The sequence below is a fragment of the Ideonella aquatica genome, assembly GCF_018069755.1.
GTDB lineage: Bacteria > Pseudomonadota > Gammaproteobacteria > Burkholderiales > Burkholderiaceae_C > Ideonella > Ideonella aquatica.
Genome location: NZ_JAGQDE010000003.1, coordinates 114,584 through 169,852 on the forward strand (window position 1 = coordinate 114,584; position 55,269 = coordinate 169,852).

At 71.5% G+C, this 55,269-nt stretch carries 50 protein-coding genes (2 of these 50 only partly in view); 25 read left to right on the top strand and 25 right to left on the bottom strand.

From position 1 onward, the window contains the following. The 4 genes in view from kefC to KAK06_RS04785 are tightly spaced (each overlapping or abutting the next) and all read right to left on the bottom strand, a layout consistent with a single transcriptional unit that may run on beyond the window. A protein-coding gene (gene kefC, locus KAK06_RS04770) for a glutathione-regulated potassium-efflux system protein KefC (protein WP_210800778.1) crosses the window boundary here: on the bottom strand, window positions 1-883 show its 5' end (the start). 938 nt of this gene lie to the left of the window's left edge; 883 of the gene's 1,821 nt are visible here — the first part of the coding sequence; the start codon lies at window positions 881-883; the stop codon falls past the left edge of the window. Next, on the bottom strand, window positions 880-1,509 hold the full coding sequence (gene kefF, locus KAK06_RS04775; RefSeq protein ID WP_210800779.1) for a glutathione-regulated potassium-efflux system oxidoreductase KefF: 630 nt from the start codon (window positions 1,507-1,509) through the stop codon (window positions 880-882). Before kefF ends, kefC begins: the two co-directional genes overlap by 4 nt. After that, complete coding sequence (locus KAK06_RS04780; RefSeq protein WP_210800780.1) at window positions 1,509-2,528, bottom strand: hypothetical protein; 1,020 nt, start codon at window positions 2,526-2,528, stop codon at window positions 1,509-1,511. The genes kefF and KAK06_RS04780 overlap by 1 nt, the downstream gene beginning before the upstream one ends. Then, complete coding sequence (locus KAK06_RS04785; protein WP_210800781.1) at window positions 2,528-3,922, bottom strand: 8-oxoguanine deaminase; 1,395 nt, start codon at window positions 3,920-3,922, stop codon at window positions 2,528-2,530. Before KAK06_RS04785 ends, KAK06_RS04780 begins: the two co-directional genes overlap by 1 nt. A 98-nt stretch (window positions 3,923-4,020) precedes the next feature. On the opposite strand from KAK06_RS04785, the gene KAK06_RS04790 reads away from it, so the two are divergent. Then, a complete protein-coding gene (locus tag KAK06_RS04790) occupies window positions 4,021-5,322 on the top strand; it encodes a glycerate kinase type-2 family protein (protein WP_210800782.1) in 1,302 nt (433 codons plus the stop codon). An 11-nt stretch (window positions 5,323-5,333) separates the two neighbouring features. Here KAK06_RS04790 and KAK06_RS04795 read toward each other — a convergent pair whose 3' ends face one another. Continuing rightward, window positions 5,334-6,236, bottom strand: coding sequence for a GNAT family N-acetyltransferase (locus tag KAK06_RS04795; RefSeq protein WP_210800783.1), 903 nt, complete (start codon window positions 6,234-6,236; stop codon window positions 5,334-5,336). A 285-nt stretch (window positions 6,237-6,521) separates the two neighbouring features. Here KAK06_RS04795 and KAK06_RS04800 point away from each other — a divergent pair, with 285 nt between their 5' ends. After that, entirely contained in the window at window positions 6,522-7,505 is a 984-nt protein-coding gene (locus KAK06_RS04800; protein WP_210800784.1) for a Bug family tripartite tricarboxylate transporter substrate binding protein, read from the top strand. A 9-nt stretch (window positions 7,506-7,514) separates the two neighbouring features. On the opposite strand, the gene KAK06_RS04805 is transcribed toward KAK06_RS04800, so the two are convergent. Then, window positions 7,515-8,384, bottom strand: coding sequence for a fumarylacetoacetate hydrolase family protein (locus tag KAK06_RS04805; RefSeq protein ID WP_210800785.1), 870 nt, complete (start codon window positions 8,382-8,384; stop codon window positions 7,515-7,517). Between the two features lie 294 nt (window positions 8,385-8,678). Between KAK06_RS04805 and KAK06_RS04810 the strand changes: the two genes are divergently transcribed. After that, window positions 8,679-9,371 carry a Crp/Fnr family transcriptional regulator gene (locus KAK06_RS04810; protein WP_210800786.1) on the top strand — a complete coding sequence of 231 codons (693 nt, stop codon included), beginning with the start codon at window positions 8,679-8,681 and terminating at the stop codon, window positions 9,369-9,371. A gap of 22 nt (window positions 9,372-9,393) precedes the next feature. Here KAK06_RS04810 and KAK06_RS04815 read toward each other — a convergent pair whose 3' ends face one another. From KAK06_RS04815 to xdhA, 4 genes are all read right to left on the bottom strand, one after another. Then, window positions 9,394-10,182, bottom strand: coding sequence for a sulfite exporter TauE/SafE family protein (locus tag KAK06_RS04815; protein WP_247652659.1), 789 nt, complete (start codon window positions 10,180-10,182; stop codon window positions 9,394-9,396). 115 nt (window positions 10,183-10,297) lie between these two features. Then, a complete protein-coding gene (xdhC, locus tag KAK06_RS04820; protein ID WP_210800787.1) occupies window positions 10,298-11,137 on the bottom strand; it encodes a xanthine dehydrogenase accessory protein XdhC in 840 nt (279 codons plus the stop codon). Between the two features lie 13 nt (window positions 11,138-11,150). Further along, window positions 11,151-13,472 carry a xanthine dehydrogenase molybdopterin binding subunit gene (xdhB, locus tag KAK06_RS04825; protein WP_210800788.1) on the bottom strand — a complete coding sequence of 774 codons (2,322 nt, stop codon included), beginning with the start codon at window positions 13,470-13,472 and terminating at the stop codon, window positions 11,151-11,153. Then, on the bottom strand, window positions 13,469-15,016 hold the full coding sequence (gene xdhA, locus KAK06_RS04830; protein WP_210800789.1) for a xanthine dehydrogenase small subunit: 1,548 nt from the start codon (window positions 15,014-15,016) through the stop codon (window positions 13,469-13,471). Before xdhA ends, xdhB begins: the two co-directional genes overlap by 4 nt. A gap of 71 nt (window positions 15,017-15,087) precedes the next feature. On the opposite strand from xdhA, the gene KAK06_RS04835 reads away from it, so the two are divergent. Genes KAK06_RS04835 through KAK06_RS04860 form a run of 6 tightly spaced genes read left to right on the top strand, consistent with a single transcriptional unit; the run spans window position 15,088 to window position 22,088 of the window. Continuing rightward, entirely contained in the window at window positions 15,088-16,041 is a 954-nt protein-coding gene (locus tag KAK06_RS04835) for a LysR family transcriptional regulator (protein WP_210800790.1), read from the top strand. Next, window positions 16,038-17,372, top strand: coding sequence for a guanine deaminase (gene guaD / locus KAK06_RS04840; protein ID WP_210800791.1), 1,335 nt, complete (start codon window positions 16,038-16,040; stop codon window positions 17,370-17,372). Before KAK06_RS04835 ends, guaD begins: the two co-directional genes overlap by 4 nt. Continuing rightward, window positions 17,369-18,901 carry an ABC transporter ATP-binding protein gene (locus tag KAK06_RS04845; RefSeq protein WP_210800792.1) on the top strand — a complete coding sequence of 511 codons (1,533 nt, stop codon included), beginning with the start codon at window positions 17,369-17,371 and terminating at the stop codon, window positions 18,899-18,901. Before guaD ends, KAK06_RS04845 begins: the two co-directional genes overlap by 4 nt. Beyond that, window positions 18,898-19,962 carry an ABC transporter permease gene (locus tag KAK06_RS04850; RefSeq protein WP_210800793.1) on the top strand — a complete coding sequence of 355 codons (1,065 nt, stop codon included), beginning with the start codon at window positions 18,898-18,900 and terminating at the stop codon, window positions 19,960-19,962. Before KAK06_RS04845 ends, KAK06_RS04850 begins: the two co-directional genes overlap by 4 nt. After that, entirely contained in the window at window positions 19,962-20,882 is a 921-nt protein-coding gene (locus tag KAK06_RS04855) for an ABC transporter permease (protein WP_210800794.1), read from the top strand. Before KAK06_RS04850 ends, KAK06_RS04855 begins: the two co-directional genes overlap by 1 nt. Window positions 20,883-20,927: 45 nt before the next feature. Next, complete coding sequence (locus KAK06_RS04860) at window positions 20,928-22,088, top strand: BMP family ABC transporter substrate-binding protein (protein WP_210800795.1); 1,161 nt, start codon at window positions 20,928-20,930, stop codon at window positions 22,086-22,088. Window positions 22,089-22,227: 139 nt separating this feature from the next. Here KAK06_RS04860 and KAK06_RS04865 read toward each other — a convergent pair whose 3' ends face one another. Further along, window positions 22,228-22,554, bottom strand: coding sequence for a hypothetical protein (locus tag KAK06_RS04865; RefSeq protein WP_210800796.1), 327 nt, complete (start codon window positions 22,552-22,554; stop codon window positions 22,228-22,230). A gap of 198 nt (window positions 22,555-22,752) precedes the next feature. Between KAK06_RS04865 and KAK06_RS04870 the strand changes: the two genes are divergently transcribed. Then, on the top strand, window positions 22,753-23,205 hold the full coding sequence (locus KAK06_RS04870; protein WP_210800797.1) for a GNAT family N-acetyltransferase: 453 nt from the start codon (window positions 22,753-22,755) through the stop codon (window positions 23,203-23,205). Between the two features lie 58 nt (window positions 23,206-23,263). On the opposite strand, the gene KAK06_RS04875 is transcribed toward KAK06_RS04870, so the two are convergent. Together KAK06_RS04875 and KAK06_RS04880 are read right to left on the bottom strand one after the other, a co-directional pair. Continuing rightward, window positions 23,264-24,817 carry a sulfatase-like hydrolase/transferase gene (locus tag KAK06_RS04875; RefSeq protein ID WP_210800798.1) on the bottom strand — a complete coding sequence of 518 codons (1,554 nt, stop codon included), beginning with the start codon at window positions 24,815-24,817 and terminating at the stop codon, window positions 23,264-23,266. Between the two features lie 10 nt (window positions 24,818-24,827). Beyond that, entirely contained in the window at window positions 24,828-25,793 is a 966-nt protein-coding gene (locus tag KAK06_RS04880; RefSeq protein ID WP_210800799.1) for a tripartite tricarboxylate transporter substrate-binding protein, read from the bottom strand. A gap of 172 nt (window positions 25,794-25,965) precedes the next feature. Here KAK06_RS04880 and KAK06_RS04885 point away from each other — a divergent pair, with 172 nt between their 5' ends. After that, complete coding sequence (locus KAK06_RS04885) at window positions 25,966-26,394, top strand: MarR family winged helix-turn-helix transcriptional regulator (RefSeq protein ID WP_310741035.1); 429 nt, start codon at window positions 25,966-25,968, stop codon at window positions 26,392-26,394. A 16-nt stretch (window positions 26,395-26,410) separates the two neighbouring features. After that, window positions 26,411-26,947 carry a DUF7010 family protein gene (locus KAK06_RS04890; protein ID WP_210800800.1) on the top strand — a complete coding sequence of 179 codons (537 nt, stop codon included), beginning with the start codon at window positions 26,411-26,413 and terminating at the stop codon, window positions 26,945-26,947. A 1-nt stretch (window position 26,948) separates the two neighbouring features. Here KAK06_RS04890 and KAK06_RS04895 read toward each other — a convergent pair whose 3' ends face one another. After that, window positions 26,949-27,338 (bottom strand): VOC family protein, encoded by a 390-nt coding sequence (locus KAK06_RS04895; protein WP_210800801.1) that lies wholly within the window; start codon window positions 27,336-27,338, stop codon window positions 26,949-26,951. A gap of 30 nt (window positions 27,339-27,368) precedes the next feature. On the opposite strand from KAK06_RS04895, the gene KAK06_RS04900 reads away from it, so the two are divergent. Further along, window positions 27,369-28,328 carry a Rieske 2Fe-2S domain-containing protein gene (locus KAK06_RS04900; protein ID WP_210800802.1) on the top strand — a complete coding sequence of 320 codons (960 nt, stop codon included), beginning with the start codon at window positions 27,369-27,371 and terminating at the stop codon, window positions 28,326-28,328. Here the strand turns inward: KAK06_RS04900 and KAK06_RS04905 are convergent, their stop codons facing one another. The 3 genes from KAK06_RS04905 to KAK06_RS04915 are packed head-to-tail and all read right to left on the bottom strand — an operon-like array spanning window position 28,329 to window position 30,564. Next, on the bottom strand, window positions 28,329-29,546 hold the full coding sequence (locus KAK06_RS04905; RefSeq protein WP_210800803.1) for a lanthionine synthetase C family protein: 1,218 nt from the start codon (window positions 29,544-29,546) through the stop codon (window positions 28,329-28,331). Next, window positions 29,543-29,944 (bottom strand): GNAT family N-acetyltransferase, encoded by a 402-nt coding sequence (locus KAK06_RS04910; protein ID WP_210800804.1) that lies wholly within the window; start codon window positions 29,942-29,944, stop codon window positions 29,543-29,545. Before KAK06_RS04910 ends, KAK06_RS04905 begins: the two co-directional genes overlap by 4 nt. Then, window positions 29,941-30,564: a glutathione S-transferase family protein gene (locus KAK06_RS04915; protein WP_210800805.1), complete on the bottom strand. Its 624-nt coding sequence runs from the start codon at window positions 30,562-30,564 to the stop codon at window positions 29,941-29,943. The genes KAK06_RS04910 and KAK06_RS04915 overlap by 4 nt, the downstream gene beginning before the upstream one ends. A 60-nt stretch (window positions 30,565-30,624) precedes the next feature. Between KAK06_RS04915 and KAK06_RS04920 the strand changes: the two genes are divergently transcribed. Genes KAK06_RS04920 through KAK06_RS04930 form a run of 3 tightly spaced genes read left to right on the top strand, consistent with a single transcriptional unit; the run spans window position 30,625 to window position 39,312 of the window. Next, on the top strand, window positions 30,625-36,102 hold the full coding sequence (locus tag KAK06_RS04920) for an alpha-2-macroglobulin family protein (RefSeq protein ID WP_210800806.1): 5,478 nt from the start codon (window positions 30,625-30,627) through the stop codon (window positions 36,100-36,102). After that, window positions 36,099-38,222, top strand: a complete 2,124-nt coding sequence (gene pbpC, locus KAK06_RS04925; protein ID WP_210800807.1) for a penicillin-binding protein 1C — start codon at window positions 36,099-36,101, stop codon at window positions 38,220-38,222. The genes KAK06_RS04920 and pbpC overlap by 4 nt, the downstream gene beginning before the upstream one ends. Window positions 38,223-38,256: 34 nt before the next feature. Beyond that, on the top strand, window positions 38,257-39,312 hold the full coding sequence (locus KAK06_RS04930; RefSeq protein WP_210800808.1) for an adenosine deaminase: 1,056 nt from the start codon (window positions 38,257-38,259) through the stop codon (window positions 39,310-39,312). On the opposite strand, the gene KAK06_RS04935 is transcribed toward KAK06_RS04930, so the two are convergent. Continuing rightward, entirely contained in the window at window positions 39,313-39,687 is a 375-nt protein-coding gene (locus tag KAK06_RS04935; RefSeq protein WP_210800809.1) for a hypothetical protein, read from the bottom strand. A gap of 51 nt (window positions 39,688-39,738) precedes the next feature. Here KAK06_RS04935 and KAK06_RS04940 point away from each other — a divergent pair, with 51 nt between their 5' ends. Beyond that, on the top strand, window positions 39,739-40,107 hold the full coding sequence (locus KAK06_RS04940; RefSeq protein ID WP_210800810.1) for an SUI1 family translation initiation factor: 369 nt from the start codon (window positions 39,739-39,741) through the stop codon (window positions 40,105-40,107). 35 nt (window positions 40,108-40,142) lie between these two features. Continuing rightward, complete coding sequence (locus KAK06_RS04945; protein WP_210800811.1) at window positions 40,143-40,505, top strand: DUF1304 domain-containing protein; 363 nt, start codon at window positions 40,143-40,145, stop codon at window positions 40,503-40,505. 17 nt (window positions 40,506-40,522) lie between these two features. Here the strand turns inward: KAK06_RS04945 and KAK06_RS04950 are convergent, their stop codons facing one another. The 4 genes from KAK06_RS04950 to KAK06_RS04965 form a co-directional block, all read right to left on the bottom strand. Then, window positions 40,523-42,805 carry a RelA/SpoT family protein gene (locus KAK06_RS04950; protein ID WP_210800812.1) on the bottom strand — a complete coding sequence of 761 codons (2,283 nt, stop codon included), beginning with the start codon at window positions 42,803-42,805 and terminating at the stop codon, window positions 40,523-40,525. A gap of 87 nt (window positions 42,806-42,892) precedes the next feature. Then, on the bottom strand, window positions 42,893-43,096 hold the full coding sequence (gene rpoZ, locus KAK06_RS04955) for a DNA-directed RNA polymerase subunit omega (protein WP_210800813.1): 204 nt from the start codon (window positions 43,094-43,096) through the stop codon (window positions 42,893-42,895). 41 nt (window positions 43,097-43,137) lie between these two features. Beyond that, window positions 43,138-43,758 carry a guanylate kinase gene (gene gmk / locus KAK06_RS04960; protein ID WP_210800814.1) on the bottom strand — a complete coding sequence of 207 codons (621 nt, stop codon included), beginning with the start codon at window positions 43,756-43,758 and terminating at the stop codon, window positions 43,138-43,140. A gap of 51 nt (window positions 43,759-43,809) precedes the next feature. Next, window positions 43,810-45,555 carry a tannase/feruloyl esterase family alpha/beta hydrolase gene (locus tag KAK06_RS04965; RefSeq protein WP_210800815.1) on the bottom strand — a complete coding sequence of 582 codons (1,746 nt, stop codon included), beginning with the start codon at window positions 45,553-45,555 and terminating at the stop codon, window positions 43,810-43,812. A gap of 164 nt (window positions 45,556-45,719) precedes the next feature. Between KAK06_RS04965 and KAK06_RS04970 the strand changes: the two genes are divergently transcribed. Then, window positions 45,720-46,211 (top strand): MarR family winged helix-turn-helix transcriptional regulator, encoded by a 492-nt coding sequence (locus tag KAK06_RS04970; protein WP_210800816.1) that lies wholly within the window; start codon window positions 45,720-45,722, stop codon window positions 46,209-46,211. Between the two features lie 6 nt (window positions 46,212-46,217). Here KAK06_RS04970 and KAK06_RS04975 read toward each other — a convergent pair whose 3' ends face one another. The 3 genes from KAK06_RS04975 to KAK06_RS04985 all read right to left on the bottom strand — a co-directional run bounded on the left by KAK06_RS04975 (window position 46,218) and on the right by KAK06_RS04985 (window position 50,048). After that, entirely contained in the window at window positions 46,218-48,755 is a 2,538-nt protein-coding gene (locus tag KAK06_RS04975; protein ID WP_210800817.1) for an ATP-binding protein, read from the bottom strand. An 18-nt stretch (window positions 48,756-48,773) separates the two neighbouring features. Next, window positions 48,774-49,052, bottom strand: coding sequence for a hypothetical protein (locus KAK06_RS04980; protein WP_210800818.1), 279 nt, complete (start codon window positions 49,050-49,052; stop codon window positions 48,774-48,776). A gap of 84 nt (window positions 49,053-49,136) precedes the next feature. Further along, complete coding sequence (locus tag KAK06_RS04985) at window positions 49,137-50,048, bottom strand: YicC/YloC family endoribonuclease (RefSeq protein WP_210800819.1); 912 nt, start codon at window positions 50,046-50,048, stop codon at window positions 49,137-49,139. 34 nt (window positions 50,049-50,082) lie between these two features. Between KAK06_RS04985 and KAK06_RS04990 the strand changes: the two genes are divergently transcribed. The 6 genes from KAK06_RS04990 to KAK06_RS05015 form a co-directional block, all read left to right on the top strand. After that, a complete protein-coding gene (locus tag KAK06_RS04990) occupies window positions 50,083-51,051 on the top strand; it encodes a serine/threonine protein kinase (protein WP_210800820.1) in 969 nt (322 codons plus the stop codon). A gap of 4 nt (window positions 51,052-51,055) precedes the next feature. After that, window positions 51,056-51,967, top strand: a complete 912-nt coding sequence (locus tag KAK06_RS04995) for a PP2C family protein-serine/threonine phosphatase (RefSeq protein WP_210800821.1) — start codon at window positions 51,056-51,058, stop codon at window positions 51,965-51,967. A gap of 65 nt (window positions 51,968-52,032) precedes the next feature. Continuing rightward, the gene (gene rph / locus KAK06_RS05000; RefSeq protein ID WP_210800822.1) at window positions 52,033-52,773 is read left to right on the top strand and encodes a ribonuclease PH; all 741 of its coding nucleotides are present in this window, start codon (window positions 52,033-52,035) and stop codon (window positions 52,771-52,773) included. A gap of 4 nt (window positions 52,774-52,777) precedes the next feature. Further along, window positions 52,778-53,407: a non-canonical purine NTP pyrophosphatase gene (locus KAK06_RS05005; RefSeq protein WP_210800823.1), complete on the top strand. Its 630-nt coding sequence runs from the start codon at window positions 52,778-52,780 to the stop codon at window positions 53,405-53,407. A 7-nt stretch (window positions 53,408-53,414) separates the two neighbouring features. Beyond that, window positions 53,415-54,611: a radical SAM family heme chaperone HemW gene (gene hemW / locus KAK06_RS05010; protein ID WP_310741036.1), complete on the top strand. Its 1,197-nt coding sequence runs from the start codon at window positions 53,415-53,417 to the stop codon at window positions 54,609-54,611. A gap of 109 nt (window positions 54,612-54,720) precedes the next feature. After that, window positions 54,721-55,269: the 5' end (the start) of a glycerophosphodiester phosphodiesterase family protein gene (locus tag KAK06_RS05015; protein ID WP_210800825.1), read on the top strand. Its footprint extends 576 nt past the window's final position; the window shows 549 of its 1,125 coding nt (coding positions 1-549); the start codon lies at window positions 54,721-54,723; the stop codon falls past the right edge of the window.

Below are 55,269 nucleotides of genomic sequence, written 5' to 3' on the forward strand. Positions count from 1 at the left end.
GCACCAGCCAGCGGTCGGCCCACAGCGCGGCAAAGTCCATCGACATGCCCACGGCCATGAAGAACAGGCCCAGCAGCAGGCCCTTGAAGGGCTCGACGTCGGTTTCCAGTTCGCGCTTGTACTCGCTCTCGGCCAGCAGCACGCCGCCCAGAAAGGCCCCCAGCGCCATCGACAGGCCGGCGGCCTCCATCAGGCTGGCGATGCCCACCACCAGACCCAGCGCGGCGGCGGTGAAGATCTCGGGCGATCGGCTGCGCGCCACCCAGCGCAGCGCATGGCGCAGCAGCAGGCGGCCGCCCAGGATGATCGCGGCGATCACGCCCACCGCCTTCAGCGCCTCCCAGGCCGGATGGCCGGCGCCGGGGCCGCCCTGGCCCAGCAGCGGGATCAGGGCCAGGATCGGGATGGCGGCCACGTCCTGCAGCAGCAGGATCGCGAAGCCGGCCTGGCCACCGGCGGTGGGCAGCAGGTGGCGCTCCTGCATGATCTGCAGCGACACCGCGGTGGACGACAGCGCCAGCGCCAGGCCGGCGATCACCGCCATCGTCCACGGCGCACCCAGCGCCCAGCCGGCGCCGCCCAGCACCACGGCGCAGCCCAGCAGCTGCGCCGTGCCCCAGCCGAAGATCGGCCGGCGCAGTGCCCACAGCCGCGGCGGCTCCAGCTCCAGGCCGATCAGGAACATCATCAGCACCACGCCGAACTCGGCGGCGTGCAGGATCGATTCGGGGTCCTTCACCACGCCCAGCCCGAACGGCCCGATCGCCACGCCGGCGCCCAGGTAGCCAATGATCGAGCCCAGGCCGAAGCGCTTGGCCAGCGGCACGAAGAGCACCGCGGCAGCCAGGTAGATCAGCGCGGCATGCAGCCACTGCGAGTTCATCGGCGATCTTCCACGGCAGGCCGGTCGCGCAGCGGCACCTGGCAGGTCGGGCACTCGGCCATGTCGGCGATCTCCGGCCAGTCGGGGTAGTCGCGCAGGCGGCTGGCGTAGGTCTGTGCGTGCTCGCGCAGTGCGTCGGCCGACAGCTGGTGCGCGCCATGCTGCACCATCGGCGGCAGGAAGCGCAGGCCGCACAGCGCGGCGGTCTGCTCATAGGGCGGCAGAAAGGCGTCCAGGAAGTAGCGGTTGTAGCCCTGCGGGTGGTAGGCGTCCTCGGTGCCGCCGGTGCTCAGCACCAGCCACAGGTCCTTGCCCTGCAGCGCGCGCGTGCTGCGGCCCTCGGCGTGGCCGTAGGCCCAGCCGTAGGCCAGCACCTCGTCCAGCCACAGCTTCATCAGCGGCGGCATTGAATACCACTGCAGCGGGTGCTGCCAGACGATCAGGTCGGCCGCTGCGGCGGCGGCCTGCTCGGCGGCCACGTCGATCGCGTAGTCGGGGTAGAGCGCGTACAGGTCGCGCACCTGCACGCCGGGCACACCGCGGGCAGCCTCCATCAGCGGGCGGTTGACGTGTGAATGCTGCAGCGCCGGGTGGGCGACCAGCACCAGGATGCTTGGCGCCACCATCAGCGCGTCTCGAGGCGTTCGCGCAGTGCCGCGATCAACCGCTCGGGTTCATCGACGCCGATGCAGATCTCGCTCACCGTGCGTTCCCCCAGCACCGTCGGCAGGCGGCAGTCGGGCCGCAGGTGCAGACAGAGGTTGGTGCGGCCCATGCCGGCGATCCTCCAGCGGCCCTTGGCGCGCGGCGCCGGCCGATCCAACCGAGTCACCGCCGAGATGGCACCCAGCGGCAGCGCCAGGTCCACCAGCACGCCACTGCGCAGGTGTAGGGCGTCGGCCCGCAGGCTGATGGGTCGCCAACGTGTGGTCCGGTACTCGGCCCATAGGAACAGGCCGCCATAGAGCGACAAGGCGCTCACGGTCCAGGCCAGGGCCGGGCTCCACAAATGCATCAGCCCATGGGCCAGCGGCAGCTCGACGGCCAGAAGGATGCCGAAGGCCTGCTGGTTCGACAGGTTCTGCCCTTGGCGCCAGGTCTCGAAGTGCAGGCCGTTGTCGATCAGTTGCTGCACCTGCCGGCCCGGCCAGGCATAGAGCCACAGCCGCGCATCGGCCTGCAGCAGCGGCCGTATTGGATGGTCGCGGAAGCGGCGGGCCAGCGCGCTCATCAGCACCGGCTCGGGATGCTGGCCGGGCGGTATTAGCCAGAGCTCGCGCAGCGCCTGGGCCACCAGCATCAGTTGCGCCAGCAGCAGAGCCGCCAGACCCAGCCAGCGCAATGCCTCCAGCCAGGTCCACCACTGCTTGTCGGTGTCGGGAAGGATCCATGCGCCGGCCGTGATGCCCAGCGAGACCATGCCCAGCATGCCCCACAGCGCGGTGCGGGCGCGCGGGCGCATCAGCATCCACCAAGCCAGCGGCAGAACGGCCAGCAGGTCGACAAGCAGTGGCCACTCCGGAACTGGCTGGCCTTGGTGCTGCAACCAGCGCGCCACGCCAGCATCGGTGGCCAGCACCGACAGAACCACCACCGCCAGGGTCCAGCGGCGGCGTGACTCGGACCAGGATGTGTAGGGCGACATCATGCGCTCCGGTTCGCTAGCTGCCGCGCCAGCGCGTTGTGCCGCTCCAGCAGCGGCTCGAGTTCCAGCGTGGCCAGCCGGCCCTCGCGCACCACCACGCGGCCATTGACCACGGTGTACGCGGTGGTCGCCGAGGCGCACAGCAGCAGCGCGCCCACCGGGTCGTGCACCGCGCCACCGGCAAAGCCCAGCGTGCGGGTGTCGAACAGCGCCAGGTCGGCCGACATGCCGGGCGCCAGGTGGCCGATGTCGTCGCGGCCCAGCACGCGCGCGCCACCGCGGGTGGCGATGTCCAGCGCGTCGCGGGCGGTGAACTCTGCCGGGCCGTGGTCGCAGCCGAAGGCGTCGAGCGAGCGGCCCACGCGGCCCAGCAGCATCGCCTGGCGCGCCTCGTTCAGCAGGTGTGCGGCATCGTTGCTGGCGCTGCCGTCCACGCCCAGGCCCACCGGCACCCCGGAAGCGCGCATGCGCTGCACCGGCGCGATGCCCGAGGCCAGGCGCATGTTGCTGCAGGGACAGTGGGCGACGCCGGTGCCGGTGGCGGCGAAGCGGGCGATGCCGTGGGCATCGAGCTTGACGCAGTGGGCATGCCAGACGTCCTCGCCCAGCCAGCCCAGGCTCTCGGCGTACTCGGTGGGCGTCTGGCCAAACTTGTCGCGGCTGTAGGCCAGGTCGTGGTCGTTCTCGGCCAGGTGGGTGTGCAGCCGGGTGCCGGTGGCGCGCGCCAGCGCGGCGGCGTCGCGCATCAGACCGGGGCTGACGCTGAAGGGTGAGCAGGGCGCCACGCCCACCCGCACCATGGCGTGGCGTGACGGGTCATGGAAGGTCTCGATGACGCGGCGGGTGTCGTGCAGGATCGCGTCCTCGCGTTCGACCAGGTGGTCAGGGGGCAGGCCGCCGGCGCTCTCGCCCACGCTCATGCTGCCGCGCGTGGGATGAAAGCGCAGGCCGATGCTGGCGGCGGCCTCGATGGTGTCATCCAGCCGCACGCCGTTGGGGTACAGGTAGAGGTGGTCGCTGCTGGTGGTGCAGCCCGAGAGCAGCAGCTCGGCCATCGCCACCTGGGCGCTGACGCGGGCCATCTCGGGCGTCAGGCCGGCCCAGATTGGGTAGAGCGTGCGCAGCCAGCCGAACAGCTCGGCGTTCTGCGCCGCCGGGATCGCCCGCGTGAGCGACTGGTACATGTGGTGGTGGGTGTTGACCAGGCCCGGGATCACCACGTGGCCGCGGGCATCGATCACCTCGTCGGCCTCGCGCGGCAGATCGCTGGCAGGGCCAATGGCCTCGATCGCGCGGCCGCGGATCAGCACGCTGGCGCGCGGCAGTTCGCGGCGCTCGTCGTCCATTGTCGCGACGACGTCGGCGTCGCGGATCAGCAGGGTGGGTTCGGTCATCGGCAAAGGGGCTGCTATCGTCGGCGGGTCCCCAAGTGTTGCATGTGCCATGCCCAGTGTGCCCTTGCCATTTCAATGCCTGTCAGCTCCACGTTGCGATGAGCGCTGACCCCCGTACCGCGCTGCGCGCGCTGTTCGACGCCGCGGTGGCCCGCGCTCAGCCGGCCGTGGTGCTGCCTGGCCGCCTGCCACCGCCGCCGCGCGGCCGCACGGTGGTGCTGGGCGCCGGCAAGGCGGCCGGCGCGATGGCGCTGGCGGTGGAGTCGCTGTGGCCGGCCGACGCGCCGATGAGCGGCCTGGTCGTCACCCGCTACGGCCACACGCCGCCAGCCTATCGGCCTGGTGCCGGGCGCATCGAGATCGTCGAGGCCTCGCACCCGGTGCCCGATGAGGCTGGCGTGGCCGCCAGCGCGCGCATCGCCGCGCTGGCCCAGGGGCTGACGGCCGATGACCTGGTGCTGTGCCTGATCTCCGGTGGCGGCTCGGCGCTGCTGACGATGCCGCAGGCCGGTCTGACGCTGGCCGACAAGCAGGCGCTGAACCGTGCGCTGCTGGAGAGCGGCGCACCGATCGACGCGATGAACACCGTGCGCAAGCACTGCTCGGCCATCAAGGGCGGCCAGCTGGCCGCGCGCTGCGCGCCCGCGCAGGTGGTGACGCTGCTGATCTCCGACGTGCCGGGCGACGACCCGGCCATCATCGCCAGCGGCCCCACCGTGCCCGACCCCAGTACCTGCGCCGAGGCGCTGGCGCTGTGCGAGCGCTGGGGCATTGCGCTGCCCGCCGCGGCGCGCGCCGGTCTGGGCAGCGGCAGGTTCGAAACTCCCAAGCCCGGCGACGCCTGCTTCGCGCAGCAGCAGGTCGAGGTCATCGCCACGCCGCAGGCCAGCCTGGAGGCCGCTGCGGCCGCAGCACGCGCGATGGGCGTTCCCGCGCACATCCTGTCCGATGCGATCGAGGGCGAGTCGCACGTGGTGGGCGGCGTGCATGCCGCGCTGGCGCGCGCGGTGGCGCGCCACGGCCAGCCCTTCTCCCGGCCCTGCGTGATCCTGTCCGGTGGTGAAACCACGGTGACGGTGCGCCCGCGCGCGCCGGGCCAGCCCCGGGGCCGCGGCGGCCGCGCCACCGAGTTCCTGCTGGGCTGCGCCTTGGGATTGCAGGGCCAGGCCGGTGTGTGGGCGCTGGCCGCCGACACCGATGGCATCGACGGCGTCGAGTCCAATGCCGGTGCGATGGTCACGCCCGACACGCTGGCGCGCGCGGCGGCGGCCGGTCTGTCAGTGGCTGATCACCTGGCCCGCAACGATGCCTGCGGCTTCTTCGAGGCGCTGGGCGACCTGGTGGTGACCGGGCCCACGCACACCAACGTCAACGACTTCCGGGCCCTCTGGGTGGCCTGAATCCCGCCGTCTCAGCAGGCCAGTGACTCGCGCCACACCGCGCGGGGGGGTGCGCCCAGGCGCACGCTGCTGGCACGGATCTCCAACGCGTCACCGCGCGCGCCGCGCAGTTCCAGCCGGCACGCGCCGGTGGTCCAGGGCAGCGGGCAGTCGCTGAATGAGCGACCCTGGGCATCGACCAGGCGCCCCTCGGCCAGCCGACCCAGCAGATCGGGTGCGGGCGCATCGGTCTGCACGGCCAGGATCACCGGGGTGAGGTAGCCCTCCACCCAGCGACCCTCGCGCTGCTCATCGACCGGCGCAGCGGCCAATCGCAGGCGCCAGCCGCCGCTCATCGGCTCCACGGCACCGACCTCGGCGTCGGCAAAGCGCAAGCGCCGCAAGCGCTCGGGCAGCATCCACTGCAGGTGCCACTTGCCCACCTCGCGGCCATCGTCCAGCGCCAGCGCGCGCGGCTCGCAGCCCCAGGCGACGAAGCCGCAGTCCTCGTAGACCCGCCGGGCGCTGGCATTACCATCGCTGACGGTGAGCTCCAGCAGGCGCAGGCCGGGCCAATGCAGCGCATCGGCCTGCACGCAGCGGACCAGGCGCCGCGCAATGCCCTGGCGGCGCAGGTCGGGCTCGACCGCCACGCCGAAGACGAAGCCACGGTGCGCGGTGCGCTCGCGCGGCTTGCGCGACAGACCGGCGGCGCCCACCAGGCGCGGGCCGGCGAAGGCGCCCCAGACCTGCTCGTCGCTGCCCTCAGCGCCCAGGCGGCGCGCCCACCAGTCCAGCGGCAGGTCGATGCGCTCGGCCACGCTGGAGGTGAAGGCCTCGGGCTCGCGGGCGTAGGCGCCCAGCATCAGCGCCCGGTGGGCAGTGGCGTCGGCCGGACCCAGGCGGCGGATCGTGACGGAATGCGCGTTGTCCATCACCGCATTGTGCGGCGCTCCCCAGAGTTGGGGGGCCATGGGGCGCCTTATCGTCACACCGCCGTCACGAAGTGACTGCACAATCATCCCCATTGCGACGAACCCAACCGACCGCGCCAATGGGCGGAACGCCGGAACCCGTCACCGGTGTCGCAACACCCAGCCAGGGCTGAAGCCCGGGCGCAACAGGCCACCGCAAGGTGGCCTTTTGTCGTTCTGGATCGGGGCAAATCCCTACGTGGTTCCCGTCGTTTTGGCGCCCCTGGCATGGCGATGATCCGGGGCATGACACACACCACGCACCTGACCCGTCGCCAGGCCTTGGCGCTGGCAGCCCTCGGACTGCCTCCCGTCCTGTCCCGCGCCCAGGCCACCTGGCCCACGAAATCGGTGCGCTTCGTCGTGCCGTTCGCGCCCGGCGGCAGCTCCGAGATCGTCGCCCGCGCCAGTGCGCAGGAGCTGAGCAAGCTGCTGGGCCAGAGCGTGTATGTGGACAACAAGCCCGGTGGCGCCGGCAATGTGGCGATGGCCGAGGTGGCGCGCGCCGACGACCAGCACACCGTGATCCTGGGTCACATCGGCACGCTGGCGGTCAACCCCTTCATCTTCGACAAGCTGCCCTACGATCCGCTGAAGGACTTCAAGCCGGTCAGCCTGCTGGCCAAGGTGCCCAGCCTGTACCTGGTGCACCCCGACCTGCCGGTGAAGAACCTGAAGGAGTTCATCGCACTGGCCAGGAAGCAGCCGGGCCGGCTGAACTATGGCTCGGCCGGCAACGGCAGCGCCGGCCACCTGGCGATGGAATACCTGAAGATGGCCACCGAGACCTTCATCCTGCATGTGCCCTACCGCGGCACCGGCCCGCAGCTGACCGACCTGCTGGCCGGCCGGCTCGATGCCGCCTCGGTGGGCGCGCCGGCGGTGATGCAGTTCATCAAGACCGGCAAGCTGCGCTGCATCGCCACCGGCACCACGCAGCGCCTGCCGCAACTGCCCGATGTGCCCACGGTGGCCGAACAGGGCTGGCCCGGCTTCGAGATGACGCAGTGGTATGGCATGCTGGCCCCGGCCTCGATGCCGCAGCCCGCGGTTGACAAGCTGGCGGCGGCCTGCGCCAGCGCGATGCGCGCACCGGCCGCGCTGGATCACCTGGCCAAGGATGCCGCGATCGCGGTGGGCAGCACGCCGGCCGAGTTCGCCAGCTTCATCGCTGCCGAGCGCAAGCGCTGGCAGCCGGTGATCGCGCGGGCCAAGATCAAGCCCGACTGAGCGCGGCCGTCACCGGTCGTCGAACAGCGCCCGGTCCCAGGCCTTGACCGGCAGACGCTGCTCGCCCAGACCGCTGATGCCCAGGCGCATCTCGTCGCCGGGCTGCAGAAAACGCGGCACCGGCTTCATGCCCATGCCCACGCCCGGCGGCGTGCCGGTGGCGATCAGGTCGCCGGGATGCAGCGTGCAGTAGCGGCTGATCGTGCTGATCAGCGCCGCCACACCGAACACCATGGTGCGGGTGTTGCCGGTCTGCATGCGCTGGCCATTGACGTCCAGCCACAGGTCCAGCGCCTGCGGGTCGGGCACCTCGTCGGCGGTCACCAGCCAGGGGCCGACCGGGCCGAAGGTGTCGCAGCCCTTGCCCTTGTCCCAGGTGCCGCCGCGCTCCAGTTGGAAGCTGCGCTCCGAGACATCGTTGACCACGCAGTAGCCGGCCACATGGGCCAGCGCCTCGTCGGGCTCAATGCAGCGCGCGGTGCGGCCGATCACCACGCCCAGTTCCACCTCCCAATCGCCCTTGGTGGCGCCCTGGGGCAGCACCACGCTGTCCTGGGCGCCCACCAGGCTGCTGAGCTGCTTGGTGAACAGGATGGGCTCGGTGGGCAGGGCCATGCCGGCCTCGGCGGCGTGGTCGGCGTAGTTCAAGCCCACGCACAGAAACTTGCGGCAACCGCGCCAGGGCAGGCCGGGGCGCAGGCCCTCGGGCAGCAGCGGCAGGGCGGCCGGATCCACCGCCCGCAGCGCGGCCAGGCCCTCGGGCGACAGGGTGCGCGGCGTGATGTCGCGCAGCAGGCCGCTCAGATCGCGGGGGCGGCCGTCGGCATCCAGCAGGGCGGGGCGTTCCTGGCCGCGGGGGCCAAGGCGAAGCAGTTTCATGGGCGGGGATCGGTCAGGGGCGGGGACGGGTGATGGTACGCGGCATCGCGATTTGAGCCAGATCGCATACCTCGTGCGGTAGGACCGTTTGCGGGGATTCGGCTTGATCTGGCGCAACACACGGGGGTGAATGCTCGCTGACATTCGACCGCAACCCAGTGACTGCAATGCCGCGAGAGCCGCATGGACCAGCCTACCCTCAGCCCCCCCAGCCCCCCGACCGAACGCGCGCCCCTGACCCGGCTGCGGGCGTCCAGCCGCGTGGCTGCCGCCCCCGCGCCGCTTGGTCCGGGGATGTCCATGCTGCCGGACCCGCGCCAGTGGGGCCAGCTCTTCGGCGGTGCCGCCCTCGGCCATGCCGAGGCTGCTGCCTTGAACGAGGCCACCCGGCCGCGCCGCGTGCCGGCCGGCCTGTTGGTCTTCGCCCAGGGCGAGCGGGCCCGCGGCCTGCTGCTGGTGGTCGACGGCGACGTCGCCCTGGGCCTGCGCGGCAGTGACCTGGCGTTCCGCACCGAGCGCCACCTGCACGGTCCGGCCTGGCTGGACCTGAGCGCCGGTTGGCTGGGGGAAGCCCATGCGATCGACGGCCGGGCGATGACCAGCGCCACGATCGCCGAGATCTCGCGCGAAGCCATGGGCGCCGTGCTTGAGCGCTTCCCGGTGCTGGCACGCCGTCTGGTGACCACGCTGGCGCGCGAGGTGCGGGCCCTGGCGGTCAATACCCACGACCTGATGCACAAGGACGCGCCGGCCCGCCTGGCGGCCTGGCTCCATGAGCGCTGCCAGCCTGATCCGGTCCACCCGGAGCGGGCACTGATCCAGCTGCCGATGCGCAAGCGCGACATCGCCTCGCAACTGGCGATCACGCCGGAAACGCTCTCACGCCTGATGCGCAGCTTCACCAGCCAAGGTGTGCTGCAGGTGGCCGGCTACACCGTGCATGTGCTGGATCCGGCCGCGCTGGCGGCCATCGCCCGCTCGCACTGAACGACGGACGGGCCCGGGCGGCTCAGGTCAGCATCAGCTTCACCGCCACCGCACCCAGCACCACCGCGATCGCGTAGCGGATGAAGGCCAGCGGAGCGCGGGTGCTGATCAGCGAGCCGATCAGCACGCCCGGCACCGAACCGATCAGCAGGTTCAGCAGCAGCGTCCAGTTCACGTTGCCCAGCGCCAGGTGGCCCAGGCCGGCGATCAGCGCCAGCGGGATCGCATGGGCCAGATCGGTGCCCACCAGCTTGGCGGCATTCAGGCGCAGCGGGTACAGGTAGACCAGCATCACCGTGCCCAGGGCGCCGGCGCCGATCGAGGTCAGCGTGACCATCACGCCCAGCACGATGCCGCCCAGCACGGTCAGCACCGGCTGCAGGTGCTTGAACTGGTCGGCGTTGCCCACGCGCAGCTTGCGGCCCAGGCCATGCAGCCAGTCCTTAGTCAGCATGCCCAGCGCGGTGATGATCAGCATGGTGGCGACCATGCTGATGATGAAGCCGTCCTTGACCCGCGAGGCCTCGGAGAAGTGCATCCAGGCCAGGGTCAGGGCGGCGGCGGGCAGACTGCCCAGCGCCAGCCGGCGCACCACCTGCCAATCGACCGTGCCGTGGCCGTGGTGCACGCCCACGCCGAACATCTTGGTGATCGACGCATAGAGCAGGTCGGTGCCGACCGCCGTGGTGGGTGCCACGCCGAACAGCATCACCAGGATCGGCGTCATCAGCGAGCCGCCCCCCACGCCAGTGACACCCACCATCGCACCGACCAACAGGCCGGCGAGTGCGGGCATGGATTCCAACTGCATGGGCGCTCCGATATGAGAAAAACGATGAACAGCATCGATTCTTCCAGCCGCCGCACAGCGATGGACCCCCTAAAACAATTTCTGACTAAACTTATTCGCGGAACAAATAAGCAGTTCAGTCGGCGGCGTGCGGCCAGGCCGCCAGCAGCTGTGCCACCACCGCCACCGCGATCACGCCCGGCTCCTTGCCGGTGATGCCGGGCCAGCCGATCGGGCAGTGCATGGCGGCGATGCGCTCGGCCGGGATGCCGCGTTCGGCCAGCCGGTGCTCGAAGCGGGCGCGCTTGGTGGCCGAGCCGATCAGGCCGAACCAGCCGACATCGTCGCGCCGCAGGATGGCCTGGGTCAGCGCCAGGTCCAGGTCGTGGCTGTGGGTCAGCACCAGGTAGGCGCTGCCGGGCGGCGCCTGCGCCACCTCGGCCTCGACCGGCTCGACGCAGACCCGCTCGATGTGCGGTGGCAGCGGGCCCGGCGGGAATTCGGCCTCGCGCTCGTCGATCCACTGCACCCGGCAGGGGATCTGCGCCAGCAGCGCGATGATCGCCCGACCGACATGTCCGGCCCCGTAGAGCTGCAGGTGAAAGCGGGGCGCGTCCAGCGGCCAGTCGGCCAGCGCGGCGGCGTCCAGCGGCCGGAAGTGCAGCGTCAGCGCACCACCGCAGCACTGGCCCAGCGACGGACCCAGGGCCACCGGCCAGTCCCAGGCCGACGGGGCGCCGGCGGCCAGCCGCTCGCGCGCCTGGGCGATGGCCTGCCACTCCAGGTGACCGCCGCCGATCGTGCCGGCCACCTCGTCCAGGGCCACCAGCATGCGGGTGCCGCGCTCGCGCGGCACAGAGCCGCGCGTCTCCCCCACCACCACCACCACCGCGGGCCTGCCGCGGCCCAGCCAATCGGCAGCCAGTGCGGCATCGGCCACCGGCAGGGCGGCGGGGGCAGGGTGGGGCGCGGTCATCGCCGCGATTGTCTCAGTCGCGCACCGCGTCGATGGCCCGCAACAGGGCCTCCGGCGTGGCCGGCGCCGTCAGCGGCGGCTGGCAGCCGGGTGCGCCGGTGGCGGCCACCGCATCCCGCAGCGCCAGCCAGACCGAGAAGGCCAGCAGCAGCGGCGGCTCGCCCACCGCCTTGCTGCGGTGGATGCTGTCGGCGACGTTGGCGTTCTCGAACAGCCGGGTGTGCAGCGCATCGGGCACGTCGTTGGCGGTGGGGACCTTGTAGGTCGACGGCGCGTGGGTCAGCAGCGCGCCGGTCTGCGGGTGCCAGACCAGCTCCTCGCTGGTCAGCCAGCCCATGCCCTGGACGAAGGCACCCTCGATCTGGCCGATGTCCAGCGCGGGGTTCAGCGAGCGGCCAGCGTCATGCAGCAGGTCGGCGCGCAGCAGGCGCCACTCGCCGGTCAGGGTGTCCAGCAGCACCTCGGACACCGCGGCGCCGTAGGCGAAGTAGTAGAAGGGCTTGCCGGTCAGCGTGGCGCGGTCCCAGTGCAGACCGGGCGTGGCGTAGAAGCCTTCGCTCCACAGCTGCACGCGGGCCACGTAGGCGCGCTGCACCAGGGCGTTGAACTCGACGCTGCGGCCATCGGGCGCGCGCAACTGGCCATCCACGAACACGATGTCCGCGGTCGGCAGCTGCCACTCGGCTGCCTGCAGCGCGGCCAGGCGTTCGCGGATGCGCCGCGTCGCGTCCTGCGCCGCCTGGCCGTTCAGGTCGGCGCCGGTGGACGCGGCGGTGGCCGAGGTGTTGGCCACCTTGCTGGTGTCGGTGGCGCTGCAGCGCACGCGGCCGATCGGCAGGCCCAGCTCATGCGCCACCACCTGCGCCACCTTGGTGTTCAGGCCCTGGCCCATCTCGGTGCCGCCATGGTTGACCAGCACCGAGCCATCCAGGTAGACATGCACCAGCGCGCCGGCCTGGTTGTAATGGTTGACGTTGAACGAGATGCCGAACTTCACCGGCGACAGCGCCAGCCCCTTCTTCAGCACCGGGCTGGCGGCGTTGAACAGCGCCACCTCGGCGCGGCGCTTGGCGTAGTCGGCGCTGACGCTGAGCTGGTCCACCAGCGGTGCGATCACGTTGTCCTCGACCACCTGGCCATAGGGCGTGACATTGCGCTCGGTGGTGCCATACCAGTTGGCCCGGTGCACCGCCAGCAGGTCGATCGATCGGTGGTGGGCGATGTGGTCCAGGATCACCTCGGTCACCAGCGCGCCCTGCGGGCCGCCGAAGCCGCGGAAGGCGGTGTTGCTCTGGCGGTTGGTGCGCGGCAGGTAACCGTGCAGCGCCACGTTGGGCAGCCAGCAGGCGTTGTCGATGTGGCACAGCGCGCGCGTCATCACCGGTGGCGACAGGTCGGCCGAGTGGCCGGCGTCGCCCAGCAGCGTGATCTCCAGCGCCAGCACGCGGCCGGCGTCGTCAAAGCCCACCGCCCAGTCGAACTCGAAGCCATGCCGGCGGCCGGTGATCAGGAAGTCGTCGTCGCGGTCCACGCGCAGCTTGACCGGCCGCTGCAGCCGCCGTGCCGCCAGCGCCGCCACGCAGGCGAACAGCGCCGACTGCGACTCCTTGCCCCCGAAGCCGCCGCCCATGCGCCGGCAGCTGACCTGCACCGCATGGCTGGGCAGGTGCAAGGCATGGCCGATCAGCGCCTGCATCTCGCTGGGGTGCTGGGTGGAGCAATGCACCAGCAGGCCACCGTCGTCCTGCGGCAGCGCGAAGCTGATCTGGCCCTCGAGGTAGAACTGCTCCTGGCCGCCCAGCGTCCAGCGGCCGCTCAGGCGGTGCGGCGCCTCGGCCATGGCGGCGTCGACACCGCCGGGGTGCGTGGCGCGGCTGAGGTGCATCGGCGGCACCACCCAGTCCGCGGCCGCATGGGCGGCGCGCAGGTCCAGCTGCGCCGGCAGCGGCTCGATCTGCAGCACCGCCTTGGCCTGCGCGGCGGCGCGGCGCGCCGCATCGCGGCTCTCGGCCACCACGGCAAAGACCGGCTGGCCCAGGTAGCGCAGCGTGCCGTCAGCGAGGATCGGATCGTCGTGGACGATCGGCCCGCAGTCGTTGGGGCCGGGGATGTCGGCGGCGGTGTAGACCGCCACCACGCCCGGCAGCGCCTGCAACCGCGCCAGGTCGATGCCCAGCAGGCGGCCGTGCGCCACCGGTGACAGGCCCAGCGCGGCGTGCAGCGTGCCGACCGGTTCGGGGATGTCGTCGCAGTAGGCGGCACGGCCGCTGACATGGCCGCGGGCGGACTCGTGCGGCAGCGGCTGGCCAACGGCGCCGGTGAGTGTGGCGGTCATGCGCAGCCCTCCCACACGCGCAGGGCAGTGGCATCGAGAGGCGCCTGCGGGCGGGTTTCCAGCCACAGCCGCTCCAGCAGGCCGCGCGCCACGCGTTGCCGGTAGGCGGCGCTGGCGCGCAGGTCATTCAGGGGTCGGAAGTCGGCGTCCAGCGCGTCCTGGGCGGCAAGCAGTGTGGCCTCGGTCCAGGGCCGGCCATTGAGCGCGGTCTCGGCGCCCGAGGCGCGGCGCACGGTGGCGGCCATGCCGCCAAAGGCCAGCCGGGCCTCGGCCACGACGCCCGCGTCCAGACGCAGCGCCAGGCCGCAGCTGACACCAGAGATATCGCAGTCGAAGCGCTTGCTCTGCTTCCAGGCGCGCACGACCCACACGGGGTCGGTGGTGGTCAGCGGCACCTCCACCGCCTCGATGAACTCGCCGGGCTGCAGCGCGTTCTTCATGTAGTCGAGGTAGAAATCCTCCAGGGCCAGGTGGCGCGTGGCGTCTCCCTGGCGCAGGCACAGCCGTGCGCCCAGTGCCATCAGCACCGGCGGGGCGTCACCGATCGGCGAGCCGTTGGCCAGGTTGCCCACCAGCGTGCCGGCATGGCGCACCGGCGGTGCGGCAAAGCGGCGGTGCATCTCGGACAGCGTGGGCCAACGCGCCACCAGGGCGCGCCAGCCGTCTTCCAGCGTCACCGCGGCGCCAATGCGCAGTGCGCCATCGGCCTCATCGATGCGGCGCAGCTCGGCCACATCGCCCAGCCAGATCAGCTCGCCCAGCTCACGCAGTTGCTTGGTGACCCACAGGCCCACATCGGTGGCGCCGGCCAGCAGCCGCGCCTGGGGCCGGGCTGCGCGCAAGGCCGCCAATTCGGCCAGGCTGCGTGGCGCGTGCCAGCGGCCGGGCTGGCTCAGTGCCGGGGCGGCCTGCAGCCCGCGCAGCTGCTCGGCCAGGCCGTCCAGCGGCAGCCCGCGCGACAGGTCCTGGCCCATGCGCTGGCCGGCGTCCAGGATCGGCCGGTAGCCGGTGCAGCGGCACAGGTTGCCGGCGATCGCATCGGCCAGCTCGCCCCGGCTGGGAGGGGGCCCACCGGCGCGCTGCCGCTCGTGTTCGGCGGCCAGGCTCATCGCGAAGCCCGGGGTGCAGAAGCCGCACTGGTGGCCGTGGCAGTCGACCAGGGCCTGCTGGGCGGGGTGCAGCGGTGCATCGGGCGCCGGGCCGGCCAGGTCCTCCACCGTCAGCAGCGCCTTGCCGTCCAGGCTGGGCAGGAAGCGGATGCAGGCATTGACCGGCCGGATCGCCAGGCCGGCGCTGCGCACCGCCGCGGTGTCGCCCAGCACCGTTTCGGCGAGTTCGGCCAGTTCAGCCACCAACACGGTGCAGGCGCCGCAGTCCCCCTCGGCGCAGCCTTCCTTGGTGCCGCAGGCCCGGGCGTCCTCGCGCAGCCACTGCAGCACGCTGCGCGTGGGGGGCGCGTCGTTCACCTCAACGGTGCGGCCACGGAAGACGAAGCGCACCGGGCGGGTGGCGGCCTCGGGAGAAACCTGGGGGTGGGCGTCCATGGCGTGAACTTACCTGCGGCAGGCCGATGTTGGCATACGATATGCGACATGCAGGGAATATGCCCACGCGTATGACGAAGCCGTCCGATGCCGCCAACATCGACCTCCATCTCGTGAAGGTCCTGCACACCGTGATCACTGAACGCAGCGTCTCCCGTGCCGCGATGCGCCTGGGCAGCAGCCAGCCCCAGGTCAGCGCGCAGCTGCGCCGCCTGCGTGCGCTGACCGGCGACGCCCTGCTGGTGCGCGCCGGTGGCGGCATGGTGCCCACCGAGGCCGCACAGGCCATGCTGGTGCCCGCCGAGAGCCTGCTGCGCGAGGCCGAAGCGCTGTTCGGCGGCGCCCGCGTGCAGCGCCGCTTCGAGCCGCAGCGCGCCGAGATGACGCTGCGCATCGCCGCCAGCGACTACCTCGACCCGCAGTTCCTGCCCGGTGTCGCCGCCGAACTGCGCCGGGCGGCGCCGGGCCTGACGCTGGAGATCCATCCGCTGTCGGCCGAGTTCGACTACCGCCGCAAGCTGGCCTCGGGCGAGGTGGACCTGGTGATCGGCAACTGGCTGCGCCCGCCGGACGAACTGCACCTGGGCCGCCTGCTCAGCGACGAGGTGGTCTGCCTGGTGGCCGCCGACCACCCCGCGGTGAAGAACCCGCGCAGCTGGACCGAGGAGCGTTACCTGGACGCCGAGCACATCGCCCCGATGCCGCTGCATCCCGGCGCGCTGGGCGTGATTGACGAGCACCTGGCAGCGCGCGGCCTGAAGCGGCGTATCGCGGTGCGCTGCGCCCACTTCGGTCTGGCACCGCGCATGGTGGCCGACAGCCGTCTGGTGCTGACCACCGGTCGCCAGTTCTGCCAGCGCTACCTGGGCGCCCTGCCGCTGCGCATCGTGCGCTGCCCGGCCGGCTTTCCGCCGATGGCCTACTACCAGCTGTGGCACGACCGCGCCCATGCAGCGCCGGCCCAGCGCTGGCTGCGTGAGCAGGTGCGCGACGTGGCGCGTGCGCTGGCGGGGAGTGCTGCATGAGCCTGCATGTGGGGCACGACCAGAAGCTGGCGCTGTTCGGCGACCTGCTCGATTTCACTGAAGCGCCACCACTCACCGATCCAGGCGCCGAGCCCCGCTGGCGGCCGGCGCACTGGCTGCTGATCGAGCATGGCCGCATCGTCGGCGTCCAGCGCCACGAACCCGATGCCAGCTGGCCCAAGGAGCGCCACCCCGGCCGGCTGATCCTGCCCGGCTTCATCGACACCCATGTGCACAGCGCGCAGATCGATGTGCTGGGTGCCTGGGGCACCGAGCTGCTCGACTGGCTGGAACGCCACACCTTCCCGGCCGAGGCACGCATGGACGACCCCGAGCACGCGCGCTTCATCTCGGCGCTGTTCCTGGATGGCCTGCTGGCCACCGGCACCACCTCGGCGATGGTCTTCCCCACGGTGCACCGCGATTCGGTCGATGCGCTGTTCGAGGCCGGCAGCGCGCGCGGCATGCGCCTGATCGCCGGCAAGGTGCTGATGGACCGCCACGCCCCCGAGTTCCTGCGCGACGACGTGGCCCAGGCCGAGCAGGACTGCGTGGAGCTGATCGCCCGCTGGCACGGGCATGGCCGCCTGGCCTATGCGGTGACGCCGCGCTTCGCGCCCACCTCCACCGATGCCCAGCTGGCCATGGCCGGTGCACTAATGGCGGCGCACCCGGGCCTGTACATGCAGACCCACGTGGCCGAGAACCGCGACGAGGTGCGCTGGGTCAGCGAGCTGTTCCCCTGGTCGCGCAGCTACCTGGACGTGTACGAGCATTTCGGCCTGCTGGGCCCGCGCAGCATGCTGGCCCACGGCATCTGGCTGGACAGCGACGACCGTGCCCGCCTGGCGGCCACCGGCGCCATGATCTCGCACTGCCCCAGCTCCAACCTGTTCCTGGGCAGTGGCCTGTTCGACTGGCCGGCGGCGCGCGCCGGCGGCGCCGCGGTGACGATGGGCTGCGATGTGGGCGGCGGCACCAGCCTGTCGATGCTGCGCACGCTGGCCGATGGCTACCAGGTGCAGGCCCTGGCCGGGCGGCGCATCACCGCCTGGGCGCTGCTGCACGCGGCCACCCGTGGCGCCGCCGAGGCCCTGGGTCTGGCCCATGAAATCGGCTCGCTCGAGCCCGGTACACTGGCCGACGTGGTCGTCTGGGACACCGCCCGTTCGCCCGTCGAGCGCCGCCGCCAGTCGGTGGCCCGCGACTTGCATGATGCGATCTTTGCCTGGCTGACCCTCGCCGGCGACGACCACGTGGTGAGCACCCGCGTGGCCGGCGTCGAGCGGTACCGGCGGCCGGCCGACCACGACGAGAAGCCCACCGCATGACCTTCCTCCCCGCACGCCTCGAACTGCGCGGCATCACCAAGCAGTACCCCGCGGTCCGGGCCAACGACAGCGTGGCGCTGAGCGTGGCCCCGGGCCAGATCCATGCGGTGCTGGGCGAGAACGGTGCCGGCAAGTCCACGCTGATGAAGATCATCTACGGCGCGGTCAAGCCCGACGCCGGCGAGATCCTCTGGAACGGCCAGCCGGTGCAGGTGGCCAGCCCGGCGGCGGCGCGGCAGCTGGGCATCAGCATGGTCTACCAGCACTTCTCGCTGTTTGACACCCTCACCGCCGCCGAGAACGTCTGGCTGGGCCTGGACAAGGCGATGAGCCTGGACGAGGTGACGGCCCGCATCCGCGAAGTCGCCGCCGGCTACGGCCTGGAGGTCGACCCGCTGCGCCCGGTGCACACCCTCAGCGTGGGCGAGCGCCAGCGCGTCGAGATCGTGCGCGCGCTGCTCACCAAGCCGCAGCTGCTGATCCTGGACGAACCCACCTCGGTGCTCACCCCGCAGGCGGTGGAGAAGCTGTTCGTCACGCTGCGCCAGCTCAGCAGCGAGGGCTGCTCCATCCTCTACATCAGCCACAAGCTCGACGAGATCCGCAGCCTGTGCCACCGCTGCACCGTGCTGCGCGGTGGCAAGGTGACGGGTGAGGTCGACCCCAGCCAGGAGACCAACGCCGGCCTGTCGCGCCTGATGATCGGCGCCGAGCCGCCGGCGCTGCACGCGCGCGCCGCCACGCAAGGCGCCACGGTGCTGCAGGTCCAGGGCCTGTCGCTGCCCACCACCGACCCCTTCGGCATGGCGCTGAAGGACATCGCGCTGGATGTGCGCGCCGGCGAGATCCTGGGCATCGCCGGGGTCTCGGGCAATGGCCAGCAGGAGCTGATGGCCGCGCTCTCGGGCGAGGACCCGCGGGCGCCGGCCGGCTCGGTCACGCTGTTCGGCCACGACATCGCCACCGCCTCGCCGCGCAAGCGGCGCCACCTGGGCCTGCACTTCGTGCCCGAGGAGCGCCTGGGCCGCGGCGCGGTGCCCACGCTGTCGCTGGCCGCCAATACGCTGCTCACCCGCACCGAGGCCGTGGGCCGCGGCGGCTGGCTTGATCTGGCGGCCACGCGCGCGCTGGCGGCCAGCCTGATCGATCGCTTCAAGGTCAAGGCGGGCGGGCCGGATGCCGCGGCCAGGTCGCTGTCGGGCGGCAACCTTCAGAAGTTCATCGTCGGCCGCGAGATCGATGCGAATCCGAAGCTGCTGATCGTCGCCCAGCCCACCTGGGGCGTGGACGTGGGCGCGGCCGCACAGATCCGCGGCGAGCTGCTGAAGCTGCGCGACGCCGGTTGCGCGCTGCTGGTGGTCAGCGAGGAACTGGACGAGCTGTTCGAGCTGAGCGACCGCCTGCAGGTGATCGCGCAAGGGCGGCTGTCGCCATCGGTGCCGGTCAAGGAGGCCACGGTGGAGATGATCGGCGAGTGGATGTCGGGCCTGTGGAACGCCGCCCCGGCCGCGCAGGGGGTGGCCGCATGATCCGCCTGATTCCGCGCCCGCAGCCCTCAAAGGCCATGTCCTTCGCCTCGCCGCTGATCGCGCTGGCGATCACCGTGCTGGTGGGCATCGCGCTGTTCAGCGTGCTGGGCAAGGACCCGCTGAAGGCGCTGCAGGTCTTCTTCATCGAGCCGGTGAAGAACGGCTACGCGCTGTCCGAGCTGAGCGTCAAGGCGGTGCCGCTGGTGCTGATCGCCCTGGGCCTGTCGGTGTGCTACCGCTCGAACGTGTGGAACATCGGTGCCGAGGGCCAGTTCGTGCTGGGCGCGATCTTCGCCAGCGGCGTGGCCATGCAGGCCGGGCCCGACACCTCACGCTGGGTGGTGGTGCCGGTGCTGGCCGCCGGCGTGCTGGGCGGCATGGTCTGGAGCGGCATCGTCGCGCTGCTGCGCGACCGCTTCAACGCCAGCGAGATCCTGGTCAGCCTGATGATGGTCTATGTGGCCGACATGCTGCTGGCCTGGCTGGTCTACGGCCCCTGGAAGGACCCCAACGGCTACAACTTCCCGCAGACCATCACCTTCGCCGCGGCTACCAAGATCCCGCGCCTGGTCGATGGCTGGCGCATGAACGTGGGCGTCTTCATCGCGCTGGCCGCGGTGCTGGGCCTGTGGGCCTTCCTGTTCCGCACCTACCGCGGCTTCTCGCTGCAGGTGGGCGGGCTGGCGCCCGACGCGGCGCGCTACGCGGGCTTCTCGTCGCGGCGCGCGCTATGGATCGCGCTGCTGATCAGCGGCGGCCTGGCCGGTCTGGCCGGCGGCCTGGAAGCGGCGGGCCCGCTGGGGCAACTCACCCCTTACGTGCCGGCCGGCTATGGCTTTGCCGCGATCATCGTCGCCTATGTGGGGCGGCTGCATCCGGTGGGGGCGGTGTTCTCGGCGGTGCTGATGAGCATGTTCTACATCGGCGGTGAGCTGGCGCAGTCGCGCCTGGGCCTGCCCAAGGCCCTGACCGGTGTGTTCCAGGGCCTGCTGCTGTTCGCGCTGCTGGCCTGCGACACGCTGATCCACTACAAGCCACAGTTCGGACGGAGGGGCCCGTGATGGAACAGTTCGCGCTGCTGCTGGGCGCCACCTTCAACGCCGGCACCGTGCTGGCGATCGCCGGCCTGGGCCTGCTGATCAATGAGCGTGCCGGCATCATCAACCTGGGCGCCGAGGGCATGATGCTGGTGGCGGCGATCGCCGGCTTTGCCACTGCGGTGCACACCGGCTCCGACCTGGCGGCCTTTGCCGCGGGCGCGGGCGTGGGGGCCGTGATGGCCGCCATCTTCGGCGTGCTGGTGATCTGGCTGAACACCAACCAGTACGCCACCGGGCTGGCGCTGAGCCTGTTTGGCACCGGCTTCTCGGCCTTCGTGGGCACCGCCTACACGCAGGCGCGCCTGAGTGACCGAGCCAAGTTCGACATCCCGCTGCTGGCCGACATTCCGTTGGTCGGCCCGGCGCTGTTCCGCCATCATCCGCTGGTCTATGGCGCGGTGCTGCTGGCGCTGGGTCTGGCCTGGTTCCTGTACCGCTCGCGGCCGGGCCTGGTGCTGCGTGCGGTGGGCGAGTCGCCCGAATCAGCCCATGCGCTGGGCTACCCGGTGCGGCGCATCCGCCTGGTGGCGGTGATGACCGGCGGCGCGCTGTGCGGCCTGGCCGGCGCCTACCTGTCGGTGATCTACACGCCGCTGTGGGTGGAGGGCATGGTGGCCGGCAAGGGCTGGATCGCGCTGGCCCTGACCACCTTCGCCACCTGGCGCCCGGCGCGGGTGCTGCTGGGCGCCTACCTGTTCGGCGGCGTCACGATGCTGCAGTTCCACCTGCAGGGCGAAGGCGTGCAGATCGCCAGCCAGTGGCTCACCATGCTGCCCTATGTGGCCACCATCGTCGTGCTGGTGCTGATCTCGCGCAATCCGACCTGGATTCGTGTGAACATGCCGGCTTCGCTGGGCAAACCCTTCTTCCCGGGCGGCTGAGCCGTCCACGACCCCCGCTTTCATCCCCCCACGCACGGAGAACCCATGACCCTGCATACCAAGCGTTCGATGCTTCGCCTGTCCGGACTGGCCACGGTGGCCGCCGCTGCCGCCCTGGTCGGCTGCGGCAAGAAGGAAGAGGCCGCGCCGGCCGCTGCGTCGGCGCCGGCCTCGGCCGCCGCCCCGGCCAAGGCCGAGCCGCTGAAGATCGCCTTCGCCTACGTCGGCCCGGTGGGCGACGGCGGCTGGACCTTCGCCCACGACAATGCCCGCAAGGCGCTGGAGAAGGAACTGGGCGACAAGATCGTCACCAGCTTCGTCGAGAAGGTGCCCGAGGCCGCCGACGCCGAGCGCGTCTTCCGCGACATGATCGGCCAGGGCAACACGCTGATCTTCGGCACGACCTTCGGCTACATGGAGCCGATGCTCAAGGTGGCCGCCGACAGCCCGAACGTCAAGTTCGAGCATGCCACCGGCTACAAGACCGCGCCCAACATGCGCACCTACGACAGCCGCACCTACGAGGGCGCCTACATGGCGGGCGTGGTGGCGGGTGCCATGACCAAGTCCAACACGCTGGGCGTGGTGGGCTCGATCCCCATCCCCGAGGTGATCCGCAACATCAACAGCTTCACCATGGGCGCGCAGAGCGTGAACCCCAAGGTCAAGACCAAGGTGGTCTGGGTCAACGAGTGGTTCAACCCGCCCAAGGAAACCGAAGCCGCCACCGCGCTGATCAACGGCGGCGCCGACGTGCTGATGCAGAACACCGATTCGCCCGCGGTGCTGAAGACCGCGCAGGAAAAGGGCAAGCGCGCCTTCGGCTGGGATTCCGACATGACCGCCTACGGCCCCAAGGCCCACCTGGGCTCGGCCGTGATCAACTGGGGCCCGTACTACATCAAGGCCACCAAGGACGCGCTGGAAGGCAAGTGGGCCACCGGCCAGAGCTGGTGGGGCGTCAAGGAAGGCGCGATCGACTTCGTGTCCATCGCCGAAGACGTGCCGGCCGACGTGAAGGCCAAGGTCGACGCCGTCAAGGCCGGCCTGAAGGACGGCAGCTTCGCGATCTGGAAGGGTCCGATCGTCGACAACACCGGCAAGGAAGTCCTGGCCAAGGACGCCGTGGCCGATGACGCCTTCCTGGGCGGCATCAAGTTCTACGTCAAGGGCGTGGAAGGCAAGGTGCCGGGCGACGGCAAGTGAAGGCGAGCCGCGGGCCCCGCGCCCGCGGCCACCACGCAGGCAGGGCCGCCCTCGGGTGGCCCTTGTTCATGGGCCACTGGCGTGCGTGACCGACTGCGCCGCGCACGGCGCAGAGTGTTCGCTTACGCGAGTTGGCGGCTCAGCCGCCGAACAGGCGCTTGATCCAGCCCAGCAGGCCGCCGCCCGAGGCGGCGGCGGGGGCCGGCGCAGCAGCCACAGGCCGGACCGCAGCAGCCGGCGCTGGACGGGCGACTGCGGGCGCTGCGGCGGCGGCGCGTGCTGCCGGGGCTGCCGGGCGCGCCGCCGCTGCGGCCTGGGCCGCCTGCGCCGCCTGCGCCGCCTGCCATTGGGCGTAGTGGCGCTTGAGCACCGCATCGGTGGGCGGCAGGCCCAGCAGGCGGTTGCGCTCGGTGATGGCGTGGCGGCGCAGCACGGCGTCGGTGGGCAGCATGTCGGACATGGACATCGTCTCGTCTCCTCGGTGGCCGGTCTGCGCCGGCCGTGTGGTCAGCCGCGGTCCGCGGTAGGGCGTCGGCTGCAAGTTGCGGGCCAATGAGATCCGGGACAACCATGAGTTGTTGTGCCTGGATCGGTGGCGGCGGCGTTCGCCCTCAGCCGTGTCACCATGCAGACTGAGCGCGTCAACCCGCAGGGATCACAGAACATGCGACTTCACGAGCCATTGACCGTCATCGAGTACCGCGACCTGGCGTTCGAGGTCTGGCTGGCGATGTGGCTGGACTACATCGGGCCGGCGAATGCCGACCTGCCGCCCGCCGTGCACCGCTACACCTACCAGCGCATTCACGACGCGAGCACCAGCCTGCAAGGCTTCGTCGTGGCCACCGACCGTCCGATCGGCTTTGTCCACTACTACTTCCATCCATCGTCCTACAACCTGACCGAGGCCTGCACCATCGAGGACCTGTACGTCGCCCCGACGCACCGCGGACAGGGCGTGGGCCGTTGGTTGATCGAGCGCGTGGCGAGCATCGCAGCGGCGCAGGGCGCGCCCGCCCTCCACTGGAAGACCGACGCGTCCAACACGGCGGCGATTGCGCTGTACCGAACACTGGCCAGACAGGCCCAGGTGCTGGCGTTTCGCAAGCCCTTGTGACCCATTGCGCCCGCGCAGCAGCCGGGCCGCGCAAGGCCAATCGTTCAAGCGATGGTCATCACCACTGACCGAAGAACACGCCCGCCTTCTTGTGGTTGTCAGTGCCGCGCTCGATCTGTTCCAGGCTGACCGTGGTGCGCCGTTTGCGCGCGGCCAGCCAGGCCAGCAGCTGACAGCGGAAGGCCTGGCGCACCCCCTCGGTCGCAGCGGATCGACCCAGGTCGACGAACTGGTCCGGATCAGCCTGCAGGTCGTAAAGCTGCTCGGGCGCGCTTTGCCAGTAGACATAGCGCCAGCGCGGGGTGCGCAGACTCCAGGCCTGGCACTGGTCGGGCGCCAGGCCCAGGCGCAGGCGCGCGGCCTTGTAAGCGAAGTCGAGTTCGCTGACCGTGGTGTCACGCCAGTCGGCGGGCGCGGTACCGCGGGTCAGCGGCAGCAGACTGCGGCCCTCGATGCGATGCTGGGGGATGGCCATGCCCAATGCATCCAGGATGGTGGGCACGACGTCGATGCCCTCAACGAATCGATCGCTGGTGCTGCCGCGCGTGGCATCGGCCGCGGCACTGGGGTCGACCACGATGAAGGGCACGCGCTGTACGGTGTCGTAGAACAGCTCCTTTTCGCCCAGCCAGTGGTCGCCCAGGAAGTCGCCATGGTCGGCGCAGAAGACGATCAGCGTGTCCTTGAAGCGGCCCTGCTGCTCCAGCGCGTCAAAGAGGCGCCCCAGGTGGTGGTCGAGCTGCTCGATCAGGCCCTGGTAGGCCGGCCGCACGGTGCGGATGCAGTCGTTCCGGCTGAAGCTCTGGCTCTCCTCGCTCTGGCGGTAAGCGGCCAGCACCGGGTGGGCATCGATCTTCTCGGCCTCGTTGCGCACCACCGGCAGGCACTGCTCGGGCGTGTAGCGCGCGTGGTAGGGCGCCGGTGCCATGTAGGGCCAGTGCGGCTTCACGTAGCTCAGGTGCAGCACCCAGGGCTGATCGCCCATGCGCCGGATGTAGGCCAGCGCCTGCTCGGTCATGTAGGCGGTTTCGGAATGCTCTTCGCGCACCCGCGCCGGCAGATGCACATGGCGCATGTGCCAGCCGCTGACGACCTGGCCGTCCGCATCAACGCCGCTGATGACGTAGTCACTCCAGGGGTCGGCGCTGTCGTAGCCGTGGGCGCGCAGAAAGGCCGGGTAGCCGCTCTCGGTGCCCGGCGCGTGGTGGCCGTCGTAGCGGTCGATCTCCTCGAAGCCGCCGCGGGTGAGCAGCGTGTGCAGCTCGGAGCCGCCCTCCAGCTGGAGCCTCGCCAGGCCCTCGTGGTCGACCATCACATGGGTCTTGCCGGCCAGCGCCAGGTGCAGGCCCTGGCCGCGCAGGTACTCGCCCAGCGTGACCTCGCCCACCGACAGCGGCACGCGGTTCCAGGTGGCGCCGTGGCTGCTGGGCGTGCGGCCGGTGTAGTAGCTCATGCGGCTGGGGCCGCAGACGCCGCTGTTGACGTAGGCCTGCGTGAAGCGCACGCCGCGGCGCGCCAGCGCGTCCAGGTTGGGCGTGCGCAGGTACGGATGACCAGCGCAGGCCAGGTGGTCCCAGCGCAGCTGGTCGGCCATGATGAACAGCACGTTCATCGCTGTCCCCTCAATCGGCCGGCTTGTAGCCCGAGGCGCGGATCGGCGGGCCCCAGCGCTCGTAGTCGGCCTTCATGATGGCGGCCAGTTGCGCCGGGCCGTGGCCGGTGGGCTCCAGGCCCATCTCAACCAGGCGCTTGTGTACCGCGGGGTCGTTCACGGCCGCAGCCGCCGCCTTGGCCAGCCGGTCGATCGTGGCGGGTGGCGTTCCAGCCGGCGCGAACAGCGCATACCAGGGCTGGGCCACCAGGTCGTAGCCCAGTTGCTTGAAGGTGGGTACCTCGGGGAAGGCCGGGTCGCGCTGCTCGCCGGCCACCGCCAGCAGCCGCGCCTTGCCGCCGGCCACCAGCGGCTTGATGTCCGCCACCACGGTGGAGGCGGCATTGACCTCGCCGGCCGCCAGCGCCTGCATGGCGGGCGCGGTGCCCTTGTAGGGCACATGGGTCATGGTGATGCCGGCCGAGCGCGCGAACATCACGCCGAAGAAGTGCGGGATGCTGCCGGCCGCGGCCGAGGCGTAGAAGCCGTTCTTGTCCGGGTCGGCCTTGACCCAGGCCACATAGTCGGCCAGCGTCTTCACCGGCGCCGCTGACTGCACCGCCAGACCGACCTGGAAGTTGCTCAGGTGGGCCACCGGCGCGAAGTCCTTGAACGGGTCGTAGCGCAGCTGGCCGGCATACGAGTGCGGGAAGATCGACATCGTCGCCACCGGCGTCATCAGCAGCGTCAGGCCATCGGGCGCGGCAGCCTTGACCGCCTCGTTGGCGATGCGGCCGCCGGCCCCGGCCTTGTTGTCCACCACCACCGTCTGCTTCAGCGTGCGCTGCATGTGCTCGGCCACGATGCGCGTGAGGGAGTCGCTGGTGGCGCCGGGCGGGTAGCCGACGATCAGCTTGATCGTGCCCTCCTGGGCGCCGGCGGGCAGCGCACAGGCCAGCGCGGCGGCGGCCAGCAGGGTGCGGCGGTTCAGGCTCATGGTGTCTCCTGGTGTGCGGTGTCTTGATCCCCGCTAATCTAGGCGCCGCCGCATCAATTGTTGAAATCAACCATCCCTGGGATTCACCCTGAGCCTGCGCCAGCCGACCAGCCTTGACGACCTGCTGAACTACCGCCTGCTGCGCCTGCACGCCTACAGCGGCGCACCGGTGGTGCGCCTGTTGGAGGGCCGCTACGGCATCGCCCGCCGCGAATGGCGGCTGCTGGCGGTGCTGGCAGCGCAGGGGCCGTTGTCGCCGTCCGCCTTGGCCGAGGCCGCACAGCTGGACCGGCCACGCACCTCACGCGCCACTGGCGTGCTGGCCGCCAAGGGCCTGCTGAGCCGCCAGGTTCAGGCTGGTGACGCGCGCCGTGCCATGGTGGCGCTGACCGAGGCCGGCAAGCGCCTGCACGACGAGATCTTCCCGCAGGTGGCGGCGGTCAATGCCCAACTGGTGGCGGTCCTGCACGACGCCCAGGTGGCCGTGCTGGATCAGGCGCTGACGCAGCTGACCGAGCAGGCCCGGCGCCTGAACGCCGAGCTGGCGCAGGACGTGCGCGCCGACCGCCGGGCAGGCGGCAGCCGGCGTGTGCGGCCTTGACGGTTATGCTGGGGCGATGAGCGACTGGACTGTCTCCGACGCCCGCGCCGATCTGCGTGAGGCCTACCTCGATGGTGCCCCCGGGGTGGCGGCGTCCTCGCTGGCCTGGCTGGTGGCGGCCGGTGTGGCCGCGCAGGTCTCGGCCCAAGCCGCGGTGCTGGCGCTGCTGCTGGGCGGGGCACTGATCCATCCGGTGGGCGTGCTGCTGGCCAAGGCGCTGGGCCGGCGCGGTACGCACACGCCGGGCAATCCGCTGGGCACGCTGGCGGTCGAGGGCACGCTGTGGATGCTGGGCGGCATCGCGGTGGCCTACGGCTTGCAGGTGCTGCGCATCGAGTGGTTCTTTCCGGCGATGCTGCTGACGATCGGTGGGCGCTATCTGACTTTCCAGTCGCTGTACGGCCTGCGCGTTTACTGGCTGATGGGCGGCGTGCTGATGGCCGTGGGCTTGGCCTTGGCGCTGCTGCGGGCGACGCCGCTGCATGCGGCGCTGGCCGGGGGCGTGATCGAGGCGGTGTTCGCCGCCGGGCTGCTGGTGCGGGCGCGCCGCTGAGTCACGGGGCAGCGTGGCAGGCCACGCCCAGCTTGTTGCCGTCGGGGTCGCGGAAGTAGGCGCCCCAGTAGTGCGGGTGGTAGTGCGGCCGCAGGCCCGGCGGGCCCTCGCAGCGGCCGCCCAGCTTCAGCGCGGTGGCGTGGGCGCGGTTCACCTGCTCGCGCGTGGCGGCCAGCAGCGCCACCATCTGGCCGTTGCCGGGCGCGTGCTCGCCCTCGAAAGGACGACCGATCAGCAGCAGCGGTCGCGGCCCGGGCGTGCTCTGCCAGGCGGCCCAGGGGCGGCTGCGGTCGACGAAACGCGGCGCGATCTCCAGCACCTCGGCCAGCGCGCTGTAGAAACCCAGCGCTCGCTCGAAATCGGTGACGCCGATGAAGACGTGGGACAGCATGGCGCCGCAGTCTACGGGTAAGCTGGCTTCATGGGCTACGAACACGATGTCGCGCACCCGCTGCTGCGGGTGGAGGAACTGGGCGACGCGCCGCAGGCGCTGCGCCTGCTGGGCGAGGACTGGGTGGTCTGGCGCGACGGCCAGGGCCAGGCGCGCGCCGCGCGCGACCAGTGTCCGCACCGCGGCGCGCGGCTGTCACTGGGCCGCGTCTGCGCGGGTCAGCTGGAGTGCCCGTACCACGGCTGGCGTTTCGACGGCGACGGCCGTTGCGTCGCCATCCCCGCGGTGCCGGGCTTCACGCCGCCAGCGTCGCATGGGCTGGCCGCGCAGCCGCTGGTGGCCTTCGCTGGCCTGTGGTGGCTGGTGCCACCCGGGTCCAATCCACCGGTGTTCGCTGCCGAGTCCGAGCCGCGGCTGCGCAAGCTCACCGTCGGCCCGTTCGATGTGGCCACCAGCGCGCCGCGGGTGGTGGAGAACTTCCTGGACATGGCGCATTTCGGCTTCGTGCACGAGGGCTGGCTGGGCGAGCGCAGCCATGGCGAGGTGCCGCCCTACCAGGTGGACGCCACCCTCGACGGCCTGCACGCCCACGGCTGCCGCGCCTGGCAGCCGCGCAGCAACCTGCAGTCCACCGAAGGCTCCTGGGTCGACTACAGCTACCGCGTGCCGGCGCCCTACACGGCGGTGCTGGAGAAGGCGCCCGATGCCCAGCAGGGCTGGCGTGAGGGCATCGCCCTGTTCATCTGCCCGCAGGACGAGGAACGCAGCCGTGCCTGGTTCCGCCTGGCGGTGCCTGACTGGGACAGCAGCGACGAGCAGGTGGCGGCCTTCCAGCACACCATCTTCGCCCAGGACCAGCCGGTGCTGGAGTCGCAGCGGCCGCGCCGCCTGCCGCTGAGTGGCGAGGTGCACAGCGCCGCCGACCGGATGTCCAGCGCCTACCGGCGCTGGCTGCGCGAGCGGGGCGTGGGCTTTGGCGTCCTGCCCTGATCAGGCCAGGTCCAGCGTCGGCACGCCCTGGTAGCGGCCGACCAGGCACTGGGCCAGCACGCAGGCCAGGCCCATGTCACCGGTCCACAGGCCGTGCCAGGGCTGGCCGTGCTGATGCTGCAGGGCCCGCATCTGGCCGATGGCGTGCATCGCGAAGGCGCGCGCCCGCTGCAGCCAGCGCTCGTCGCCCTGGCGGGCATGCAGCGCCAGCAGCGCCAGCGCGTTGCCGGCCGTGCCGTGGCAGACGCCAGGGCCCTTGGCCAGCGGGCCGGCCTGCCAGATGGCTTCGCCAGCGGCGGCCAGCAGCGCCTCAAACTCAGCGTCCAGGTTCGAGGGCAGGGCGTTCATCGCGCACAGGATGCCCGGGGCGCCATGGCACCACTGCAGCAGGGCCAGCGCGCCGCCGGGGCGCGGGGTGTACAGGCCGGGCGGCCAGTTGGCCAGCGCGCCCTCGCGGCGCGCGGTGCGGCTCAGCGTGTCGATCGCCAGGGCCTGCAGCGCCGCGCGCTCAGCCTCGGGCAGCCAGGCGCTGGCCAGCAGCAGCGCATGCAGGTTGCCGGCAAGGCCGTGGCCGGCGCCCAGGTAGATCACCTCGCGGCCATGGATGGCCTGGGTCCACACCTGGCAGCCGCTGTCGTCATGGCGGTGCAGGCCGGCCATGACGGCGCTGACGTTGGCGCGCAGTTCGTCCACGGCGCGTGGGTCGTTGGCCAGGTGCGCCAGGTGCCAGGCCCCGAGCATCGTGCCCGGGGCGCCCCACAGCGCCTCCTGGCTGGGATGGTGGCGGTTGGCGGCCGCCACGGCCAGCAGGCGGCTGGCCGCGTCATCGCGGCCGGTCAGCCGCCACTGCACCAGGCGCAGGCCCGCCTCGCCCAGGAACCAGGAGGGCAAGGGCTCGCCGTTGTCGGGCGCGCGCTGCCAGGCCGCGGCCAGCGCGTCGACGCGCGCCGCCGGGTCCCATGGCAGCGAGGCGTGGCCCTGGCGGCGCAGCCACCACAGCGCCCACAGCAGGCCGGCGCCGCCCAGGTACAGGCCCTTGAAGCCGCCGTCGGGGGTGTCGCCCGCGTCGTCGCGGGGATGCACGGGCCAGGTACCGTCGGGACGGGCCGCGGCCTCGCAGGTGCTGACGATCTCCTGCACGGTGGCGCGTGCAGCGTCCGCATCCCAGGCCGGTGCGTCCAGCGGCGTGTGTCGTTCGGGGTGGAAGATCAGGCTCATCCGGGGCGCCACTCCATCAGTCGGTCGGGCGCGGCCGGTGGGCCGAAGCCGAAGAGGCGGTACAGCGCGTGGGCGTCGCGCGTGGCCAGCAGCCAGCGGCGCAGGCCCTGGAGCTCGGGGTGGCCGGTGATCGCGCCCAGCAACTGGCGCGCCAGACCGCGGCCGCGGTGCGATTCCAGCACGTAGACATCGGCCAGGTAGGCGAAGCTGCTGCGGTCGGTGATGACCCGCGCGAAGCCGACCTGGGCGCCGTCGTCATAGACGCCAAAGCACATCGAGTGGGCGATCGCGCGCGCCACCTTCTCGCGGGCGATGCCGGGCGACCAGTAGGAGCGGCTGAGGAAGGCGTGCACCGCGTCCAGGTCGATGCGCGCCGGGTCGTCGCTGACCTCGATCATGGCGCGGCCACCACGCCGTCGCCGTGCGGCGCGCGCTGGAAGCTGGGCTGCTGTTCGGCCTGGGCCGACAGCGCTGCCAGCGTGGGGTAGGGCGCCGGGTCGACACCGCCCAGCGTGGCCATCAGGAAGTGCCAGACCACGGCGCTGGTGATCGCGTCCTGGGTGGGCTGCTGCCAGTCGACCGGCTGGCCGGCGTGGGCGGCCTCCAGCGCCGCCAGGCCGCCCTGCATCTGCATCGTCACGCGGTCAACCCAGGGCTGGTGGCGTTTCTCCTCGGGGCGGATGGCGCGCTCGTAGACCAGCTGCACCGCCTTCTCGCAGGCCGCCAGCGCCAGGCCCAGGCGGTGCAGCGCCTGGCGGCGCTCGGGCAGGGTGCGGGGCATCAGGCTGCGTGGCGCGGCCAGGGCCTCGGCGTAGTCCAGGATCAGCGTCGAATCGGTCAGCATGGTGCCGTCGTCGCACACCAGCGTGGGCGCCTTGACCACCGGGTTGATGCGGCGGAACTCGTCGACGTGGCGGAACACCGACAGCGGCCGGTGCTGGAAGGGCAGGCCCAGGGCCTGCAGCGAGACCGCCACGCGGCGGACATAGGGCGAATCGAGCATGCCGATGAGTTGCATCGCGGGGTCCCGTCGTGGTGCTGTCCATAATCATCGCAAAGCACGCGGGGAGATGCATCCATGGGAGCGATGATGGGGTTCAGGCAGGCACTGGCGGCCGGGCTGTTCGGCGTGTTGCAGGGGGCGATGGCGGCCACGCAGCCGGCGGTGATCGACACCCGACCCGGCATCGATGGCGTGCTGGAGGGCCGCAGCTGGGTCGCGCTGCGTCTGGCTGCACCGCTGGCCGAGCGGCCCCAGGCGCTGTGCGACATCTGGGGCCTGCGCTCGGCGGTGCCGGTCGAGGTGGCCGAGGGCGCCAGCCGCCTGAAGCTGCTGGACGCGGCAGGGGTGCCGCTGGTCGAACGTGACCCGGGCGCGGCCCAGCCCTGGGCCGTGCTGCGTTGCCAGGCCACGCTGCCGGATGGCGCGCCGCTGTCGCTGCGCTGGCTGCGACCGCGGCGCAACGACGCGGCGGTGGGCCTGATGCTGTGGGACAGCCAGCGCCTGGACTTCCGTGCGCGCAGTGACTGGCCGCTGGGCGTGGAGTGCTCGCGCAGCACCCAGGGCAGCGGCTGCAGTCCGCTGGAGCCGGTGCGGGTGCAGTTCCAGCAGCCGGTGCGCCTGAGCGATCTGGCCCAGGTGCGGCTGAAGGCGGCGGATGGCACGCTGGTGGCCCCGCGCGCGCCGGTGGCCAGCGGCGACGGGGTCGGCGACCAACTGGTCTTCGGCCCGCTGCCGCCCAAGAGCCGCTACCAACTGGTCTGGCCCAGCCCGCTGGCCGGCGCTGATGGCCGCGACCTGCTGGGTCGCGCGCGCACGCTGGCGCCGCTGCCGGTGCTGGTGGGCGACACGCCGCCGCTGGCCAAGTTCGGCGGCCGCTTCGGCATCGCCGAGCGCGCCATCGGTGGCGTGGTGCCACTCACGGTGCGTCAGGTCGAGGGCAAGGGCGACTCGGTCCAGGCCACGCTGCGCACGCTGCGCGTCAGCGACGACGCGACCATGATCCGCGCCTACCAGGAGTTGATGCGCGTCACCCAGGCCGATGACAGCCACGCTCGCCTGGCCGATGACTGGGCCGAGGGCGATGAGTCCGAGTCCGCCGCGCCCGCCAAGGGCGCGGCGTTCCGCTACGCCTTCCGCTCCAAGCCCGATGCCGACACCCGCGCGCTGCCCTGGCTGAAGACGCTGCGCGAGGCGCGCAGCCAGCCGCTGCCGCGCCAGTTCGAGGGCCGTGCCTTCGAGGTGCTGGGCGTGCCGCTGCCCGAGCCCGGCCTGCACCTGATGGAGGTGGAAAGCCGCGCGCTGGGCCGCGGCCTGCTGGGCGGATCGCAAACCATGTATGTGCGCGCCGGGGCGCTGGTGACCGACCTGGGCGTGCACCTGCACCTGTCCGAGCGCCAGGCCGCGGTGTGGGTGACGCGCCTGTCCAGCGGACAGCCCCAGGCCCACGCGGCGATCACACTGTACGACTGCCGCGCCAAGGTCCTGGCCCAAGGCCGAGCCAATGCACAAGGCTGGCTGACGCTGGACGTGGCCCAGGGCGACGACCGCTGGTCCTGCCCGCTGTTCGCCTTTGCCCATGTGGGCGACGACACCGGCTTCGTGAGCAGCCGCTGGCAGCAGGGCATCGAGACCTGGCGCTTCGAGACCCTGCGCGAGGGCTGGGCGCCCAGCTCCGACCGCATCACCCACGCGGTACTGGCGCGCTCGCTGCTGCGCCCGGGCGAGACGCTGCATGCGCGCCTGTACTGGCGCCGCATCGGCGCGCATGGCGAGCTGCTGGCGCCCGATGCGGCCCAGCTGCCGCGCAGCATCGACCTGGTGCACCAGGGCAGCGGTGAGCGCCGCAGCCTGCCGGTGAGCTGGGATGCGCGCGGCCAGGCCGAGCTGGTGTGGCCGCTGCCCAGTGGCCTCAAGCGCGGCGCCTGGGCGCTGGCCTTTGGCGATGCCTATGGCGAGACGGTGCAGTTCCGCGTCGAGGAGTTCCGCCTGCCGCTGCTCAAGGCCGAGGTGCTGGCGCCCACCGCCGCGCAGGTGCTGGTACCGATCAGCGACGGCCATCCGGCGCGCGTGGCCTCGTCGCTGCGCCTGTCCTACCTGGCCGGCGGTGCGGCGGCCGGCGAAAGCGTCAAGGTCTTCCAGCGCCTGGCGCCGCTGACGCCGCGCTTCGAGCAGCATGAGGGCTTCTGGTTCGGCCATGACGACCGCTGGCGCAGCGAGGATGCCGGCAGCGAAGCCGCGCTCGGCAGTGCGGTGGACGGCGAGGCCATCGGCGACGAGCGCGCCCGCACGCTGGACGCCCAGGGCACGCTGAAGGTGGAGGCACTGATCCAGCGGCCGCTGGACCGCCCGCGCACCCTGGTCACCGAGATGGAATACCGCGACCCCAACGGCGAAACCTACCGCGCCCAGGGCCGCACGCCGCTGTGGCCGGCGTCCCTGGTGCTGGGCATCCGCGCCGCGCCCTGGAGCAACGAGGCCCGGCGCAGCGTCGAGCTGCTGGCGGTGGACCCCAGCGGCAAACCGGTGGCCGATGCCGCGGTGCGGCTGGAAGGCGGCTGGGACGGCTATGTGTCGTACCGCCGCCGCTCGGTGGGCGGCTTCTACGGCTATGCCAGCGAGCGCCGCGACTACACACCCGAGCCGGTCTGCGAGGGCCGCACCGATGCCCAGGGCCGGCTGCGCTGCCAGGTGGCGCCCACGATGGACGGCCTGGACGCGGGCGAGTACACGCTGCGCGGCATCGCCACTGATGCCCAGGGCCGCCAGGCCCGGGTGGGCACCACGCTGTGGTTCTATGGCGGCGGCGAGCTGTGGTTCGCCCAGGGCGACCACGACCGCATCGATGTGCTGTCCGAGAAGACCCGCTTCAAGCCCGGCGAGACCGCCACGCTGCAGGTGCGCTCGCCCTTCCGCGAGGCCACCGCCTGGGTCAACGTGATGCGCGGCGGCCAGGTGGTCGACACCCTGGTGCTGCCGATCAGCGGCCAGCAGCCGCAGATCAGCCTGCCGATCAAGCCCAGCTACGCGCCCAACGTGTTCGTCAACGTGCTGGTGATGCGCGGCCGCGTGGCCGAGCCGCCGGCCACCGCGCTGGTCGACCTGGCGCGCCCGGCCTTCAAGCTGGGCCTGCTGGCGCTGCAGGTGGGGGCCGACGGGCAGAAGCTGGCCGTGTCGGTGAAGACCGACAAGCCGGCCTACCAGACGCGCGAGAAGGCGCGCGTGTCCCTGCAGGTGCGTGCGGCCGACGGCGCGCTGCCGGCGCAGCGTGAGGCCGCGGTCTTCGTCATCGACGAGGCGCTGCTGGAGCTGCTGCCCAACACCAGCTGGGACCTGTTCGGTGTGATGCTGGCGCGGCGCGGCTATGGCTTCGAGACCGCCAGCGCCGCGATGCAGGTGCTGGGCAAGCGCCACTACGGCCGCAAGGCCTTGCCGCCCGGCGGCGGGGGTGGCCGCAGTGCCGCGCGTGAGCTGTTCGACACGCTGCTGCTGTGGCAGGGCGCGGTGCCGCTGGATGCCGAGGGCCGCGCCACGGTGGAGGTGCCGATCAACGACAGCCTGACGCGCTTCAGGGTGGTCGCGGTGGCCAATGCGGGCAGCGACCGCTTCGGCACCGGCGAGGCCAGCTTCACCGTCAGCAAGGACCTGCAGCTGTTCTCGGGCCTGCCGGCCACGGTGCGCGAGGGCGACCGCTTCAGCGCCGGCTTCACGCTGCGCAACACCACCAGCGCGCCGATGAAGATCAGCGTGCAGGCCACGCTGGGCGGCCAGACACTGCCGGCGCGCAGCCTGAGCCTGGCCGGCGGCGAGGCGCGCGGCGTGGACTGGCCGGTCGACGTGCCGGCTGGCGCCAGCGCGTTGGAGTGGAGCGTGCAGGCGCGCGGCGAAGGCCCCGGCGGCGTGCGCGAGGATGCGCTGAAGCTGCGCCAGCCGGTGCACTCGCCGCTGCAGCCGCTGCGCTACGACGTCGGCCTGCTGAAGCTGCAGCCCGGCGCCGACGCGCAGACCCTGGGCGTTCAACCCCCCGCCGGCAGCCTGGTCGGCCGCGGCGAGGTGCGTGTCAGCCTGGCGCCGGCGCTGGCCGCCGATGCCTCGGGCGTGCGCGCCTACATGCGCGCCTACCCCTTCGCCTGCCTGGAGCAACGCACCAGCAAGGCGGTGTCGCTGCGCGACCCGGCGCTATGGAAGATCATCAGCGAGGGCATCGACGCCTACCAGACCGCCAGCGGCCTGCTCACCTACTACCCCGGCAGCGGCCACGCCGACCAGGGCTTCGATGTGCTGACCAGCTACGTGCTGTCGGTGGCCCACGAAGCCGGCCTGACGCTGCCCGAAGACGCCCAGCGACGCGCACTGGATGCGCTGGAGCAGTTCGTGCGCGGCCGGCTGACGCTGCGCTGGGACTACTGGGGCGGCGACGGCCTGGACCTGACCGAGCGCAAGCTGCTGGCGCTTGAAGCCTTGTCGCGCTGGCGCAAGCTGCCGCCCGCCCTGGGTGAGAGCCTGCGCCTGGACCCGGCCAAGGACCTGCCCAGGCTGAGCCACCGCGCCATCGTGCAATGGCTGGACCTGTTGCAGCGCAGCCGCTGGCCGCGCAACGCCGAGGCCACCACCGCTGCGCTGGCCGAACTGGACAAACGCCTGATCGATGACGGCCAGGGCGGCCTGCGCCTGCGCACCCGCGCCGAGGAGCGCCGCTGGTACTTCATGTACAGCGAACCCGTCAGCCAGGTGCGGCTGGCGCTGTTGGCGCTGGACCACCCGGCGCTGAAGGCCCGCGCCGACGCGCTGGCGCGCGGTGCGCTGCACCTGCAGAACCCCGGCGGCCACTGGTGGGACACGCAGGCCAATGTCTGGGGTGCGCTGATGCTGGACAAGCGCGCCCGCCAGGCCAGCGGCGAGATCAGCGGCAGCACGGTGCTGGCCCTGGGCACGCAGACCCGCACCCACGACTGGGCGCGCCAGCCCGCGGGTGAGACCTATGTCTTCAGCGCCGAGGGCCTGGGCCCGCAGCGCCCCGGCGCGGTGGCTGCGCGCCACCTGGGCACCGGCCAGCCAGTGCTGACCGCGCAGGCCAGCGCACTGGGCCCGCTGAGCACCGCCCAGGCCCACGGCGCCGAGCTCAGCCGCAGTGTGCGCGCGCTCAAGCAGGCCCGGCCCGGCCAGTGGAGCGTGGGCGACGTGCTGGAGGTGACGCTGCGTTGGCGCCTGCAGCAGCCCGGCGGCGCACTGGTGGTCAGCGACCCCATCCCCAGCGGCGCCACGCTGCTGGGCAGCGGCCTGAAGGGTCAGGCACCGGTGGATGCGGGCGGCGGGCGGCGCGGCTGGCGCCGCGAGGACGGCAGCTGGGAGGCCTGGCCGGCCTACATCGAGCGCGGCTTCACCCAGGTGCGCGCCTACTACGAGTACCTGTGGGGCGAGGGGCCGTTCACGATGACCTACCAGCTGCGCCTGAACACCGCCGGCCGCTTTGCGCTGCCGCCGGTGCAACTGGAGGCGATGTACGACCCCGAGGTCTGGGCCGCGCTGCCGGGCAGCACGGTGGAGGTGAAGTGAGGCGCTGGGCGCTGGCGTGGCTGGCGGTGGTGCTGAGCCACAGCGCCGCGGCGCAGACCCTGCCCCGCTTCGAGCAGGTGCGCGCCGCGCACCGGCCCAGCGACGCACTGCTGCTGGACCGCCATGGCGAGCCAATCGGCGCGCGGCGCGTGGATGCCACGGTGCGGCGGCTGGCGTGGGTCAGCCTGGACGAGGTGTCGCCCGCGCTGCCGGAAGCCCTGTTGTGGGCCGAGGACCAGCGCTTCTGGCAGCACGGCGGCGTGGACTGGGCGGCCGCCGCGGCGGCGCTGTGGCAGCGCGCCAGCGGCGGCAGCGCGCGTGGCGCCAGCACGATCAGCATGCAGGTGGCGGCGATGCTCGATCCGGCACTGGCCCGGGGTGGCGCGCCGCGCGACCTGTCGCGCAAATGGAGCCAGGCCGAGGCCGCCTGGGCGCTGGAGCGCACCTGGAGCAAGCCGCAAATCCTGGAGGCCTACCTCAACGGCCTGGGTTTTCGCGGGGAGTTGCAAGGCCTGCGTGCCGCCAGCCAAGGCCTGTTCGGCAAGTCGCCCGATGGTCTGGACAAGCAGGACAGCGCGCTGCTGGCCGCACTGGTGCGCGCGCCCGGCGCCCCGGCCACCACCGTGGCCCGCCGCGCCTGCCAGATCCTGGCCCACACCCGGCCGGGCGAGCCCTGCGACGCGCCGGCGCTGGCCAGCCTGCTGAATGCCGCGCAGCCGCCGCAGCCGGCCGAGCCGCTGGCGCCGCATGCGGCACGCCGCCTGCTGGCCGATGGCCAGACACGCCGCAGCAGCCTGGACGCCGCCCTGCAGCGCAGCGCGCGCCAGGTGCTGGCGGCCCAGGTGGCGCAGCTGGCGCCACACGGCGTGGAGGACGCCGCCGCGGTGCTGCTGGACCGCCGCAGCGGCGAGGTGCTGGCCTATGTGGGTTCGTCCGGCGGCTTCAGCCGCGCCGCCCAGGTGGACGCGGCCGATGCGCCGCGCCAGGCGGGCTCCACGCTCAAGCCCTTCTTCTACGCGCTGGCGCTGGAGCGTGGCCTGCTGACGCCGGCCACGCTGCTGGATGACAGCCCGCTGGCGCTGGCGGGCGACAACGGCGTCTACGCGCCACGCAACTACGACGGCCGCTACCAGGGGCCGGTGTCGGTGCGGCGGGCGCTGGCCTCGTCGCTGAATGTGCCGGCGGTGCGCACCGTCGGCCTGGTCGGCGTGCCGGCGGCGCACGCGCTGCTGCGCGCGCTGGACCTGCCGCTGCTGCCCGAGCCGGCGCACTACGGCGACTCACTGGCGCTGGGCAGTGCCGACGTGACGCTGCTGTCGCTGACCAATGCCTACCGCGCGCTGGCCAACGGCGGCGTCTGGAGCCCGGTGCGCTGGACAACTGACGGCGCACTGCCGCCGGGCCGTCGCGTGCTGGGTGCCCCGGCCGCCTGGCTGGTCGGCCACATGCTGTCGGACAACGCCGCGCGCGAGACCACCTTCGGCTTCGACAGCGTGCTGGCCACGCCGGTGTGGAGCGCCGCCAAGACCGGCACCAGCAAGGACATGCGCGACAACTGGTGCATCGGCTTCACCGAACACTATGTGCTGGGCGTCTGGGTGGGCAACGCCAGCGGCGCGCCGATGCGCGATGTCTCGGGCGTCAGCGGCGCCGCACCGGCCTGGGCCGAGCTGGTGCGCCGGCTGCACCGCGACCTGGCCAGTCGGCCCCCGCCGGCGCCGCCCGGCGTGGTGGCCCAGACGGTGCGCTTCGAGCCGCCGATCGAGCCGCCGCGCGACGAGTGGTTCCTGGCCGGCAGCGTGCCGGCGGGGCCGGTCGTCGTCACGCTGCAGGACAGCGCCGGCCGGCCGCGCATCCTGGCGCCACAGGCGGGTGCGCTGCTGGCCTGGGACCCCGACATTCCGCCCGGCCGCCAGGCCCTGGTGGCGCGCCATTCTGATCCCCAGCGCGCGCTGCAGTGGCAGCTTGATGGGCGCGACGCCGGCCAGGGCGCCACGCTGACCGTGCCGCTGGTGCCCGGGCCGCACCGCCTGACCCTGCTGGACGCCGCCGGCAGCGTGCTCGACGAGCGCCTGTTCGAGGTGCGCGGCGGCCCGGGCACGCCACGTGCATCCCGCTGAACTATCCTCTGCCCCTGACCTGACGGAGCCCACCATGACCCCCGCGATCGCCTTCGACCGCATCCCCCGCGACCGCCTGCCGGCGCTGCTGCAGCGCATGCCCAAGGCCGAGCTGCACATCCACATCGAGGGCTCGCTCGAGCCCGAGCTGATCTTTGCGCTGGCGCAGCGCAATGGTCTGACGCTGGCCTACCCCAGTGTCGAGGCGCTGCGCGCCGCCTACGCCTTCACCGATCTGCAGAGCTTCCTGGACATCTACTACGCCGGCGCCAGCGTGCTGCTGCACGAGCAGGACTTCTTCGACATGGCCTGGGCCTACTTCCAGAAGGCCGCCGCCGACCATGTGGTGCATGCCGAGCTCTTCTTCGACCCGCAGACCCACACCGAGCGCGGTGTCGACATCGGCGTGGTGATCCGCGGCCTGCACCGCGCCTGCCAGCAGGCGCAGGCCGAGCTGGGCGTCAGCGCCTCGCTGATCCTGTGCTTCCTGCGCCACCTCAGCGAGGAGGCCGCGTTCGACACGCTGGAGGCGGCCCTGCCGTACCGCGAGCTGTTCATCGGCGTGGGCCTGGACAGCTCGGAGGTGGGCCACCCGCCCGAGAAATTCGCCCGCGTGTTCGCCAAGTGCCGCGCCCTGGGTCTGCATGTGGTGGCCCATGCCGGCGAGGAGGGCCCGCCCGCCTACATCCATGCGGCGCTGGATGTGCTGCAGGTGGAGCGCATCGACCACGGCGTGCGCAGCGTCGAGGACCCGGCGCTGATGCAACGCCTGGCCGCCAACCGCGTGCCGCTGACCGTCTGCCCGCTGTCCAACGTCAAGCTGTGCGTCTACCGCACGATGGCCGATCACCAGCTGCCGGCGCTGCTGTCGGCCGGGCTGTGCGCGATGGTCAACTCGGACGACCCGGCCTACTTCGGCGGCTACATGAACGACAACTTCCTGGCCACCTTCGACGGCCTGCCGCAGCTGGGCGCCCGTGAGGCGTGGCAGCTGGCGGCCAACAGCTTCGAGGCCAGCTTCGTGCCGGCTGCGCAGAAGGCGGTGTGGCAGGCTGAATTGGACCGCGTCTTCGCCGACGCCGCTGCCTGATCAGACGGCGGCAGGCCGCGGTCGCGAACCGCGGATCACGGCCTGCCAGGCCGCGCCGATGGCCGCCAGCGTCAGCGCGCCCAGGCCCCACAGTGTCCACAGCAGTGGCGCCAGCCATTCGGCCAGCCACTGCAGCAGGCGCCATTCGTGCGCCGCACCCAGGCCCACCGACACCAGCAGCAGGGCGTCGTCCAGCAGGTTGACCAGGCCGTCGCGCGCCTGGCGCGCCCACTCGCCCCAGCCCTCCAGTGTGGGCAGCCCATGCAGTGCCTGCTGCGCCGCCAGCACCGTGGCCTGCGGGTCGGCCAGCAGCGCATGCACGCCCCACAGCGCGCCGCTCCACAGTGCCAGCAGCACGCCGAGTACCATCCACATCAGAGTGATTGCCATCAGGGCTTCGACTCTACGCCACGCCCGAGTTCCCCGATGCCTTCGTCCCGCGACAGCCGTCCCGTCTACTCCACCGACACCGGCCGCCTGTGCCCCGGCTGCGCCCAGCCGGTGGCGCTGTGCCGCTGCCGTGAACAGGCTCGCGCCGCGGCCCGCCCGGCGGGTGATGGCACGGTGCGCGTCTCGCGCGAGGTGGCCGGCCGCGGCGGCAAGGTGGTGACCGTGGTGCGCGGCCTGCCCGGCAGCGACGCCGAACTGGCGGCCACCGCCAAGGCGCTGAAGGCCGCCTGCGGCAGCGGTGGCACGCTGAAGGACGGTGTGCTCGAGATCCAGGGCGAGCAGCGCGACAAGGTCGTGGCCTGGCTGCAGGCCCGCGGCCTGAGCGTCAAGCGCGCCGGCGGCTGATCGACGAGAATCCGCGGCTTTCGAGGAGTCCCGCCATGCGCATTGCCGCCGATCTCGTCACCGCTCTGGTGGCCGCCCTGCACATCTACATCCTGGTGCTGGAGATGTTCTGGTGGGACACGCCCAAGGGCCGCAAGGCCTTCGGCCTGACGCCGGAGTTCAGCGCCGCCACCAAGGTGCTGGCCGCCAACCAGGGCCTGTACAACGGCTTCCTGGCGGCCGGCCTGGTCTGGGGCCTGTGGCTGGGCCCGGCCGGCGATGCGGTGAAGGTGTTCTTCCTGCTGTGCGTGGCGGTGGCGGGCCTGTATGGCGCGGCCACGGCCTCCAAGCGCATCCTGTTCGTGCAGACGGTGCCCGCGGCGCTGGGGCTGGCGCTGCTGTTCCCCCTGCGGGGCTGACGCCGTTGCCCTGAGGCTCAGGGCTTGACCCGCTGCACCTTCAGCACCGTGCCATTGCGCTTGAGGGTGCGCAGCACATCGGCCAGGTGCAGGCGGTCGCGCACGCTGACCAGCAGGCGCAGCTCGGCCACCTCGCCGGGCGGCTCGTCGCCCATGTCGATGTGGGTGATGTCGGCCTCGGCGGCGCTCACCGCCTGCGCCACCTGGGCCAGCACGCCCTTGCCGTTCTTCAGCAGGATCAGCACGCCGGCCTCGAACGGCCGCACCGGCTCCTCCGCCCATTCCACCTGCATCCAGCGCTCGCGGTCGCGCTCGAACAGGCGCTTGCCGGTGGAGCACTCGGCGGTGTGCACCACCAGCCCCTCGCCGCGGCCCAGGTAGCCGACGATCGCGTCGCCCGGGATCGGCCGGCAACAGGTGGCCAGGCTGACCGAGGCGCCCTCGGTGCCGTCGATCACCACCAGGCCCTGGGTGGGCGCGGAGTCGTCGCCACCGTAGCGGCCCAGGCTCAGCGTCAGCGCATCGGGCCGCTGGCCGGCTTCGCGCAGCTGCTGGGCCATGCGCTTGGCGACGATGGTGGCGATCTTGCGGCCCAGGCCGATGTCGACCAGCAGGTCGCCCGGCGTGCGGTTGCCACTCCAGCGCAGCACCGGCTGCCAGATCGCGGTGAGCGGCTCACCCTCGCGCGCGGGCAGCGCCAGGCCTTCGGCGCGCAGCGCCTGGCCCAGCATCTTCTCGCCCAGCGCCTGTGACTCGGCGTGCTCCAGGTTCTTCAGGTAGTGGCGGATTTTCGAGCGCGCGCGGCCGGTGCGCACGAAATTCAGCCAGGCCGGGTTGGGCCGGGCGCCGGGGGCCGAGATGACCTCGACCACGTCGCCCGAGCGCAGCTCGGTGCGCAGCGCGGCGGCCTCGCCGTTGATCTTGACGGCCACCGTGCGGTCGCCCACGTCGGAGTGGATGGCGTAGGCAAAGTCCACCGCGGTGGCCCCGCGCGGCAACGCCAGGATCTTGCTCTTGGGCGTGAACACGTAGACCGCGTCGGGCACCAGGTCGATCTTGACGTGCTCCAGGAACTCGGACGAATCGCGCGTGTCCTGCTGGATGTCGAGCAGCGACTTCAGCCACATCGCGCCCAGGCGCTGCGCCACATCGGAGGGGCTGCCGCCGATCTTCTGGCCGGTCTTGTAGAGCCAGTGCGCAGCGATGCCGGCCTCGGCCACCGCATGCATCTCCTCGGTGCGCACCTGGAACTCCACCGCCGTGCCCAGCGGGCTGACCAGGGTGGTGTGCAGCGACTGGTAGCCGTTGGGCTTGGGAATCGCGATGTAGTCCTTGAAGCGGCCCGGCACCGGCTTGTAGAGCTGGTGCAGCACGCCCAGCGCCAGATAACACTCGGGCAGGGTCTGCACGACGATGCGAAAACCGAAGATGTCGTTGACCTGCGCAAAGCCGGCGTGCTTCTCGCGCATCTTGCGGTAGATCGAGAAGACGGTCTTCTCGCGGCCCGAGATCTCGGCCTTGAGCTTGTTGTGCGCGAAGGCCTTGACCACATCGTCCTGCACCTTGGAGACGATGTCGCGCCGGTAGCCCCGGGCGCGCTGCACCGCCTTCTCCAGCGCCGCATGGCGCCAGGGGTGGATGTAGCTGAAGGACAGCTCCTGCAGCTCGCGGTAGGTCTGGTTCAGGCCCAGGCGGTGGGCAATGGGCGCGTAGATGTCCAGCGTCTCGCGCGCGATGCGCGAGCGCTTGTTGGCGGCCATGGCGGCCATCGTGCGCATGTTGTGCAGGCGGTCGGCCAGCTTGACCAGGATGACGCGCACATCGCGCGACATCGCCAGCAGCATCTTGCGGAAGGACTCGGCCTGGCCTTCCTCGCGGGTGGAGAACTGCAGCTTGTCGAGCTTGGTCAGGCCGTCGACCAGCTCCGCCGTGGGCGCGCCGAAGCGCTCGATCAGCTCGGTCTTGGTGACGCCGCAGTCCTCCATGGCGTCGTGCATCAGCGCGGCCATGATGGCCTGCGCGTCCAGCCGCCAGTCGGCCACCAGGCCAGCCACCGCGATCGGGTGGGTGATGTAGGGCTCGCCGCTGGCGCGGAACTGGCCCAGGTGGGCCTCGTCGGCGAACTTGTAGGCGTCGCGCACCAGCTTCAGGTCGGCCTTGGCCAGGTAGCCCAGCTTGTCGGCCAGGCCGGCAAAGGTGGAGACCTCGGGTTCGCGCGGCGTCGAGGCTCCGGGCGCGGTCTTGGTCCTGCCGACCAGCGCGGCGGGGATCAGTTCGGCGGCGAAGGATCGGATGCCCATCGCCCGAATCTAACCGAGAAAGCGCACCCTGAAAGTGCAACGGGCGCCAATCTGGCGCCCGTTGTCAGGGAATGCGGTGCGTGCCGATCAGGTCGGGACCTTGCGCAGCATCTCCAGGCCCACTTCGCCAGCGGCGATTTCGCGCAGCGCGGTCACGCCGGGCTTGTTCTTCGACTCGACCTTGGGCGCGTGGCCCTGGCTCAGCATGCGCGCGCGGTAGGTGGCAGCCAGCACCAGCTGGAAGCGGTTGGGGACCTTGTTCAGGCAGTCTTCAACGGTGATGCGGGCCATGGGTGTCCTTGCGGAGGTCGGCGCGCGGGCGCCGGGGCAGATCAGGAAATGTCCAGCGCGGCAAACACCTGGGATTTGGCGCGCCGCTGGGCGGCGTACTTCAGGCGCTGGGAATGGACCACCGTCTTCAGATCGAAAAGGGCAGTCTCGAACAAGCTGTTGATTATAACAAAGTCGAAATGCCGGGCCTGGGCCACCTCGGTGCGGGCGTTGGCCATGCGCAGCGCGATCACCTCGGGCTGGTCCTCGCCGCGGCGCTTCAGGCGCTGCTCCAGTTCCTGCCAGCTGGGCGGCAGGATGAAGATCAGCACCGCGTGCGGGAAGATCTGCTTGATCTGCAGCGCGCCCTGCCAGTCGATCTCGAGGATCACATCCTCGCCGGCCATCAGCCGCGCCTCGATGCCCACGCGCGAGGTGCCGTAGCGCCGGCCGTGCACCTCGGCCCACTCGAAGAACTCGCCGCGATCCACCATCGCCTGGAAAGCCTCGGGCGTGACGAAGTGGTACTCCCGGCCGTCCTGCTCCTGGCCGCGCGGCGCGCGCGTGGTGTGCGAGACCGACACGCCCAGGTGCGAGTCCAGCTCCAGCAGCGCCTTGACCAGGCTGGACTTGCCGGCCCCGCTGGGGGCGGCGACGACGAACAGGTTGCCGGGGGTTTCCATGCGACAAAGCCCGGGCCGAGCGGCCCGGGTGGGGGGCGAAGCGGCCCGATTCTAGCGGCGGGCGGTTGTCGTCGCCGGGGCGCTGGCCGACTGGCAGGACCAGTTCGCGGCCTGTTCCACATCGCCCGAGCCGTTGTAGCGCGCCACCTGCGGGAAGGGGCACAGCGGCCGGGTGCGGCTGGGCGACCAGTTGGCCGGCACGTCGGCGTTGACGCCACCCGGGTTCCCCGCACCCCGGGCTTGGGCGATCAGCGACTGCGGCGCCTGGCCCTGCTCGACCCAGGCCACCAGCGGGCTCAGGAAGTCAACCTGGTCGGTGGCCGGCCCGCCCGAGCAATGACCCATGCCGGGGACGCGGTACAGGCGGGCAAAGTCGCCTCGCTTGCCCTTCGAGTTGGCCAGCAGGTGGCGGTACCAGTCCACGGTGTCGTCGACCGAGAAGATCGGGTCGCTCACCCCGTGGTAGACCATGATCTTGCCGCCGCGGCGGTAGACGTCGCCGAAGTCGCTGTCGCCGGGTGTCATGAAGGACATCGCCGACTCGGTGTAGGTGGCGTCGGTCGCCTGCAGTTCAGACAGGGCCTGGTCGATCCCCAGCCCCAGCGAGAACGCCGGTCCGTTCGTCAGGGCGGCGATGCTGGGAGGCACCTTGAAGATCACGCCCACCGCGCCCGAATCCAGGTTCAGCGGTGCGGTGAATTCCCAGAAGGCCGTGCCGCTGCCACCGACACCGCCGTCGTACGGGAAGCTGTTGTAGAACGCCGCGCCCGCCGAGGTGGTGGCGCCCTTGAAGATGCTGTCGACCACGCCCTTCTGGGCCTCGGTCAGGCAGGTGCCATCGCGGGCACCGGTGCAGGTGGGCACATCACGGCGCAGCTTGAAGGCCCGCTGGCAGGCCTTGGTGTCCTGCACCAGACCATCGACCGCGCCATCCAGTGCGTCGCAGCGCGCCAGCACCGCGTTGGCGACCAGGGTGCGCTCGGCGGCGGTGTAGGCGGTTTCCAGGCCGGCCGGCGTGGCCGGGTCGCCGGTGGCGACGGTGGCGTAGCGCTGCGCGCCCCAGATGTTGGCCAGCGCCGCCAGTGGCAGGCGGTAGCCGGGGGCGCCGGCCAGGAAGCCGTCGTAGTCCTGCGCGTAGCGCGCGGCGGCCACCAGCGTGTGGCGGCCACCGTTCGAGCAGCCGCCGAAGTAGGAGCGGTCCGGACCGCGCTCATAGGCCGCGGCGATCAGCTGCTTGGCCATCGGCGTCAGCGAGCCGACCGCCTGGTAGCCATAGTCCAGTCGCGCCTGCGGGTCCAGGCCGAAGGCCGGGCCGCCCTGGGCCAGGGTGTGGCCGGCGTCGGAGGACAGCACGGCAAAGCCCTGCATCAGCGCGCCGGTCAGCGGACCGCCGCCCAGCGCACCCAGCGCGGTGACGACCGAGCCGTCGATGCCACCGTTGCCCTGGTGGTAGAAGCGGCCGTTCCAGGCCTTGGGCAGGCGCATCTCGAAGCCGATGGCGTAGGTCTTGCCATCGACCGGGCTGACCCGCTCATTCATCTTGCCGGTCACCCGGCAGTGCTCGGCGACCGGCTGGCCACCCTGGCTGAGCGTGCCAGCTGGCACGGTGGTGCTGCCGGTGATGACGGTGTTGGCCAGGCCGCCCAGGCGGGCGGGCAGGTCTTCGCAGGTGCCGGCGAAGCTGCCGGGCTGGGCCGGCGGCAGTTGCGGTGGGGCGGCCAAAGCGGGAGCGCTCAGGGCCGAGCAAGCCAGCGCGGCGATACTCGCGGCGCGCAGGCGCGGATGGGGGTGTGACATGCGGTCTCCTCGGTGTGTGACGCGGCGGACAACGCTGGCGGACGACCCGGCGTCTGGCGTCTAATGGTTATTCTGCTTATCTAATTTCAGGGCTGACATCGGGCTTACACCGATGTCCATGCCATCAGTATGGTTCACTAGATGAACGAATTGAGGTCCCTCTGATGACCCGCAAGACCCCCTTGGCGGCGGCCGAGCGCACCCCGGTCGGCCGCCTGGCCGAGCCCGGCCTGCACGACATCATGGGCTACCAGCTGGCCCAGGCCAGCGTGGTCACCAACGAGATCTTTCGCCGCTGCGTGGCCCAGCCCGAGGGCATGGGCAAAGTGGAGTTCACGATCCTGGCGCTGGTGCAGGCCAACCCCGACGTCAGCGCGCGCCAGCTGGCCCAGGCCCTGGCGGTGACGCCGCCCAACATCGCGATGTGGCTGGACAAGCTGGAGCAGCGCGGCTGGGTGGCCCGCACCCGCAGCACGCGTGACGCCCGCGTGCAGCATGTCAGCCTGACCGCCGAGGGCACCGACACGGTGAACCGCTGCGTGCAGGCCCTGCACGTGGCTGAACATGACGCCATGGGCACGCTCAGCGCCGCAGAGCAGGCGATGCTGGTGGAGCTGCTGCACAAGCTGGCCCGGGCGCGCGGCCGGCCGGGCTGAGCCCGGTCAAGCGGGCCGCGCCAGCAGCTTCAGCAGGGTGGCGAACAGCGCCGGGGGATCGATCGGCTTGATCAGCACCTCGTCCATGCCGGCGTCGCGGCAGGCGCGGTGGTCTTCGGCCAGGGCGCTGGCGGTGAGGGCAATGATCGGCGTGTGCCGATGCCCGGGCAACTGGCGGATCGCCTGAGTTGCGGCGATGCCGTCCATGATCGGCATCTGCACGTCCATCAGGATCACATCGCAGGGTCGCTGGCTGGCCTGGGCCAGCGCGGAGCGGCCATCGCCCACGATCTCCACTGTCAGTCCGACGCTGCGCAGCAACTCGCTGGCCACCAGTTGGTTGACCTCGTTGTCCTCGGCCAACAGCACCCGGGCGCCGGCATGCTGTGCGCGCAGCGCCTGCTCGGCGGCCAGCAGCGCCGACCCATCGGGCGCGGCGGCTGCGTCGGCGGGCTGCAGAAGGGCGCTGAACCAGAACTCGCTGCCCGTACCGGGCGTGCTGATGGCGCCGGCATCACCGCCCATCAGTCGGGCCAGGCTGCGTGTGATCGCCAGGCCCAGGCCGGTGCCGCCGTGGCGACGGGTGGTTGAGGCGTCGGCCTGCTCGAAGGCGGCGAACAGGCGTGTCAGGGCAGCTGGCTCAATGCCAACGCCGGTGTCACGCACGGCAAAGCGCAGCAGCGCCGGGCCCTCGGGCGCCGGCTGCAGCGTGACGCTCAGGGCCACCTGGCCATGTTCGGTGAACTTGATCGCATTGACCAGCAGGTTCAGCAGCGACTGCGACAGCCGGGTGGCATCGCCCCGCCACGCGTCGGGCAGGTCACCGACCTCGGCTGACAGCGCCAGACCCTTGTCGCGGGCCTGTTGCGCCACCATCGCCATGCTGCGATCCACCAGGGCGCGCAATGAGAAGGGCGCCTGCTCCAGCACCAGCTTGCCGGCTTCCACCTTGGACAGGTCGAGGATGTCGTTGATCACCTGCAGCAGGTGGCGACCCGCGCCGTCGATGCGCTCCAGCCGCTCGGCCGCCAGCGTGTCGACCGCGTCGCGCCGGAGCAAGTAGGTCAGGCCCAGGATGGCATTCATCGGCGTGCGGATCTCATGGCTCATGTTGGCCAGGAACTCGCTCTTCGCGCGGGTGGCATCCACCGCGCGGTCGCGCGCTGCCAACAGCTCCTGGTTGACCTGCTGGAGCTGGAGCGTGCGTTCATCGACCAGCTCCAGCAGGTGCTGGCGGTGAGCCTGCAATTCGTCGTCGAGCAGCTTGCGCTCGGTGATGTCGCGGGAGATACCCCAGGTGCCGACGATCTCGCCGCTGGCGTCGCGCAGCGGCCCCTTGGTGGCCAGGAAGGTGCGCATGCCGTCGGGCGTGCGCACCTGTTCCTCGAACGTCTCGACCAGCACCTCCTGCAACGTGCGCAGGTCATTGCGGCGGATCTGCCGCGCCGTTTCGGGCGGGAAGATGGCGTCGTCGGCCAGACCGACGATCTGGGCCGCCGGTCGGCCCATGGCCTGCGCTGCCGCCTCATTGCTCATCAGGTAGCGGCCATCCAGATCCTTCGCGAAGATCGCGTCCGAGGAGCCATCGGCTATCGCCTTGACCAGGGCCATCGAGCGCAGCCGCTGCTGTTGCTCAAGCTGGGCGATGCGGGCGTCCACCAGCGCCTGGCGCTGCCGCAGAACCAGGTGGGCCAGCACCACCCCCAGCGCCGCCAGCAGGCCGACCGCCATGATCCAGGTCTGGTGGCGCAGCACCTCGGCGCGCACCTCCTGCCGAGCGACACGCGTCACCAGGTACCAATCCGAGCCGGCCACCGGCAGTACCGCGCCCAGCACCGGCTCCCCGCGCAGGTCCACGCCCTCCAGGGCCTGGCCGATTGGCCACTCGCCCAGGATCACCCGCGCCGGCAGCAGCCCGGGGGTCGACAGCGGCACCGGCCGCCGGCCATAGAGGCCCACCAGCTGGTCGCCACTGCGGCGCACCAGCACTGAGGTACCGGTTTGTCGCGCCTGCGGCCAGCCCTGCAGCGCCGACAGCAGATATTGCTCAGCGCTTTGGCGCAACACCACGGCCAGCCGCGTGCCGGCCACGGGCACGACGATGTCGTGCCACATCGGCCCGTCGGTCACGCCATCGTCATGCACCTCGACCTGCTCGATGCGATCTCCGGCGATCGCCCGACGGGCGGCCGATTGCAGCACCGACTGGGTGGGACGGCGCTCGCCGGTGCGGGCGTCGATGCGCGCACCGGCTTGGTCGACGAGTTGAATATCGGCCAGATCGAAGGCCTGGGCCAGTTGCAGCAGCCGAGACTGCAGGGCCGCCAGCGCGGCCGGGTCGCCGCTGCCCTGCCAGCGTTGGATGCCCTCGGCGAAAAGCGGGCTGGTCGACAGGAATCGGGCCTGGGCCAGGCGCGCGCGCAGCCAGTCGCCCACCTGGGCCGACCGGGTCTGCGCCACCGACTCGACCTGGGCCCGCTCCTGCCGCCAGTGCGTGTCGGCGTCCAGCCAGCAGGCCAGCGCAGTGACCCCGGCGATCAACACCAGCAGGCCTCCCAGCACCTAAGCGCCGCGTTGGCTGGTCGCGGCCACGAGGCCGCCTTCGCCCTGGCGCTGCACGTGTCTGAGCGCACGGTAGAGCAACAGGCTGGTCAAGGCGATGAAGGCCCAGCCCTTGTAGGCGCTGACCTGGGCCAAGGTGGGCGCGTCGCTGATCAGCTGGCCCAGCAGCCAGTCGGAGCCCAGGATCCACAGGCCGCCACCAAAGGCGTAGCCCAGCACGATGATCGGCACCTGCGCCCGGGGGGTGGCCGCAGCGGCGGGATCCTGATGGGGTGACACCACGGTGGTTGAGAAGGACTATCCCGCGGCGATCTTCGCACGGCATTCCCGCTGCCGGCCACCCGGTCGATCAAGGGAACAGGGTCACTCGATGTTCTGCACCTGCTCGCGCATCTGCTCGATCAGCACCTTCATCTCCACCGAGATGCCGGTCAGCTCCAGCGCTGCCGACTTGCTGCCCAGGGTGTTGGCCTCGCGGTGCAGCTCCTGGATCAGGAAGTCCAGGCGCTTGCCCAGCTCGCCACCGGCCTGCAGCAGCCGCGCGATCTCGTCAAGGTGGGCGCTCAGGCGCGAGAGCTCCTCGGCCACGTCGATGCGGATCGCGAAGGCCGCGGCCTCGCCCAGGGCGCGGTCGCGCGCCGATTCGGCGCTGACCTGGGCGCCGGCGCCTGCGCTGTCCAGCGCCTCATGCCAGCGCTCCAGGAAGCGCTCCTGCTGCTTCTTCACCACGGCCGGGATCAGCGGCGCGGCCTGGGCGGCCAGCGCGCGCAGGGCGTCGATGCGCTCCATCAGGATGGCCACCAGGCGCTCACCTTCGCGGGCGCGGGCTTCTTTCAGACCCTCGATCGCCTGCCGGCCGGCTTGCATCGCCAGCTCATCCAGTGACTCGCGCGGCGTGCCGGGCGCGCTGCCGCGGCACAGCAGCAGGGCCTCGTGCACGCTCAAGGGGGCGGCTTTGGGCAGCCAGGCGTGGACCTGCGATTCCAGCCGCGCCAGGCGAGACAGCTGCTCGCTGCCGGGCAGTGGCAGGGCGCCGTCGGCGGCGCGCTCCAGGTTGCCGCGCACTTCGACCTTGCCGCGGCGCAGCGCGGCGGTCAGGGCCTCGCGCAGCGCGGGCTCGATCTGGCGCAATTCGTCGGGCAGCCGAAAGGCAATGTCGAGGAAACGGCTGTTGACCGAGCGCAGCTCAAGGTGGACGCCGTCGGTGGCCGCGCCACCCTCGGCCGACGGCTTCGCGCCCGCATGGGCGAAACCGGTCATGCTGTAGACTGGCATGGCGCTTTTCTTGCAGGAAGACAGACTAGGCATTATGTCAAAGCCCAAACCCGCCCCGTTGCCCGCCGGCACCGTGGTCGGCGGATACCAGATCATCAAGAAGCTGGCCGCTGGCGGGTTTGGCGTGGTCTACCTGGCCGAGGATGAGCAGCGCCGCCTGGTCGCGCTGAAGGAGTACCTGCCGGCCTCGCTGGCCGAGCGCTCTGCCGGTGAGCTGATCCCGCGCGTGCGCCCCGAGAAGCAGCCGCTGTACCGCCTGGGTCTCAAGAGTTTCTTTGAAGAGGGCCGCGCGCTGGCCCAGATCTCGCACGCCAGCGTGGTCTCGGTGCTGAACTTCTTCCGCGAGAACGAAACCGTCTACATGGTGATGAACTATCTGCAGGGCGACACACTGCAGGATTTCATCGTCACCGCGCGCGAGCTCAAACGCGAGAAGGTCTTCCGCGAATCCACCATCCGAAGCCTGTTTGATGAGATCCTGCGCGGCCTGCGCATCGTCCACCAGCACAAGATGCTGCACCTGGACATCAAGCCGGCCAACATCTTCATCACCAACGACAACAAGGCGGTGCTGCTGGATTTCGGCGCGGCGCGCGAGGTGCTGTCGAAGGAAGGCAACTTCATCCGCCCGATGTACACGCCGGGCTTTGCCGCCCCTGAGATGTACCGCCGCGACGGCAGCCTGGGCCCCTGGACCGACATCTACGCGATCGGCGCCTGCATCTACGCCTGCATGCAGGGCTACCCGCCGGCCGATGCGCCGCAGCGCATCGAGAAGGACCGCCTGCCGATGTCGCTCTCGCGCATGCGCAACACCTACTCGGACAACCTGATCGAGGTGGCCGAGTGGTGCATGTCGCTCGACCCGCTGTCGCGCCCGCAAAGCGTGTTCGCACTGCAGAAGGAACTCTCGCGTGAGACCGAGCGCCGCTACACCGCGCTCAGCTTCACCGAACGCCTGAAGCTGCAGATCGAGAACCTGAAGTCCGGCGCCCGGACCTGACACCATGCGTTTCTCCGTCTACCAGATCAGCCGCAAGGGCGGCCGCGAACTCAACGAAGACCGCATGGGCTACTGCTACACGCGCGATTCGGGCTTGTTCGCGTTGGCCGACGGCATGGGCGGCCACCCCGAGGGTGAGGTCGCGGCCCAACTGGCGCTGCAGACCCTGGCCTCCACCTTCCAGCGCGAGGCCAAGCCGCAGCTGAAGAACCCGTCCAAGTTCCTGCAGGACGCGATCCTCTCCGGCCACCACCAGCTGCTGCGCTATGCCACTGAAAAAGGCCTGGTCGACACGCCGCGCACCACCGTGGTGGCCTGCGTGATCCAGGGCAAGTCGGCCTATTGGGCGCACTGCGGCGACTCGCGCCTGTACCTGGTGCGCGGTGGCCAACTGCACGCCCGCACGCGCGACCACAGCTACGCCGAGCTGCAGCAGACCCTGGCCCAGGTCGTGCCCATGGAAGCCAACTTCAACCGCTCGGTGCTGTTCACCTGCCTGGGCAGCCCCGGCAAGCCGGTGGTCGACACCGCCGGCCCCACCGTGCTGCGGCCTGGCGATCGCCTGGTGCTGTGCTCCGACGGCCTGTGGAGCGTGGTGCCCGACGACGAGATCGTCGACACCCTGACCCAGCGCCCGCTGTCCGACGCCGTGCCCGAGCTGGTCGAGCAGGCGCTGCGCAACGGTGGCAGCCATGCCGACAATGTCACCGTGCTGGTGGTCGAATGGGAGGCTGCCGAGGACACCGACTCCACCCAGGGCATCTCCACCCGCACGCTGGGCGAGGACGTGTTCGCGTCCACCATCCAGGCCAGTGTCGGCGAGGGCCTGCTGGCCGACCTGGACGAGGCCGAGATCGAGCGCTCGATCCGCGAGATCAACGAGGCCATCCAGCGCTCGGCCCGCAAACCCACCTGAACCCCTGTCACCCTTTGGCGGCCGGCGTCCTCCAGCGCCGGCCGCGCCACTTCAAGAGCACCACCATGAGCTACCAACGCAGCGCCGAGCGCGCGCCCAACGCCCTGCGCCCGCTGCGCATCACCCGCGGCTTCACCCGCCATGCCGAAGGCTCGGTGCTGATCGAGTTCGGCCAGACCCGCGTGCTGTGCACCGCGTCGGTGGAAGAGCGCGTGCCGCCGCACCAGAAGGGCAGCGGCGAAGGCTGGGTCACCGCCGAGTACGGCATGCTGCCGCGCGCCACCCACACCCGCTGCGCCCGCGAGGCCGCCAAAGGCAAGCAAAGCGGCCGCACGCAAGAGATCCAGCGCCTGATCGGCCGCTCGCTGCGCGCGGTGTTCGACCTGAAGGCGCTGGGCGAGCGCACCATCACGCTGGACTGCGACGTGCTGCAGGCCGATGGCGGCACCCGCACCGCAGCCATCACCGGCGCCTTCGTCGCCGCGCGGGACGCGGTCAACGGCCTGCTGGCCAGCGGCGCGCTGAAGACCGACCCGATCCGCGACCAGGTGGCGGCGATCAGCGTGGGCATCGTCCAGGGCACACCGCTGCTGGACCTGGAGTACACCGAGGACTCGGCCTGCGACACCGACATGAACGTGGTGATGACCGGCTCCGGCGGCTTCGTCGAGGTCCAGGGCACCGCCGAGGGCGTGCCCTTCAGCCGCGCCGAGATGGACGCGCTGCTGCAACTCGCCGCCGACGGCATCGCCACCCTGGTGCAGGCCCAGCAGGCCGCGCTGGCGCAGCCCCTGGTGAAGGACTGAGGCGGTGAAGCTGGTCCTGGCCTCCAACAACGCCAAGAAGCTCAAGGAGTTGTCGGCGCTGTTCGGCGCGCTGCCGATCGAGTTGGTCACCCAGGGCAGCCTGGGCGTGGCCGAGGCTGACGAGCCGCACATCACCTTCGTCGAGAACGCGCTGGCCAAGGCCCGGCATGCGGCCCAGGCCACCGGCCTGCCGGCGATCGCCGATGACAGCGGCCTGTGCGTGGACGCGCTGGGCGGCCACCCCGGTGTGCAAAGCGCCGTCTTTGCGCCGCTGCAGGCCCCGGAAGGCCTGGAGCGCGAGGCCCGCCGCGCCTTGCAGGACGAGGCCAACAACGCGTTGCTGCTGCAGCGCCTGGCGGGCCAGACCCAGCGCCGCGCCAGCTTCGTCTGCGCGCTGGTGGCGCTGCGCAGCGCCGACGACCCCGAGCCCCTGATCGCCTTCCGCCGCTGGGGCGGCGAGATCCTCAGCGCGCGCCAGGGCCAGGGCGGCTTCGGCTACGACCCGCTGATGTTCATCCCGGCCTTCGGCCAGACCGTGGCCGAGCTGGCGCCCGACGTGAAGAACGCCCACAGCCACCGCGCGCTGGCCGCCGCCCAGATGGTGGCGCTGATGCGTGGCGCCTGGGGACTCTGAGGCCGCCGTGGACGAGCTGACATCGCGCTACCTGCGCCCCGGCACGCTGCAGCTGGGCGCGCCGCCGCCGTTGTCGGTGTACGTGCACCTGCCCTGGTGCCTGCAGAAGTGCCCGTACTGCGACTTCAACTCGCACGCCACGCCCAGCGACGGCCTGCCCGAGGCGCGCTACCTGGATGCGCTGCGCGCCGACCTGGAGCAAAGCCTGCCGCTGGTCTGGGGCCGCAGCGTGCACAGCGTGTTCATTGGCGGTGGCACGCCCAGCCTGTTCTCGCCCGAGGGCATCGAGCGCCTGCTGGCCGACCTGCGCAGCCTGCTGCCGCTGCAGCCCGGCTGCGAGGTCACGCTGGAGGCCAATCCCGGCACCTTCGAGCAGGGGCGCTTTCGCGCGTTCCGCGCGGCCGGGGTGACCCGGTTGTCGATCGGCGTGCAAAGCTTCGACGACGCTGCACTGAAGGCCCTGGGCCGGGTGCACGACCGTGGCCAGGCGATCGCCGCCGCCACGCTGGCGGCCGAGGTCTTCGAGACCTTCAACCTGGACCTGATGTACGCGCTGCCCGGCCAGGACCTGGCCGCGCTGGACCGCGATCTGGACCAGGCGCTGGCCTTTGCGCCGCCGCACCTGTCGCTCTACCACCTGACGCTGGAGCCCAACACGCTGTTCGCGCGGCACCCGCCAGTGCTGCCCGACGACGACACCGCGGCGCTGATGCTGGACCGCCTGGCCGAGCGCACCGCGGCCGCCGGCCTGCAGCGCTACGAGGTCTCGGCCTATGCCCGGCCCGGCCACCGCTGCGCCCACAACCTCAACTACTGGCAGTTCGGCGACTACCTCGGCCTGGGCGCCGGGGCGCATGGCAAGCTGAGCTTTCCGCACCGCGTGCTGCGCACGGTGAAGTGGCGCGAGCCGGCGGCCTATCTGCGCGAGGCGCTGGCGGGGCGCGCCACCTCGAACGAGGAGGAGGTGGGCCGCAAGGCGCTGCCCTTCGAGTTCATGCTCAATGCGCTGCGGCTGCGCGAGGGCTTCGAGGAAGCACTGTTCATGGAACGCACCGGCCTGCCCCCGTCGGCCGTGTTGCCTCGCCTGGAGGCCGCCGCGGCCGAAGGGCTGGTCGAGCCCTTGATGACGGCGCAGGGCCGCTGGTGGCGGCCCACCGCCCGTGGATTCGACTTCCTCAGCGACCTGCAGGAACGCTTCCTCTGACATCGGCGTGCCACGGGCGCGTCACGGTCTGGTCACCCCGTGTGGCGAGCATCTGCTGCTCGTTCCGCCAGCAGGGCGGACGTCACCGGACGAACACAGGAGGACTTCCATGCACACCCCCCTCTGGCGCGCGCTCGCGCTGGCCGCAGCCGCGCTGGTTCTGCAGGCCTGCAGCGGTGGCGACACCGTCACCACGCTGGATGGTGGCCCGACCCTGGTCATCGGCCACCGGGGGGCTTCAGGTCTGCGCCCGGAGCACACGCTGGCCAGCTACCAGCGCGCGATCGATGATGGTGCCGACTTCATTGAGCCGGACCTGGTGCTCACCGCGGACGGCGAAATGATCGCCCGCCACGAACCCATGCTCGACAGCACGACAGACGTGGCCGACAAGTTCCCGGCCAGCCGCATGCGCACCCGCCTGGTCGATGGCGTCGAAACCACGGCCTATTTCGCCGGCGACTTCACGCTGGCGGAGATCAAGACGCTGCGCGCCCGGCAGTCGCGGGCAGGCCGCTCCACCGCCTACGACGGCCTGTATGAGATCCCGACGCTCGCCGAGGTCATTGCCCTGGCCCAGGGCGCGGGCCGCACGGTCGGCATCTACCCTGAGATCAAGCACTCCACCTTTCATGCCGGGCTGTTCGGGGTGAACGTC

What these genes read in the sequence shown, in the direction of transcription:
- kefF (WP_210800779.1), bottom strand. Translation starts at nt 1,509, where the DNA reads ATGGTGGCGCCAAGCATCCTGGTGCTGGTCGCCCACCCGGCGCTGCAG.
- KAK06_RS04780 (WP_210800780.1), bottom strand. Translation starts at nt 2,528, where the DNA reads ATGTCGCCCTACACATCCTGGTCCGAGTCACGCCGCCGCTGGACCCTG.
- KAK06_RS04785 (WP_210800781.1), bottom strand. Translation starts at nt 3,922, where the DNA reads ATGACCGAACCCACCCTGCTGATCCGCGACGCCGACGTCGTCGCGACA.
- KAK06_RS04790 (WP_210800782.1), top strand. Translation starts at nt 4,021, where the DNA reads ATGAGCGCTGACCCCCGTACCGCGCTGCGCGCGCTGTTCGACGCCGCG.
- KAK06_RS04795 (WP_210800783.1), bottom strand. Translation starts at nt 6,236, where the DNA reads ATGGACAACGCGCATTCCGTCACGATCCGCCGCCTGGGTCCGGCCGAC.
- KAK06_RS04800 (WP_210800784.1), top strand. Translation starts at nt 6,522, where the DNA reads ATGACACACACCACGCACCTGACCCGTCGCCAGGCCTTGGCGCTGGCA.
- KAK06_RS04805 (WP_210800785.1), bottom strand. Translation starts at nt 8,384, where the DNA reads ATGAAACTGCTTCGCCTTGGCCCCCGCGGCCAGGAACGCCCCGCCCTG.
- KAK06_RS04810 (WP_210800786.1), top strand. Translation starts at nt 8,679, where the DNA reads ATGTCCATGCTGCCGGACCCGCGCCAGTGGGGCCAGCTCTTCGGCGGT.
- KAK06_RS04815 (WP_247652659.1), bottom strand. Translation starts at nt 10,182, where the DNA reads ATGCAGTTGGAATCCATGCCCGCACTCGCCGGCCTGTTGGTCGGTGCG.
- xdhC (WP_210800787.1), bottom strand. Translation starts at nt 11,137, where the DNA reads ATGACCGCGCCCCACCCTGCCCCCGCCGCCCTGCCGGTGGCCGATGCC.
- xdhB (WP_210800788.1), bottom strand. Translation starts at nt 13,472, where the DNA reads ATGACCGCCACACTCACCGGCGCCGTTGGCCAGCCGCTGCCGCACGAG.
- xdhA (WP_210800789.1), bottom strand. Translation starts at nt 15,016, where the DNA reads ATGGACGCCCACCCCCAGGTTTCTCCCGAGGCCGCCACCCGCCCGGTG.
- KAK06_RS04835 (WP_210800790.1), top strand. Translation starts at nt 15,088, where the DNA reads ATGACGAAGCCGTCCGATGCCGCCAACATCGACCTCCATCTCGTGAAG.
- guaD (WP_210800791.1), top strand. Translation starts at nt 16,038, where the DNA reads ATGAGCCTGCATGTGGGGCACGACCAGAAGCTGGCGCTGTTCGGCGAC.
- KAK06_RS04845 (WP_210800792.1), top strand. Translation starts at nt 17,369, where the DNA reads ATGACCTTCCTCCCCGCACGCCTCGAACTGCGCGGCATCACCAAGCAG.
- KAK06_RS04850 (WP_210800793.1), top strand. Translation starts at nt 18,898, where the DNA reads ATGATCCGCCTGATTCCGCGCCCGCAGCCCTCAAAGGCCATGTCCTTC.
- KAK06_RS04855 (WP_210800794.1), top strand. Translation starts at nt 19,962, where the DNA reads ATGGAACAGTTCGCGCTGCTGCTGGGCGCCACCTTCAACGCCGGCACC.
- KAK06_RS04860 (WP_210800795.1), top strand. Translation starts at nt 20,928, where the DNA reads ATGACCCTGCATACCAAGCGTTCGATGCTTCGCCTGTCCGGACTGGCC.
- KAK06_RS04865 (WP_210800796.1), bottom strand. Translation starts at nt 22,554, where the DNA reads ATGTCCATGTCCGACATGCTGCCCACCGACGCCGTGCTGCGCCGCCAC.
- KAK06_RS04870 (WP_210800797.1), top strand. Translation starts at nt 22,753, where the DNA reads ATGCGACTTCACGAGCCATTGACCGTCATCGAGTACCGCGACCTGGCG.
- KAK06_RS04875 (WP_210800798.1), bottom strand. Translation starts at nt 24,817, where the DNA reads ATGAACGTGCTGTTCATCATGGCCGACCAGCTGCGCTGGGACCACCTG.
- KAK06_RS04880 (WP_210800799.1), bottom strand. Translation starts at nt 25,793, where the DNA reads ATGAGCCTGAACCGCCGCACCCTGCTGGCCGCCGCCGCGCTGGCCTGT.
- KAK06_RS04890 (WP_210800800.1), top strand. Translation starts at nt 26,411, where the DNA reads ATGAGCGACTGGACTGTCTCCGACGCCCGCGCCGATCTGCGTGAGGCC.
- KAK06_RS04895 (WP_210800801.1), bottom strand. Translation starts at nt 27,338, where the DNA reads ATGCTGTCCCACGTCTTCATCGGCGTCACCGATTTCGAGCGAGCGCTG.
- KAK06_RS04900 (WP_210800802.1), top strand. Translation starts at nt 27,369, where the DNA reads ATGGGCTACGAACACGATGTCGCGCACCCGCTGCTGCGGGTGGAGGAA.
- KAK06_RS04905 (WP_210800803.1), bottom strand. Translation starts at nt 29,546, where the DNA reads ATGAGCCTGATCTTCCACCCCGAACGACACACGCCGCTGGACGCACCG.
- KAK06_RS04910 (WP_210800804.1), bottom strand. Translation starts at nt 29,944, where the DNA reads ATGATCGAGGTCAGCGACGACCCGGCGCGCATCGACCTGGACGCGGTG.
- KAK06_RS04915 (WP_210800805.1), bottom strand. Translation starts at nt 30,564, where the DNA reads ATGCAACTCATCGGCATGCTCGATTCGCCCTATGTCCGCCGCGTGGCG.
- KAK06_RS04920 (WP_210800806.1), top strand. Translation starts at nt 30,625, where the DNA reads ATGGGAGCGATGATGGGGTTCAGGCAGGCACTGGCGGCCGGGCTGTTC.
- KAK06_RS04930 (WP_210800808.1), top strand. Translation starts at nt 38,257, where the DNA reads ATGACCCCCGCGATCGCCTTCGACCGCATCCCCCGCGACCGCCTGCCG.
- KAK06_RS04935 (WP_210800809.1), bottom strand. Translation starts at nt 39,687, where the DNA reads ATGTGGATGGTACTCGGCGTGCTGCTGGCACTGTGGAGCGGCGCGCTG.
- KAK06_RS04940 (WP_210800810.1), top strand. Translation starts at nt 39,739, where the DNA reads ATGCCTTCGTCCCGCGACAGCCGTCCCGTCTACTCCACCGACACCGGC.
- KAK06_RS04945 (WP_210800811.1), top strand. Translation starts at nt 40,143, where the DNA reads ATGCGCATTGCCGCCGATCTCGTCACCGCTCTGGTGGCCGCCCTGCAC.
- KAK06_RS04950 (WP_210800812.1), bottom strand. Translation starts at nt 42,805, where the DNA reads ATGGGCATCCGATCCTTCGCCGCCGAACTGATCCCCGCCGCGCTGGTC.
- rpoZ (WP_210800813.1), bottom strand. Translation starts at nt 43,096, where the DNA reads ATGGCCCGCATCACCGTTGAAGACTGCCTGAACAAGGTCCCCAACCGC.
- gmk (WP_210800814.1), bottom strand. Translation starts at nt 43,758, where the DNA reads ATGGAAACCCCCGGCAACCTGTTCGTCGTCGCCGCCCCCAGCGGGGCC.
- KAK06_RS04965 (WP_210800815.1), bottom strand. Translation starts at nt 45,555, where the DNA reads ATGTCACACCCCCATCCGCGCCTGCGCGCCGCGAGTATCGCCGCGCTG.
- KAK06_RS04970 (WP_210800816.1), top strand. Translation starts at nt 45,720, where the DNA reads ATGACCCGCAAGACCCCCTTGGCGGCGGCCGAGCGCACCCCGGTCGGC.
- KAK06_RS04985 (WP_210800819.1), bottom strand. Translation starts at nt 50,048, where the DNA reads ATGCCAGTCTACAGCATGACCGGTTTCGCCCATGCGGGCGCGAAGCCG.
- KAK06_RS04990 (WP_210800820.1), top strand. Translation starts at nt 50,083, where the DNA reads ATGTCAAAGCCCAAACCCGCCCCGTTGCCCGCCGGCACCGTGGTCGGC.
- KAK06_RS04995 (WP_210800821.1), top strand. Translation starts at nt 51,056, where the DNA reads ATGCGTTTCTCCGTCTACCAGATCAGCCGCAAGGGCGGCCGCGAACTC.
- rph (WP_210800822.1), top strand. Translation starts at nt 52,033, where the DNA reads ATGAGCTACCAACGCAGCGCCGAGCGCGCGCCCAACGCCCTGCGCCCG.